The sequence below is a fragment of the Luteimonas sp. MC1825 genome (assembly GCF_014764385.1).
Taxonomy (GTDB): domain Bacteria; phylum Pseudomonadota; class Gammaproteobacteria; order Xanthomonadales; family Xanthomonadaceae; genus Luteimonas.
Genome location: NZ_CP061714.1, coordinates 675,254 through 730,725, shown reverse-complemented (window position 1 = coordinate 730,725; position 55,472 = coordinate 675,254). Strand labels below are relative to the sequence as shown.

Here is a 55,472-nt window from a genome sequence, read left to right as displayed (position 1 = left end):
GTCGACGACGACACGTTGCCCTGCACGAACGCGGGCTCGAGCCCGTGCGCGGCGAGCTTGTCGCTGTTGAAGGACTCGAAGAAATAGCCACGCTCGTCACCGAACACCTGCGGCTCGAAGACCACGCAGCCCGGCAGTGGCGTTTCGATGACCTTCACCGTACCACTCCGCGCTTGGCCAGCGACAGGAGGTACTGGCCGTAGCCGTTCTTGGACAGCGGCGCGGCGAGGCGCTCGAGGTCGGCATCGTCGATCCAGCCGTTCTGCCAGGAGATCTCCTCCGGACAGCACACGCGCAGGCCCTGGCGCGCCTCGACGGTCTCGATGAAGTTCGAGGCCTCGATCAGCGACTGGTGGGTGCCGGTGTCGAGCCAGGCATAGCCGCGACCGAGCTGCTCCATGTGCAGGGCGCCCTCGTCGAGGTAGCAACGGTTGAGGTCGGTGATCTCCAGCTCGCCGCGCGCCGATGGCGTGAGCGACGCCGCGAAATCGCTCGCGCGCCCGTCGTAGAAATACAGGCCGGTGACCGCGTAGTTGGAGCGCGGCTGCAGCGGTTTTTCCTCCAGGCCCACCACCTTGCCATCGGCGTCGAACTCGGCCACGCCGTAGCGCTCCGGATCGCTCACCCAGTAGCCGAACACGGTCGCGCCGTCCTGGCGCGCATCGGCGCGCTTGAGGATCTCGGTGAAGCCATGGCCGTGGAAGATGTTGTCGCCCAGCACCAGGCAGCTCGGCTTGCCGTCGACGAAATCGCGGCCGATCAGGTAGGCCTGCGCCAGCCCGTCCGGGCTCGGCTGCACCGCGTAGCGGATGTCCATGCCCCACTGCGAGCCGTCACCGAGCAACTGCTGGAACAGCGCCTGCTCGTGCGGGGTGTTGATGATCAGCACCTCGCGGATCCCGGCGAGCATCAGCGCGCTCAGCGGGTAGTAGATCATCGGCTTGTCGTACACCGGCAGCAGCTGCTTGCTGATCGCCTGGGTGATCGGATACAGCCGGGTGCCGGATCCGCCGGCGAGGATGATGCCGCGGCGCGACGTCATGCCGCGGCTCCGATGCGCTCGAGGCGGTAGCTGCCGTCGAGCACGCGCTGCACCCAGGGCTGGTTGGCGAGATACCAGTCGACTGTTTCGGCGATGCCGCGCTCGAAGCTGTATTTCGGCTCCCAGCCCAGTTCGTCGCGCAGTTTGGAGGCATCGATCGCGTAGCGGCGGTCGTGCCCCGGACGGTCGGCGACATAGGCGATCTGCGAGGCGCGCGGCTGGCCGTCCGCGCGCGGGCGGCGCTGGTCGAGCAGCGCGCAGATGGTCTTCACCACCTCGATGTTCTGCTTTTCGGCGTTGCCGCCGACGTTGTAGGTCTCGCCCACGCGGCCCTTGGCCAGCACGGTGCGGATCGCCTCGCAGTGGTCGGTCACGAACAGCCAGTCACGCACCTGCTTGCCATCGCCGTAGACCGGCAGCGGTTCGCCGGCCAGCGCCTTGGCGATCACCAGCGGGATCAGCTTCTCGGGGAAGTGGTAGGGGCCGTAGTTGTTCGAACAGTTGGTGGTCAGCACCGGCAGCCCGTAGGTGTGGTGGAACGCGCGCACCAGGTGGTCGGAGGCGGCCTTGGTCGCCGAGTACGGCGAGTTGGGCGCGTACGGCGTGGTCTCGGTGAAGAGCCCCGTCTCGCCCAGCGTGCCGTAGACCTCGTCGGTGGAGACGTGCAGGAAGCGGAAAGTGTCCTTCGCCCCGCCTTCCAGCGCCTTCCAGTAGTCGCGCGCCGCTTCCAGCAGCGCCAGCGTGCCGACGACGTTCGTCTGCACGAACGCCGCCGGGCCGTCGATCGAGCGGTCGACGTGGCTTTCGGCGGCGAAATTGACCACCGCATCCGGGCGATGCTCGGCGAGCAGGCGCGCGACCAGCGCGCCGTCGCCGATGTCACCCTGGATGAAGGTGTGCGCGGGGTTGTCCGCCAGCGACGCCAGCGTGTCGAGGTTGCCGGCATAGGTGAGGACGTCGAGGTTGACGACGCGCACGCCGGCCGCCACGGCCTCGAGCACGAAATTGCCGCCAATGAAACCGGCGCCGCCGGTGACTAGCCAAGTGGTCACGCTGGGGGTTCTCCTGGAAAACGGGCGCGGACGCCGGGCGGGTTCAGAACGGGATGTCGTCGTCCGAGAAATCGTCGTTGAACGGCGGCGGCGCGGCGGCGCCGGCACCACCACCCGCTCCTGCCGCGGACGCCTGGCGGCGCGGCGCGTCACCCTGGTCCGGGCGCGGCGCGCGCGCGCCACGCTCGCCGCCACCGCCCTCGCCAACACCACCCATCATCTGCATCTCGCTGGCGATGATGTCGGTCGTGTAGCGCTCGACGCCGTCCTTGCCGGTGTACTTGTCGGTGCGCAGCGAGCCCTCGATGTAGACCTGGCGGCCCTTCTTGAGGTATTCGCCGGCGATCTCCGCCAGGCGGCCGAAGAACTTCACCCGGTGCCACTCGGTGCGTTCCTGCTGCTGGCCGGTCTGCTTGTCCTTCCACGCCTCGGTGGTCGCCACGCTGATGGTGGTGATGGTGGAGCCGCTCTGGGTGTACTTCACGTCGGGGTCGTTGCCGAGGTTGCCGACGATGATGACCTTGTTGATGCCGCGGGCCATGGGTCTGGTTCCTTGCGCTCTCCGCCGGGATTGGCGGACGGAAAGGGTGAGTATACCCGTGGCCCCGGGGCCATCCGCCGGGTGGCCGCGCCCGGGTGGGGAAACTCCGCGTGGCCGTGGCAGGGACGCGCGCCGCCTATAATGCGCGACCCCCGCAGTGCCCAAGACATGGACTCCTCGACAAGCCAGGCCCCAGCCGCCAACGCCCGCCCCGCCCTGTCGCTGCCGGCCATCCAGGCCTCCGTGGCCGCCGACATGGCCGACGTGGACGCCCTCATCCGCCGCCGGCTGGCGTCGGACGTGGTCCTGGTCAACGAGGTGGCCGAGCACATCGTCGCCGCCGGCGGCAAGCGGCTGCGCCCGATGCTGCTGCTGCTCGCCGCGCGCGCCCTCGGCCACGCGGGAGCGGACGCCCACCAGTTGGCCGCGGTGGTGGAGTTCATCCATACCTCCACCCTGCTGCACGACGACGTGGTCGACGAATCCGACCTGCGCCGCGGCCGCAGCACCGCCAACGCGGTCTGGGGCAACGCCGCCAGCGTCCTGGTCGGCGACTTCCTGTACTCGCGCAGCTTCCAGCTGATGGTCGAGCTCGGCTCGATGCCGGTCCAGGAGATCCTCGCCGACACCACCAACCGCATCGCCGAGGGCGAAGTGCTGCAGCTGCTGCACGTGCGCAATCCCGATGTCGACGAAGCCGCCTACCTGCACGTGATCGAGCGCAAGACCGCGATCCTGTTCGCCGCGGCCACGCGCCTGGGTGCGCTGCTCGCCGGCAGCGGCGACGGCGTGCAGCAGCGCCTGCACGACTACGGCCTGAACCTCGGCCTCGCGTTCCAGATCGCCGACGACGTGCTCGACTACAGCGCCGACGAGGCCACGCTCGGCAAGCACCTGGGCGACGACCTCGCCGAGGGCAAGATGACCCTGCCGCTGATCCACGCAATGGCGCACGCCGATGACGCGCTGCGTGCGCGGCTGCGCACGATCGTCGAGCATGGCGACGTGGCGGCACTCGATGACGTGGTCGCCGCGATCCATGCCAGCGGCGGCCTCGCGTACAGCATCGACCGCGCCCGCGAATACGCCGCGCGCGCCGAGGCCGCGCTTGCCGGCCTCGACGACAACGAAGCCGTCGCTGCCCTGCGCGGCCTGGCCCGCTACGCGGTGGACCGCAGCACCTAGCCGGTGTTCCCCGCGGCGATGCCGAGTCCCGGGATCGCGGTGATCGCGTCCGGGTCGAAGCCGGCCCGCCGCGCGAAGTCGCGGCCGCGTTCGGTGTAGTCACGGTAGGCGCCGAAGCTCGGCGCGCCGGGCGAAAGCAGCACCACGTCACCGGCCGCGCGCCGCGGACTGACCGCGAGGGCCGCGCGTGCCTGGTCGATCGCGGTGGCAAGGTCGGGTGCTTGGCGCAGGTCGAAGCCGCCTTCCGCCGCCACCTCCGCCAGCAGCGCGTGGATCCGCGGCCCGTTCGCCGCCATCGCCACGATCACCGCCGGTGCGCGCGTGCGCATCGCCGTGGCGAAATCGGTCCAGTCGAGGCCGCGGTCGTGGCCGCCGACCAGCAGCGCCACGCGGCGATCACGATAGACGTCGAGCGCGGCCAGGCTGGCGTGTGGCGTCGTGCTGATCGAATCGTTGACCCAGCTGACGCCGTCGTGCTTGCCGAGCAGCTGCAGCCGGTGTGGCAACGGGCGGAAGCCGCGTGCGGCACCGGCCAGCGCAAGCGCGTCGAAGCCCAGGGCCTCGACCGCCGCGAGCGCCGCGCACAGGTTGCCGAGGTTGTGGCGGCCCGGCAGCGGCACGTCGCGCCCATCCAGCACTGCGGTATCACCGCGATGCACGACATCGCCGCGCAGGTGCCATCCGTCCGCGCGCCCGTACCAGCGCACGTCCACCGCCGGGTCGAGCCGTGCGCCGACCGCCACGAGCCGCGGGTCCGCGGCGTTCAGCACCGCCACGCGCGGCCGCGCCTGGGTGATGAGCGCCAGCTTGTCCTCGATGTAGCGGTCCTCGCTGCCGTGCCAGTCGAGGTGCTCGGGAAACAGGTTGGTCACCACCGCGACGTCCGGGCGCACGCCGCCGGCCGCGACGTCGCGGGTCTGATAGCTCGACAGCTCCACCGCCCAGGCATCGGCACGCGCGTCCAGCAGCTCCAGCAGCGGCACGCCGATGTTGCCGGCCAGCGCGGTGCGCGTGCCGCCGGCGCGCAGCAGGTGCGCGAGCAACGCGGTGGTGGTGCTCTTGCCCTTGGTGCCGGTGACGCAAGCCACGCCGCGGGCGATGCCGTCATCGCCGGCCTGTTCGCCGAACCACAGCGTGGTGCCGCCGATGAAGGCGGTGCCGGCATGGGCGGCGACCAGGGCCTCCGCGCGGTATGGGCTGATGCCGGGCGATTTCACCACGACATCGAACGAAGCGAGGCGGCCCGCGCTGGCATCGGACTCGACCGCAAGCAACGCGTCGCCAAGCGCGGTGGCGGCATCGACTTCGGACGCCTCGCAGAACAGCGTCAGCGGCAGGCCGGGCAGTCGCGCGCGCAGCGCGTGGTACGCGGCACGGCCTTCGCGGCCCCAGCCCCACAGCGCGACGCGGCGCCCCTCAAGCTGCGAAATGCGCATGCAGGCGGCTCCAGACCGCATCGGGGATGCCGTGTTCGCTGTCGGGTACCAGCTGCGGCTCGATGGCCAGTTCGCGCGCGTCCAGCCGCGGCAGGATCTCGCTGCGGAAACGCGCGATCACCGCGTCCTCGCGCCACTCCGGGCGCGCCGCCAGCGCGGCCATCGCCGCGCGCGACTCGCGTGCCTCGCCCACGCACTCGAAGGGTTTGTGGTCGTGGTATTCCATCAGCGCGTCGTAGCCGGGGATCTGTGCCGGATCATCCAGCAGGTTGCGCCCGAGGATGCCGACCAGCCGCGGCTTGGGCATGAACGGCGCCAGGGCCAGGAACACGAAGTGGCACTTCGGGCACACGCCGCACCAGCGGCTGGTAGGGCGCTCGCCGAGCAGGTGGAAGTTGCGGTTGCAGCTGGAGAACCAGGCGTCATAGCGGTCGATGCGCGCGAACTGCCGCGCCACCGCCAGCTCCGACAGCGGGCGCAGCAGCGAGTAGTAGCGCAGGTCGGCGGCGACATGCCGGGTGAGGTACGCGGCGAAGGCCTGCTCGAACGCCCAGCCCTTCGACCACTGGTGGTTCACCTCGCCGGTGCCTTCGATCAGGCTGCCGTAGCTCGCCGAGCGTTCGTTGGAGAACACCACCTGGTCGGCGTCGAGCACCAGCGCGGCCAGCGCCAGGATCGCCGAGTTGATGGCGGTCACCGGGATGTGGCCGTTGTATGCGCCCTGGCGGTTGTACTCGAAGAGCTCCGGCGCCAGCTGGCGCTGGATGTTGAGCGTCGCAAGCCCGGTGCGTTCGGCACAGGCGCGGATCAGCTGCGACCCGCCCACCCAGGACACGGTCTGCTCGACGCCCGCCGCGCGCAGCGCTTCGATGGACACCAGCGAATCCTTGCCGCCGCCGATCGCGACCAGCGCGTGGCGGCGCAGGCCGACCGGTGCCGCCGCGCCGCGTGCGTCGGCCGTCCCCGGGAAGCGGATCCTGCCGTGCAGGTCCAGGCCATTGCGGTACGCGAACTCGCCGAGCCCCTGCAGGTACACCTCTTCGAGCAGGGTCGCGGTGGCCTCATCGATGCCATGGCCGTCGATGCGGATGTCGTCCGGCACCGCCGCCTTGTAGTAGCTCACGCCGGCAACCAGGTGCAGCAGGCGCAATGCATGCTCCACCGCCTGCGCGCGCGCCGCGTCAAACGCGAACGGCGCACCCGGCAGGGTCACGGTCTCCAGCAATTCGGGGCCGTCGTCGAAGGCGTAGCGCAGGCTTGCGATGCCGGTGGCCGGATCGAAGGCACAGCCGGCGAAGCGGAAGCAGCGCACCGCTGCGCGATCGAACACGACACTCATTGCTTGCTCTCCGTGAGCACCGCCTCGGTGGGCAGGGCGCGCAGGTTGTAGGTATTGGCCATGGTCATGCCGTAGGCGCCGGCATCGGCCACCAGCAGGATGTCGCCGGGCGCGGTGTCGCGCGGCAGCGGGCGCTGTTCCCCGAGCACGTCGCCGGATTCGCAGATCGGGCCGACCACGTCGAACTCGACCATGCCGGCATCGCCGTCGCGCGACAGGTTGTGGATGTCGTGCCAGGCGTCATACAGGGTGGGACGCATCAGCGCGTTCATGCCCGCGTCGGCGCCGACCCGGCGGATGCCGCCCTTCTCCACCACCTGGGTGGCGGTGAGCAGCAGCACGCCGGCTTCGGCGACCAGGAACCGGCCGGGCTCGATGGCCAGCCGGTAGCCGGGGTACGCGGCCTTCACCTCGGCGAGGCCTGCGCTCCAGGCGTCGAGGTCGAACGGCTCCTCGTCGTCGCGGTACGGCACCGGCAGCCCGCCGCCGATGTCGATGGTGGCGATGCTGCCGATGCGCCCGGCGATTCCTCCGAGCTCGTCGCAGACCGCCCGCCAGTGACCGGCGGTGTCCACGCCGCTGCCGAGGTGCGCGTGCAGGCCGGTGACGCGCACGTCCAGCGCGCGCGCCGCGGCGAGGAACGCCTCGATGCGCTCCACCTGCAGGCCGAACTTGGAGGCGATGCCGCCGGTGCGCACCTTGGCGTGGTGGCCTTCGCCGCGCCCGAGGTCGACGCGCAACCACAGCGCGCGCCCGCGGAACACCTCCGGCCAGCGCTCCAGCGCCTCGACGTTGTCGAGCGTGACGGTGGCACCGAGCGCGAAGGCCGCGGTGTATTCCGCGATCGGCGCGAAGCTGGGCGTGAACAGCACGCGCGCCGGATCGAGCTCCGGCACCGCGGAAAAGACATGCTGCAGCTCGCCAGCCGACACGCATTCCAGCCCGAAGCCCTCCTCGACCAGCAGGCGCAGCAGCGGCGGGTGCGGATTGGCCTTGATGGCGAAGTAGCGCAGGTCGACCGGCGCCACCGCGGCGAGCGCGCGGGCGCGGGCGCGCACCGTGCCCGCGTCGTAGACATAGCGCGGCGTGCCCTGCGCGGCCTGCGCGAGCAGCTCGTCGCGTCGCGATGCCCACCACGGCAGCGGGCGCCGGCGCAGCGTGCCGTCGAGCTCGCGCCAGCGCGGGCCGAACACGCCCGGCTCGCGCACCGGCATCGCGCCACTGGCGATGAGCTCGTCATGCAGCTCCTGCAGCAGGCCCTCGGCGTCGGCCTCGTCGATGACGAAGGTCAGGTTGAGGTCGTTGGACGACTGCGACACCAGGTGCACGCGCTCGCGGCCGAAGGTGGCCCACACATCCGACAGCTTGTGCAGCATGGAGCGCATGCCGCGCCCGACCAGGGTGATCGCGGTGCAGGGCGCGATCACCTTCAGCCGGCAGCTGCGCGCCAGGTCTTCGGAGAGCCGAGCGATCACGTCGGTGCTGACCAGGTTCTCGCTCGGGTCCAGCGACACGGTGACGTTGGTCTCCGACGAGCCGATCAGGTCGACCGAGAGGCCATGGCGGCGGAAGCACTCGAAGATGTCGGCGAGGAAGCCGACCTGCTGCCACATGCCCATGGTTTCCATCGACACCAGCACCACGCCGTCGCGGCGGCTGATCGCCTTGACGCCGGGCACCGTATCGGCGCTGCCATCGATGCGCGTCCCTGGCAGCCCCGGCCGCGAGGTATCGAGGATCGCCATCGGCACGCCCGCATCGCGGCAGGGCTTGATGGCGCGCGGGTGCAGGACCTTGGCGCCGGTGGTGCAGATCTCCTGCGCCTCGGCGTAGTCCAGGCGCGTGAGCAGGCGCGCATCGGGCACCTCGCGCGGATTGGCGCTGAACATGCCGGGCACGTCGGTCCAGATCTCCACGCAGCTGGCGGCGAGCAGCGCGCCGAAATGCGCGGCCGAGGTGTCGGAGCCGCCGCGGCCAAGCACCGCGGTGCCGCCGTCCTCGTGGCGGGCGATGAAGCCCTGGGTGAGCAGCATCGCGCCCGGCTGCGCGGCAAACCGCGCACGCCAGTCGTCGCCGACCTCGCGCCGGCAGGTCACCGACAGCCGCCGCGCCCACTCGTTCTGGTTGGGCAAGGCCACCGCATGCAGCCAGTCGCGGGCATCGCACCAGCCGAACTCCAGACCCTGCGCGCGCAGGTAGGCCGCGCCGAGGGTCGACGACAGCAGTTCGCCCTGTGCCAGCACTTCGGCCTGCCAGTCGAGCGGACGCGTCGCGGCACGCTGTTCGGCGGCCAGCGTGCGCAGTGCGCCGAGACGGTCGGCGAGCACGACGTCCGGATCGAGGCCCAGCGCGACGGCGAACTCGCGATGGCGGGCATCCAGCGCGTCGACCTGCGCAGCGGCGTCGGCGCCGCCGTCGGCGATCGCGGCCAGGGCATTGGTCACCCCGGAGAGTGCCGAAACCACCACCAGCACGCGCGTGTTGCCCGCGGCGCGGTCGCTGGCCAGGCGGCCGATGGTGTCCCAGCGCTCGCGGCGCGACACCGAGGTGCCGCCAAACTTGAGCACGATCCAGCGGGCGGGTTCGGGAATGGGGAGCATGGCGGCAGGCTTGCCCGGGACGGCGGGCGCGACCCGCGATTCTAGGCGCTGGCGACGGGTGCGGCCACGCCGCCGCCGACAGGTCGCCGCGCGGGGCCGCGGCTACACTGTCGCGCCCCGCGCAGGATCCACCCATGTCCGTACGCCGTTACGTCCAGCTGGACGTCTTTGCCGACCGCCCCGGTGCCGGCAATCCGCTTGCCGTCGTGCTCGACGCGGACGGCCTGGACGACGCGGACATGCAGGCCATCGCGCGCTGGACGCGGCTGCCGGAAACCACGTTCGTGTTCCCGTCGCCGTCGCCGACCGCGGACTACGGCCTGCGCATCTTCAGCCCACGCCGCGAAGTGCCGTTTGCCGGCCATCCGAGCGTCGGCACCGCACACGTGCTGCTCGACGCCGGGATGGTCGCCACGCGCGACGGGCTGCTGGTGCAGTCCGGTGCCGCCGGCGAACTGCCGCTGCGCGTCGATGGCGAGGGCCCCCGCCGCACGGTCGCCGTGCGCACGCCGCGCGCGCGCGTGGTCGAGGTGGCCGATGCCGGCGAGGCGCGCCTGCAGGGCGCGCTGCAGGATCTCCCGCTCGGAGACCTGCCGCCGGTGCAGATGGATGGTGGCCGGCGCTGGTGGCTGGCCGAACTGCGCGACGAGGCCGCGCTGCGCGGCGCGCAGCCCGACTGGGCGGCGATCGCGACGCTGGCCGAGGCCACCGGCAGCATGGGCCTGTGCGTGTTCGCGCGCAGCGCCGATCCGGTCTATCACCTGGCGGTGCGCGCCTGGGTCGGCGCACCCGCGCCGTTCGAGGACGCGGCATCCGGCGCGGCCAACGCCACGCTCGCGGCGTGGCTCGCGGAACGCGACGCACTGCCCGGCCAGGACGGCTTCTACCGCATCAGCCAGGGCCGCGAGGTCGGCCACGACGCCATCATCGAACTGCACGTGGACGCCGACGGCGAAGTCTGGTCCGGCGGCCGCGCACGCGCCATCGTCAGCGGCACGATCGACTGGTAGCGCGGCCTACCGCGAAGCGGCCACGCCTGCGGGCGAAGCGGCTTCGTGGACGGGCCGGCCATCGACCCAGGTCGACAGCACGCCGAGCGTGTCCAGGCCGCTGCCCGCGATCTGCAGCGGATCCTCGGCCACGACCACGAAGTCCGCGCGCAGGCCCGGAACCAGGCGCCCCGTCTCGCCTTCGTCGAATGCCGCCCACGCCGCGCCGGCGGTGAAGCCATGCAGTGCCTCGGCCGCCGTCAACGCCTGGTCCACCCGCCAACCGCCGGGGGGATGGCCATCGACGTCCTGGCGGGTCACCGCCGCATGTAGGCCCAGGCGCGGATCGGGCAACTCGACCGGAAAATCCGAGCCCAGTGCCAGTGGCACGCCGGCCTGGACGAAGCTGCGCCAGGCGTAGGCACCGGCCAGGCGTTCCTCGCCCAGGCGCTCGCCGGCCCAGGGCATGTCGGACGTGGCGTGCGTGGGCTGCACGGACGCCACCAGGCGCAGCGCGGCGAACCGTTCCAGATGGCCCGGCGCCAGCACCTGCGCATGCTCCACGCGCCAGCGGTGGTCGCCAGCCGCCGCCTCGCCCAGCACCCGCCGGTAGGCATCCAGCACGATGCGGTTGCCGCGGTCGCCGATCGCGTGCGTGGCGACCTGCAGCCCGCAGTCCCGGGCGCGGCGCACCGCGGCCTCGAGCGCCTCTTCGGTAAGCAGCACAAGGCCGCGGTTGCCCGGGTCGTCGCTGTAGTCGTCGATCAGCGCCGCGCCGCGGCTGCCGAGCGCGCCGTCGACCATCAGCTTCACGCCGCGCATGTCGAGGCGTCCGGAGGCGTGGCGGTAGGCACCATCGCGGCAACGGTCGGCGACCAGGTCGCTGTCGCCCAGCGCATAGGCGCGCACGCGCAGGGTGAGGGCGCCACGGTCGGCGAAGCGCCGCATCACGTCGAATTCGCTGCGCGAGGTCCCCATGTCGTGCACGCCGGTCAGGCCGAGGCTGGCGACGTGGCGCAGCGCGCGCTCCATGGCGCGGTCCTGCCACGCGGCATCGGGCTCGGGTACGACGTCGTAGACCAGCGAGGCGGCAGTATCGATGAAGACGCCGGTGGCGCGCCCATCCGCGCGCAGCACCAGCCCGCCCTCGGGTTGCCAGTCACCGGCGAGGTCGCGGCCGACCGCGCGCATGGCGGCGCTGTTGGCCCAAGCGGCGTGGCCATCGATGCGCTCGAGCACGACCGGGCGGTCGGGAAAGGCGGCATCGAGCACGGCTGCGGTGGGAAACGCCTTGTCGGGCCAGAGGTTCTGGTCCCAGCCGCGACCGATCAGCCAGGCGTCCCCGGGCAGCGACTGCGCGAACGCCTGCAGCCGCTCGACGATCTCGCCGGTGCTGCGCGCGCCGACCAGGTCGGCCTGCATCAGCGCATGGCCGAGGCCCACGAGGTGCACGTGCGCATCGATCAAGCCCGGGATCACCGTGGCATGCCCCACGTCGATGCGTTGGGCATCGGGATGGCGCGCTGCGAGCTCGGCGGCGCCACCCACGGCAATGATCCGGCCGTCGGCACCCCACACCATCGCGGTCGCCGACGGCGTGCCGGGGTCGGAGGTGTGGATGCGCGCCGCGGTCAGCAGGCGCTCGCCGTCGGCGGCATGGCCGGCACCGGCGAACGCCAGCAACACGCCCGCGGAAAGCGCGGCGACAGGATTGAAACGAATTCGGCGCATGTGGTGGTTCCCCGTGACGGACCGTGCCGACTATGTCGGCGATCGCGCCTGCGGGCAACGCCCGGGGCGGTCGGCATGCCGCCGACCGCCGGATCACGCGCTATTCGGGGCGGACGTCCACGCGCACGCGGATGGTGTCGCCAGGATGGTAGGCGGTGCGCGTGGTGTGCTGGCGCCCGCCGTATTCGTAGGTGACGTCATAGGCGCTCACGCCGCCATATCCGTTGTCGGAGGCCTGGTAGTACCGGTCCGGCACCGGGTCGCACACGGTCACCCGTCCGTGGCGCGCACCGCGGTCGCGCTGGGTGGCCTCGTAGATCTCGCGCCCGGCCATGCCGCCGACCATCGTGCCCAGCGCCGACGTGGCGTAGCGGCCGGTGCCGCCGCCGACCTTGCTACCCAGCACGGCACCGACCAGGCCGCCGACGACGGTCGCGACCATGCGCCCGTTCTCGCTTCCGCCCTGGTAGCCGCCGTTGTTGCGGTCGTCGTACCCGTCGCGCCCGTAGGGATCATTGCCGTAGCGGTCGCCGGCGCGGTAATCGTCGCCGTAGCCGCCGGCGTAATAGTCGTCGCGGCTGTAGCAACGCTGCTGGTCCTGCTGCGACGTCTGGTAACCGCGGCCACCATCGAGCACGGGGTCGACGCGCACGACGCGCGCGTGGTCGTAATACGCATCCTGCGCCTGGCCGTAGCGATCGGCCTGCGGGTAGCCGGCATCGTAGCCCAGCGACTGCGAAGCGGCGGCACCCGAGGCAAGGGCCAGGGCGACGGCGAGGACGGTGGCGGCGGAACGACGCATGGCAGGCTCCCACGCCAGGATTGGCGCATGGGTGCCACGCTAGTGCGTGGCCGTTGACGGCTTGCTGAACCCGGCACCGCCGCGGGCCACCACGCGCGCGGGATTCAGCCTGCCGACAGCCTGCCGGCGAGCATGCGCGCGCCCGTCAGGACAGAAGTTCGGCGTCCAGCGTGATCGGCACCGCGCTCAACGCCTTCGACACCGGGCAGTTCTGCTTGGCGTCATCGGCGATCGCACGGAACTTGGCCGCCTCGATGCCTGGCACCTTGGCCTTGGTGAAGAGGCGGATCGCGCTCAGGGTGGGCCCGCCTTCCATCGACAGGTCGACCTCGGCGCGGCTGTCCACGGACTCGGCGACGTGGCCGGCCTCGGCCAGCGCGTTGGCCAGCGCCATGGTGAAGCAGCCGGCATGCGCGGCGGCGATCAACTCCTCCGGGTTGGTGCCCTTCTCGTCGCCGAAACGGCTGTTGAAGCCATATCGGGTGTCGTCGAGCAGGCCGCTTGCCGGCGTGCTGATGCTGCCGCGGCCGGTCTTGAGGTCGCCCGACCAGCGTGCGGTCGCCTTGCGTGAAATGCCCATGTCGCTTGACTCCTGTGTGTGCGTGGAGGGTGCACGTGATCGGGCAGGCTAGCGGCGCAGCTGTTATGCCTGCGTGCCCGGGCACAGATGCTGCGTCGCAACGCGACGCCCCGGCGCGGGCCGCGCTACTGTTCACGTCCGCCATGACCGCCCGCCGCATGCAGGCCCGGTCGCGATACGCGACGGACAGCCATGACGTCCTTCAACCCGACCATGGGAGAACGGACTCATGTCCTGGAGCACCCCGCAGATCCGCAACGTGGCCCTGGCGGGCCACCCTGGCGCCGGCAAGACCACGCTCTTCGAAGCCCTGCTGCATGCCGGCGGCGCGATCCAGGCGGCAGGCACGATCGAACGCGGCAACACCGTGTCCGACACCGATCCGCTCGAGCGCCAGCGCGCGCACTCGATCGACGCCGCGATCGCCGGCCTCAAGCACGCCGTACAAGGCGCGGCGCCCGTGCACGTCAACCTGCTCGACACCCCCGGCTATCCCGATTTCCGCGGCGCGACGCTGTCGGCGCTGTCGGCCGTGGAGACGGTGGCGGTGGTGGTGGATGGCGATGCCGGCATCGGCCACGGCACGCACCGGATCATGGCGCACGCCGGCGAACGCGGCCTGTGCCGGGCCATCGTGGTCAACCGCATCGACCATGAAGGTGCGGATTGCGCGCGGCTGCTGGACGAGCTGCGCGACGCGTTCGGTCCGGAAGTGCTTCCGGTGAACCTGCCCGCCGAAGGTGGCCGCCGCGTGGTCGACTGCTTCGGCGGCGACGGCGGCGCCAGCGACATCGGCCCCGTGGCCGACTGGCACCGTCGCATCCTCGACCAGGTGGTCGAGGTCGACGAGTCGGTGATGGACCATTACCTGGATCGCGGCGAAACCGGGCTGACCGGCGCCGAACTGCACGCCGCATTCGAGCAGAGCCTGCGCGAGGGCCACCTGGTGCCGGTGTGCTTCGTGTCCGCGCGCACCGGCGTGGGCATCCCCGAATTGCTCGATGTCATCGCCACGTTGTTGCCCCACCCCGGCGAAGCCAATCCGCCGCCGTTCCAGCGTGGCGTCGGCGAGACGTCGACGCCGGTCACCTCGTCGCCGGATCCCGACGCGCACGTGATCGCCGATGTCTTCAAGATCATCAACGACCCCTTCGTCGGCAAGCTCGGCATTTTCCGCGTCCACCAGGGCACGGTGCGCCGCGATGCGCAGTTGTTCGTCAACGACGGCCGCAAGCCGTTCAAGGTCGCGCACCTGTTCCGCATCTTCGGCAAGGACCACCTGGAGATCGAGCAGGCGGTGCCGGGCGACATCGCCGCGGTGGCCAAGATCGATGCGCTGCATTTCGATGCCGTGCTGCATGACAGCCACGACGAGGACACGCTGCACCTGGCGCCGATGGCGTATCCGAAGCCGATGTTCGGGCTTGCGGTCGAGGCGGCGAGCAAGGGCCAGGAGCAGAAGCTCGCCACCGCCCTGCACAAGCTGTCGGAGGAGGATCCGTGCTTCCAGGTCGAGCACGATGCCGAGACCGGCGAGACCGTGGTGCGCGGCCTGTCGGAACTGCACCTGCGCGTCCACCTCGAGCGCCTGCGCGAGCGCCACGGCGTGGAGGTCACGAGCCGGCCGCCGCGCATCGCCTATCGCGAGACGATCGCCGCGGTGGCTGAAGGCCACCACCGCCACAAGAAGCAGACCGGTGGCGCGGGCCAGTTCGGCGAGGTGTTCCTGCGCGTCGAGCCGCTCCCGCGCGGCACCGGCTTCGAGTTCGTGGACGCGGTGAAGGGCGGCACCATCCCCGGCCAGTTCCTGCCCGCGGTCGAGAAGGGAGTGCGCCAGGCACTGGGTACCGGCGCCATCGCGGGCTACCCGATCCAGGACGTGCGCGTGATCGTGCATGACGGCAAGCATCATCCGGTGGACAGCAAGGAGGTCGCCTTCGTCACCGCCGGCAGGAAGGCTTTCCTCGATGCCGTGTCGAAGGCCGCGCCGCAGGTCCTCGAGCCCATCGTCGACCTGGTGGTGGTGGCGCCGGAGGACTGCATGGGTGACGTGAGCGGAGGCCTCGCAAGCCGGCGTGCTCGCATCCTGGGCACCGACAGCGCACGCGGCGGCGACATCGTGGTCAAGGCGCAACTGCCGCAGTCCGAGCTCGAGGGCTATGCACCGGAGCTCAAGTCGGCGACCGCCGGGCGCGGCCGGTATTCGCTTGATTTCAGCCATTACGAGCCGGTTCCCGCACAGCTGCAGCACACCCTGGCGACGGCATGGAAGCCCCGCCAGGAGGAGGACTGAGCTTCGCGGCGCATGCCGGTCGCGAAAAAAAGCCGGATTCCCCGTGCTTTCCACTTGGCGCGGCCCCGGGCATGCCCTACATTGCGTTTGCCGACGGGGTCGGCCCGACAACCCATCTACGAACAACGGAATCACACACACATGGCGAAGAAAGCTACCAAGGCGGTGACGAAGGCCGCCCCGAAGAAGGCCGCTGCGAAGCCGGCCGCCGCTCCGAAGCCGATCAAGGAAGCCCTGACCAAGTCGGGCCTCGTCGCACACATCGCCGAGGCAACCGGCGTTGCGGCGAAGGACGTGCGCGCAGTCATGGGCGCCCTCGAAGGCGCGGTGCACGCGTCGGTCAGCAAGAAGGGCGCGGGTGCATTCACCCTGCCCGGCCTGCTGAAGATCACCTCCGTCAAGGTCGCGGCCAAGCCGAAGCGCAAGGGCATCAATCCCTTCACCAAGGAAGAGCAGTGGTTCGCCGCGAAGCCCGCCTCGATCAAGGTCAAGGTGCGCCCGCTGAAGAAGCTGAAGGACGCCGCTGCCTGACGGCACGCGCCATGGTGGTACCTGCTCGGGACGGCATTCGCCGTCCCGAGTCGTTTCCGGGCCCGCGACATTCCCTCAACACCCGGTCGCGCATCCTCGGCACCGGTCCGGCGCGGTGCCGGAATCCGTCGACATGCACGAACCCAGGAACCCGTGAATGAACCTGCAAGGCTTTCTCGACCACCTCCTCAAGTCGCAGGCCGGCGGAGCGCCCGGCGCGGATGGCCAGCCGTCGCCAGGCGGCCTGCTCAACGCCGATTTCGGCAAGGGCGCGATCACCGGCGGCGCCCTGGGCCTGCTGCTTGGCAAGAACAAGGCCACGCGCAAGCTCGCCACCTACGGCGGACTCGCCGCGGTCGGGGTGATGGCCTACAAGGCCTACGGCGACTACAAGGCGCAGCACGGCGACGGCCACGCCTCGCCGCAGACCGTCGACCGCCTGCCGCCGGCACAGGCCGCGCTGCACAGCGAGGCGATCCTGCGGGCGCTGGTCGGCGCGGCCAAGGCCGACGGCCACATCGACGAACGCGAGCGCGGGGTGATCGAGGGCGAGTTCGCGCGCCTCAACCCCGGCACCGAGGTGCAGCAGTGGCTGCACGCCGAACTCGCCAAGCCGCTCGATCCGGCGGAGGTCGCGCGCTCGGCAACCACGCCCGAGATCGCCTCGGAGATGTACCTCGCCAGCCTGATGGCGGTTGACGAGCAGAACTTCATGGAACGCGCCTACCTCGACGAACTGGCGCGGCAGCTGAAGCTCGACGACGAACTGCGCCAGCGCCTCGCGCGCGAACTCGACCTCGCCTGAGCGTGCGCGCGCTCGGCAACCTGGCCGCCTGGCTCGTCGTCCTTGCGGCCTTGCTGGCCGTGGCGCACTGGTGCTGGCGACAGCCGTTCATGGCCAAGCCGCGCACGTTGTGGGAGCTGTCGCGGATGCCGGCACCCGAGGCACTGGCGATGCCGGTCGCGGGCGTGCGCGCCGCGCAGGTCGCCGACACCTTCGGCGCGGCGCGGGGCAGCGACCGCACGCATGCCGGCGTGGACATCTTCGCGCCACGCGGCACGCCCGTGGCCAGTGCCACACGCGGCATCGTGTCCTCGGTGCGCGAAGGCGGGCTGGGCGGCCGCCAGGTCTGGGTGCTCGGCCCCGCGCGGCAGCGCCACTACTACGCGCATCTCGACGACTGGGCATCCGGCCTGGCGGAAGGCGACGTGCTCGCCGCGGGCAGCGTGATCGGCCACGTGGGCGACACCGGCAATGCGCGCGGCACGCCGCCGCACCTCCATTACGGCGTGTATGGCAGCGGCGGCGCCATCGACCCGCTGCCGCTGCTGCAGGCCGGAGACGGCAAGAAACAGGCGCCGCGGGCGCGGTGATCGACGACGGGGCGGCGCGGCGCTAGGCTTCGCATGTCGCGCGGAGGCACCGCGCGCAGGAGCTGCGTACGGCATGGACAAGCGCTTCTTGATCTGCGGGATCGTGGTCGCCGCGGCCGCACTCATCCTCGGTGTTGCCGTGCACGGGCTGCTGCTGCGCCCCGACTACCAGGCCCTGGCCCCGCTTTACCGCACCCCGGCGCAGGCCGACGCGCACGCCGCCTGGATCCTGCCCGCGTACCTCCTGCTCGGGCTGTCGATGACCTGGCTGTACCGTCGCATGCCGGCCAGCGACGGCGTCGACCTCGGCCGCGGCGCGCGCTTCGGTCTCGCGATCGCGCTGGTGTCGTACGTCCCCTGGCATATCTTCGCCTTCGTCGCGCAGCCGCTGCCGATGTCGCTGATGCTGCGCCAGGTCGCGCTGGACCTCGTCGCCATGCTGCTGCTGGGCATGCTGCTGGCGTGGCTGCAGCCGCACCGCCGGGTGCTCACCGACCCGCCCTGACGGGCACTGACGGCGCGTTCATCTGCGCTGCGTATCGTCGTCGGTCGTCCGCCCATACGCCTCCGCCATGACCCGTTTCCGATTGCTCCCCTGCCTTCTCGTGCTGGCAATGGCCGCCTGCGGCGACGACAGCGAGCGCGCGCAGGCGCGCGTGACCGTGGATGGGGACGACGTCGCGGCGCTGCCGGCGCCCGCGCAGTCCGGCGGCTCGGTGACCGGCATGCCCGACGCGCCCGGCCCCGGCAACGTGCCGCTGGGCGGGATGCGCGCCGGGGCCATGACGGCGGACGGCGTCGCGATGGTCGTGCCCATCACGGGTGCCATGCCCGGTGATGGCGGACTGCCGCCCCTCGAGGACAATCCGGAGACCGGACTGATCGGCGTTGTCGACCTGTCTGCACCGCCGGCACCGGACGCATCCATGGCTTGGGCCGTCAGGCCCGTGCAGCCCGTGCAACCCCTGCAGGTCGCGGCGACGGCAGCGGCACCGGCGAGCGCGGATGCCGTCGCCGTGGTCCGCGACTACTACGCCGCGATCACGCGCGGCGATCACGCGCGTGCATACGCGATGTGGTCGGATGGCGGGCGCAGCAGCGGCCAGACGCCGGAACAGTTCGCGGCCGGATTCGCCGGGACGCGGGCGGTGGTGCAGCCGGGCGAACCCGGCGTGGTCGGCGCGGGCGCGCGCCTGGTCGAGGTTCCGGTATCGGTCACCACCACCCGGCCCGACGGCAGCGAGCTGCGCTACGTCGGTGCCTATGTCCTCAGGCGCGCCACGGCCGACGGCAGCGGCGCATGGCGCATCGCCTCCGCGCAGCTGCGCGAATACCACCCCTGAGCCGGTGACCGCCTCTCAGCGCTTGGGCTGCAGCATGGTCCCGGTGCACTTCGCCGCGCCGCAGCGGCAGCCCCAGAGCTTCTTCAGCTTCGGCGTGTGGCGCTCGTCCAGGACGATGCCGTAGTTGTAGGTCAGCTCTTCGCCGGGCTTGATGTCGCGCAGCGCCTGGATCAGCACCTTGTCCTTGTGGCGGCGGTCCCTGTCGTCCTCTTCGATCACCGCTTCGCAGTTGGGCGCGCAGCTGTGGTTGATCCAGCGCGCCACGTTGCCGTCGACGTTGCCATCGATCACGTACTCGTCGTTGAGGGTGAACAGGAAGGTGTGGCCGTCCTCGTCAAGCTCGCCGTACTCGGTGTCAACCTCGTCGTGGGTGCGCAGCGCGCCCTTGTAGCGCACCACGCGCTCGCCCTTGGCGATCGGGGCGATGGCGAATACGCCCTTGCCATGGATTTCGGAGTCGCGGGCCTCGATCTTGCGGATCCTGGCGCTGGCTTTTTCCTTCTTCGACATCTGTTCTTCGCCGGCAAAAAATCCATTGTGGTGCAAGTTCCGCGGTTCTGCCATGGCAGCTGAACGTGACGGCTTGGACCGCGCGCGAGCAAAGAGTACAATTTCGGTCCTGATTGAGGACCCCCCATGCTCCGCGTCACCCGCCTGACCGATTACGCCACCGTGGTGCTGACCGTGCTCGCCGCACGGCCCGGCCGCGTGCTGAGCGCGGTCGAACTGGCCGAACACGCCGGCCTGGAACCACCCACGGTCAGCAAGGTGCTGAAGCCGCTCGCACAGGCCGGCCTGGTGGATGCCTTCCGCGGCGCGCATGGCGGCTATCGCCTGTCGCGTGATGCCTCGGACATCAGCCTGATCGCGATCGTCGAAGCCATGGAAGGGCCGCTGGCGATGACCGAATGCAGCCTCGACGACACCAGCTGCGGCATCGCCAGCCAGTGCGGCGCGCGCGCCAACTGGCGGCGCATCAACGACGTGGTCGCCGACGCGCTGCGCGGGGTGAGCCTCGCCCAGATGCTCGACACCCCGCCCCTCCCCGACACCCCACCCGGCACATCGAGGCGCATCCCCGCACGCCTCGCCGTGACCTGAGTCCACAGGCAGTCCGATGGCCACCCAGATCGCACCACAGGAAGAGGTTCTCGCCAACCGCGAGATCCACGAACAGCTCGGCCGTCGTTACGACGCCGGCTTCATCACCGACATCGAGTCCGACTCGTTCGCCATCGGGCTGGACGAAAACACCGTGCGCGCGCTTTCGGCGAAGAAGGAAGAGCCGGAGTGGATGATGGAATGGCGCCTGGCGGCCTATCGCCACTGGCTGACCATGCCGGTCCCGCACTGGGCCAAGCTGTCCATCGCGCCGATCGACTTCCAGGCGATCAGCTACTACTCGGCCCCCAAGGGACCGAAGTACGCCTCGCTCGACGACGTGCCCAAGGAACTGCTCGACACCTACGACAAGCTCGGCGTGCCCTTGCACGAGCGCGCACGCCTTGCCGGCGTCGCGGTGGATGCGGTCTTCGACTCGGTCTCGGTGGGCACCACGTTCCGCAAGGAGCTGGCCGAGAAGGGGGTGATCTTCTGCTCGATGTCGGAAGCCATCAAGGACCATCCGGACCTGGTGAAGCAGTACCTCGGCACCGTGGTGCCGACCGGCGACAACTATTTCGCGGCGCTGAACTCCGCGGTGTTCTCCGACGGCTCGTTCGTGTTCATCCCCAAGGGCGTGCGCTGCCCGATGGAGCTCAGCACCTATTTCCGCATCAACGCCGGGCACACCGGCCAGTTCGAGCGGACGCTCATCATCTGCGAGGAACGCGGCCAGGTGTCGTACCTGGAAGGCTGCACCGCACCCATGCGCGACGAGAACCAGCTGCACGCCGCGGTGGTCGAGCTGGTGGCGCTGGACGACGCCGACATCAAGTACTCCACGGTGCAGAACTGGTACCCCGGTGACGAGAACGGCGTCGGCGGCATCTACAACTTCGTGACCAAGCGCGCCGAGTGCCGCGGTGCGCGCAGCAAGGTCACCTGGACCCAGGTCGAGACCGGCTCGGCGATCACCTGGAAGTACCCGAGCTGCGTGCTGCTGGGCGACGACTCGGTCGGCGAGTTCCACTCGGTGGCGCTCACCCACCACCGCCAGCAGGCCGACACCGGCACCAAGATGATCCACGTCGGCAAGCGCACCAAGAGCACCATCGTCAGCAAGGGCATCAGCGCCGGCCACGGCCAGAACACCTACCGCGGCCTGGTGAAGATCGCCGCCGGCGCCGACGGCGCACGCAACCACACCCAGTGCGACAGCCTGCTCATCGGCAAGACCTGCGGCGCGCACACCTTCCCCTACATCGAGGTGAAGAACCCGGGCGCGACCGTCGAGCACGAAGCCACCACCTCCAAGATCAGCGACGACCAGATGTTCTATTGCCGCAGCCGCGGAATCAGCGAGGAGGACGCGGTGAGCCTGATCGTCGACGGCTTCTGCAAGCAGGTGTTCAAGGAACTGCCGATGGAGTTCGCGGTGGAAGCCAAGAAGCTCCTGGAAGTCAGCCTTGAAGGCTCCGTCGGCTGACCGCCGGCCCCCGCGAACATCCCACACCGGACCCCACACATGCTCAAGATCGACAACCTCCACGCCTCCATCCCCGGCGGCCGTGAAATCCTCAAGGGCCTTTCGCTCGAAGTGAAGCCCGGAGAAGTGCACGCGCTGATGGGTCCCAACGGCGCCGGCAAGTCGACGCTCGGCAATATCGTCGCCGGACGCGCAGGCTATGACGTCACCGCCGGCACGGTCGCGTTCGAAGGCGCCGACCTGCTCGCTCTGGACCCGGAGGCGCGCGCCGCTGCCGGCGTGTTCCTCGCGTTCCAGTACCCGGTGGAAATCCCGGGCGTGAACAACACCTACTTCCTGCGCAGCGCGCTCAACGCCCAGCGCCGCGCACGCGGCGAAGCCGAGCTCGATTCGATGCAGTTCCTGAAGATCGTGCGCGAGAAGCTGGGCGTGCTGCACCTCGACGACCAGCTGCTGCACCGCGGCGTCAACGAAGGCTTCAGCGGCGGCGAAAAGAAGCGCAACGAGATCTTCCAGATGGCGGTGCTGCAGCCGAAGCTGGCGATCCTGGACGAGACCGACTCCGGCCTCGACATCGATGCGCTGCGCCAGGTGGCCGACGGCGTCAACGCGCTGCGCTCGCTTGACCGCGCCTTCCTCGTGATCACCCACTACCAGCGCCTGCTCGACTACATCAAGCCTGACGTGGTGCACGTGCTCGCCGACGGCCGCATCGTGCAGAGCGGCGGCCCCGAGCTGGCGCTGCAGCTCGAAGCCCAGGGCTACGAGTGGATCAAGGACCGCGTGGCGCCGGAGGCCGTCGCCTGATGGCCACCCTGCTCGACTCGCTTGCCGCCGGCTTCAGCGGCGCGGCCACGCGTCGCGCGGCGCTCGATGCCGCGCTGCGCGACGGCCTGCCTGGCGCGCGCAGCGAAGCCTGGAAGTACACCTCGCTGCGCGCGCTCGAACGCCGCGGCTTCTCGCCGGTGGCGCTGCTCCACGCCGCGATCGATCCGGCGCTGCTCGCTGACATCCCGGCGCCGCGGCTGGTGTTCGCCAACGGCCGCTACCTCGCAGCGGCCTCTGACCTGACCGGCCTTCCCGACGGCGCGCGGCTGCTGCCGCTGTCCGGCGCGCTGGCCGATCCCGACCCGCGCGAGAGCAACTTCCTCGACAAGTCCTACGCCCGCGCAGACGAGGTGTTCGCGCGCCTCAACGCCGCGCTCGCCGATGACGGCGCGGTGCTGCGCGTGGCCGAGGGCGTCGCGATCCCCGCGCCGGTCCACCTGGTGTTCGTGGGCGCGCCGGCCGAGGGCGACCTGGCCTGGCATTCGCGCCACTTCATCGAGCTGCGCCGCGGCGCCAGCGCCACGGTGATCGAGCACCACATCGCCGGCGGCGAGCACGCCCATCTCGGCAATGCGCTGAGCCATGTCCACATCGCCAGCGGTGCCGTGCTGCGCCACGCGCGTATCCAGGACGAGGCGGCGAAGGCCACGCTGTTCACGCGCACCGACGCGGTGCTGGCCCGCGATGCCACCTATCGCCGCCTCGACCTCGAACTCGGCGCCGGCCTGTCGCGCCATGAGCTCAACGTGCGCCTGGAAGGCGAGAACGCCGAGCTCGTCGCCAACGGCGTGATGCTGGCCTCCGGACGCCGCCACCTCGACACCCGCCTCGGCATCCGGCACATCGCCCGCGATACGCGCAGCCAGCTCGGCTGGCGCGGCATGGCGGCGGGCCGCGGACGCTGCGTGTTCCATGGCGGCATCGAGATCCGAGAAGGCGCCGACGGCAGCGACGCCCGCCTGTCCAACAAGAACCTGCTGCTGTCCGACACCGCCGAGATCGACACCCAGCCGGTGCTGGTGATCCATGCCGACGAAGTCCAGGCCGCGCACGGCGCCACCGTCGGCCAGCTCGATCCCGACGCGATGTTCTACCTGCGCTCGCGCGGCCTGGCCGAACCCGAGGCGCGCGCACTGCTGACCGCCGCGTTCGTGCGCGAGCCGCTGCTGGCCGTGGTGACCACGCCGGCGCTGCGCACACTGGTGGAGGCGGTACTGGACCGGGCGGTGGACAGGCAGGCGCTCGCATGAGCGAGCCCGCGCTGGCGAGTGCGGCGAACCCGGTCGACTGGGCGGCGGTACGCGCCGATTTCCCGCTGCTCGCCCGCGAGGTGCACGGCAAACCGCTGATCTATTTTGATTCCGCGAACACCGGCCAGAAGCCGGCCGCGGTGATCGACGCGGTCGACGCGTTCTATCGCCACCACAACGCCAACGTCAGCCGCGCCGTGCACCAGCTGGGCAGCGAGGCGACCGAGGCGTATGAAGGCGCGCGGCGCAGGATCGCGCGCTTCACCAACGTGCGGGCGGACGACCTGGTGCTGTGCAGCGGCACCACGTTCGCGATCAACATGGTGGCGTACTCGTGGGCGCTGCCGCGGTTGGGCCCTGACGACGTCATCCTGCTCACGCGCATGGAGCACCACGCCAACATCGTGCCCTGGCAGCTGGTGGCGCAGCGCACCGGCGCGCGCATCGAGGTCGTGGAGCTGCTGCCCGACGGCAGCCTCGACCTCGACATGCTGCGCGCCAAGATGACCGGCGCCGTCAAGCTGCTGGCCGTCACCCACGTCAGCAACGTGCTCGGCACGGTCAATCCGGTGGCCGACATCTGCCGCGAAGCGCGGCGCCGCGGCATCACCACCGTGGTCGACGGTTCGCAGGCCTTGCCGCACCGTGCGGTCGACATCGCCGCCATCGGCTGCGATTTCTACGCCTTCACCGGACACAAGATGTGCGGACCGACCGGCACGGGCGCGCTGTGGGCGCGACGCGAGCACCTGGCCGCCATGCCGCCCTTCCTCGGCGGCGGCGAAATGATCACCGAGGTGCGCCTGGACGGCACGCTGTTCGCCGACCCGCCGCGCAGGTTCGAGGCCGGCACGCCCAACATCGCCGGCTTCATCGGCCTGGGCGCGGCGGTCGACTACCTGGACGCGCTCGGCATGGCCAACGTGGAGGCGCGCGAGCAGGACCTGCTGGCGCACTTCAACGAGGCGCTGGGCAAGGTCGACGGCCTGCGCATCCTTGGCACCGCGCCCGGCAAGGCCGCGGTGGTGTCGTTCGTGGTCGACGGCGTGCATGCGCACGACCTGGCCACCCTGCTCGATCTCGAAGGCGTGGCCATCCGCTCCGGCCAGCACTGCGCGCACCCGCTGCTGGAATGGCTGGGCGTCACCGCCACCTGCCGCGCATCGCTGGCGTTCTACAACACGCACGCCGAAATCGAGGGCTTCGTGGCCGCGCTCGGCAAGGTCCGCCGCCTGCTGGCCTGAGCGGGCCGGCGCGCCCATGGCCCGGCCGGCCTGCCAAAATGGCGGCATGGACACCACCGCGCCCGCGCCGAATTACCGACCCGCCAGCAACGACGACATCGACGCGCTCGTTGCCCTGGTGACTTCCGCCTATCGTGGCGACGCCAGCCGCGCCGGCTGGACCACCGAAGCCGACCTGCTCGACGGTGACCGCATCGACGCCGACGTGCTGCGCGGCGACATCGCCCGGCCGCGCAGCCTGGTGGTGCTGGCCGAACAGGCGGGCCGCTTGCTGGCCTGCGCCCACGTCGCCGACGACCACGGGCGCGGCTATTTCGGCATGTTCGCCGTCGCGCCGGGGCACCAGGGCAGCGGCATCGGCCGCGCGCTGCTGGCGGAGTGCGAGCGCATCGCACGCGAGCACTGGGGCCTGGCGACAATGCGGATGACGGTGATCGATGTCCGCGAGGAGCTGATCGCGTGGTACGAGCGCCGCGGCTACCGGCGCACCGGCGAGCACAGCGCGTTCCCGTATGGCGATAGCCGCTTCGGCATCCCCCGGCGCGACGACCTGCGCTTCGAATACCTGGAGAAGGCGCTGTGAGCGAGACCTGGACCTTCGTGTGCGCCACCGGCGAGCTGCTGCCGGGCGAAATGCGCACCGTATTCGACGAGGTGACCGGTACGCCGATCCTGGTCGTGAACCTGGATGGCGACCTGTACGCGCTGGAAGACCAGTGCAGCCACGAGGAGTTCGAGCTCTCCGCGGGCCCGCTGGATGCCGCCGACGCCACCATCGAATGCGTCCTGCACGGCGCGAAGTTCGACGTGCGTGACGGCCGAGCGCTGTGTGCGCCGGCCTATGAGCCGGTGGCCAAGTTCCCGGTGAAGCGCGACGACGCCGGGATCTGGAGCCGCGACGACCGCGACTGACATCACGACGAGCCGCTTCGCCGATCGCGAACGCCTGGCCAGTGTTTACAAATGCCAATCATTCTCATTACCATTCGCATCCGGTCCCGGTCCAAGTCCTGAAGAGCCTCCTGATGCGCTATCCGCTGCTCCCCCTGTCCGTCGCTCTCCTTGCCGCTATTGCCCCGCCAGCGAACGCCTCCGGTGGGGCTGCGGCGCAGTCCACCCCCACCGACCTCGACCGCATCGAGGTTCACGGCCAGCGCCCTGCGCCCTACGCCGTCGACGCGACCACCAGCGCCACCCGCACCAGCACTCCACTGCTCGATACGCCGCAGGCGATCAGCGTCGTCACTCGCGAGCTGATGCTCGACCAGGGGATGAACTCGCTGGCCGACACCGTCCGCTACCTGCCCGGCGTGACCATGGCCCAGGGCGAGGGCAACCGCGACACCACGGTGATGCGCGGCAACAGCTCGACCGGTGACTTCTTCGTCGACGGCCTGCGCGACGACGTGCAGTACATCCGCGACGTCTACAACATCGAGCGCGTCGAAGCGCTCAAGGGGCCGAACGCGATGATGTTCGGCCGTGGCGGTTCCGGCGGTGTCCTGAACCGCGTCACCCGCAAGGCGGACTGGGGCGAGCACCACGAACTCACCGCCCAGGCAGGCTCCTGGAACCGCAGCCGCTTCACCATCGACCAGGGCCAGGCGCTCGGCGACGCCGCGGCCTACCGGGTCACCGCCTTGGCGGAGGACTCCGACAGCTACCGCGACGGCATGACCGTCGCGCGCTATGGCATCAACCCCACCCTGGCGCTGCGCCTGGGCGAAGCCACCACCGCCACCTTCGGCTACGAGCACTTCCGCGACGACCGTGTCGCCGATCGCGGCGTGCCCTCGCGCGACGGCCGGCCGCTGGCGACCGACCCGGAGACCTTCTTTGGCAGCCCCGAGCTGAGCCCGGTGTGGGCGCGGGTCAACGCGTTCGATGCGGTCCTGCAGCACGACTTCGCCGGCGGCGCCTGGCTGCGCAACGCCACCCGCTACGCGGTCTACGACAAGTTCTACCAGAACGTGTTTCCCGGCAGCCTGCGCGGCGACCTTGTTTCGCTGGGTGCCTACAACCACCGCACCGACCGCGAAAACCTGTTCAACCGCACCGACCTCGGCTTTACCGTCCAGGCCGGTGGCACCACCCACGCCCTGCTCGCCGGTGTCGAACTGGGTCGACAGGACACCGACACCTTCCGCCAGACCGGGATCTTCCCGGCCAACAGCAGCTGCCAGCCCGGGACGCCGACGGTGACCAGCTCGTTCTGCGTGCCGCTGGACGACCCGCGCTACCGCGGGCCCATCGGGTTCGCGCAGAGCGCGAGCGATGCCGACAACCACAGCGTGGCCAAGGCCTCCGCGCTCTACCTGCAGGACCAGATCGAGTTCTCGCCGCATTGGCAGGCGGTGCTCGGGCTGCGCCTGGACCGCTTCGAGATGGAGCTGCGCAACCACCGTAACGGCGAGCGGCTCAGCGCCGAGGACAACCTGCTGTCGCCGCGCGCCGGCCTGGTCTACAAGCCAGCCGAAACGGTATCGCTGTACGCGAGCTATTCGGTCACCCACGTGCCGCGCTCCGGCGACCAGCTGTCCTCGCTCAATGCCGACAACCGCGCCCTGGATCCGGAACAGTTCCGCAACAAGGAGGTGGGCGTGAAGTGGGATATCCGCCCCGGGCTGGCGCTGACCGCCGCCGCCTATCGCCTCGACCGCACCAACGTGGCGGTCGCCAACCCGGCCTACGACCCGGTCACCAACCCCGATGCCCCCACCTCGATCCTCGTCGACGGCCAGCGCAGCGAGGGGCTCGAGCTGGGCATCGCCGGCAACGTCACCGAGCGCTGGCAGGTGATGGGTGGCTACGCCTGGCAGGACGGCGAGAACCGCGTGGATCGCCGCGACCTGGCCAACCTGCCCCGGCATACGGTGTCGCTGTGGAACCGGTATGACGTGACGCCCGATTTCGGCATCGGCCTGGGCGTCGTGCACCGCGACGACATGTATGCGGCCGCCGACAACGCGGTGGTCGTGCCCGGCTACACCCGTGTCGATGCCGCGGCGTTCTATCGCGTCAGCGCGCGCCTGCGGCTCCAGCTCAACGTCGAGAACCTGACCGACCGCGAGCACTTCGCTTCGGCCCACAACAACAACAACATCAGCCCGGGTACGCCGCGCGCCTGGTACGTCGGCCTGCGCCTGACGTTCTGACCGCGCGACAGACGCCTGCACCCAGGCACATGAGAGCCAGTCAAGGCACTCCGGCATCCTCCATCCAGAGACTCCATGCAACCGCAGCCCTTCACGCGCGCCCGTCCGCGCCTCGTCCCGCTTGTCCTCGCCCTCTCGGCAATCCTCTCCTCCCCTGCCCTGTACGCCGCAACGGACGCCGTCGGTGACCCGGTGGACCTCGACCGCGTCGTGGTGACCGCGACCGGCTTCGAGCAGAAGCTCACCGAAGCGCCGGCCAGCATCAGCGTCATCACCCGCGAGGAACTTGCCGCGCGCCCCTACACCACCCTGGTCGACGCGCTGCGCGACGTCGAGGGCATCGACGTGGGCATGGAAACCACCGACAAGAACGGCCAGGGCAGCATCAGCATGCGTGGCCTGCCGTCGGAGTACACGCTGGTGCTGATCGACGGCCGCCGGCAGAGCAACGTCGGCCAGCTGTATCCCAACAACTTCGGCGGCGGGCAGTTCAGCTTCATGCCGCCGCTGGACGCGATCGACCGCATCGAAGTGGTGCGCGGGCCGATGTCCACGCTGTACGGCTCCGACGCCATGGGGGGCGTGATCAACATCATCACCCGTCGCATCGGCCGGGAATGGACCGGCTCCTTCACCCAGGGCTTCACCCTGCAGCAGGAGGACGAGTTCGGCGATGCGCGCACCACGGACGTGTACCTCAGCGGCCCGCTGGTGAAGGACGTGCTGGGACTCACCGTGCGCGGCAGCTGGTACGACATCGACGAGTCGATGCCCGAATGGGATCCGCTGCCGCTGCCCGACGGCAGCCTTTGGGAGCGCACCCTGGGCTTTGGTGGCGGCGGCAAGCAGGTCGCCAACACCAGCTGGAACTCCGGCATCCGCCTGTCGCTGACCGCCAATGAAAACCACGACCTGTGGCTCGACTACGACATCGCGCGCCAGAAGCACGACAACACCCGCGGCCAGACCGGCACGCTCGACGGCATCGACAGCCTGTGGCGCAGCGGCAACGCGACGCTCGCCGACGGCAGCAGCCGCCGCGTGGTGCAGCCGCGCGTCGGCTACACGCCGTACCAGCGCTACGAGCGTGACCAGCTCGCGCTGACCCACGTCGGCCGCTGGGCGTTCGGCACCAGCCAGACCAGCCTGACGCGGCATACCACCAGCAACCTCGGCCGTTCACTGCCGCTGACCATCGCCGAGCGCGGCGAGCTGCAGGACCTGTGGAACGATGTCTGCGCGCGACGCGCCCAGGCCGCGTACTGCAACAACGGCACCGGCGCGGCTGGCATCGCCTCGAGCGGCCTGACCGCCGAGGAGCGCGCGCGGCTCGAGGCGTTCCTGCCGCGGCCGCTGCGCGTGATGGAGCTCGACGGCCATGTGCTCGACACCCGCCTCGACATGGGCTTCGGCGACCACCAGGTCACGGTCGGCGGCCAGTACAACGACACCGACATGGAGGACGGCGTGTTCGGCATGGACGGCGCCGGCTTCCGCGACGGCACCACCCAGACCCATCGCCAGTGGGCGCTGTTCGCCGAGGACAACTGGGCTCTGACCGACCGGCTCACCGCCACCCTCGGCGTGCGCTACGACCGCCACAACATGTTCGGCAGCCAGGTCAGCCCGCGCGCCTACCTGGTGTGGGCCGCCAACGCGCGCTGGACGGTCAAGGGCGGCGTGAGCACCGGTTACAAGACGCCGCGCCCGGACCAGCTGTTCCCCGGCATCACCGGCTTCGGCGGCCAGGGCGTGAGCCCGTTCGTGGGCAGCCCGGACCTGCAGCCCGAGACCAGCCGCAACTACGAACTGGCCGTGTACCACGACGCCGGCCGCTACGGCTTCGACGCCACGCTGTTCTTCAACCGCTTCGAGGACAAGATCGCCAGCGGCGACAACATCCCCAACTGCGAAGTGGCCCCTGCGGGAGGCGGCTACTGCGTGGACATCGGCCCCGGCTGGGCGGCGCTCGGCTACAACACCTTCAGCCAGTCGATCAACATCGCGTCCGCCGAGACGCGCGGCGTGGAACTGGCGGGCCGCGTGGACCTGTCCGAGCGCTGGCTGGTGCGCGGCAACTACACCTGGACGAAGAGCGAGCAGACCAGCGGCGACGACCGCGGCAATCCGATCGCGGGCAACCCGGCCGAGCACATGCTCAACGCCAACCTGGGCTGGCGCGCAACCGACGCGCTGACACTCTCGTTGATCGGCGAAGGCCGCTATGACCGCTACCGCGACACCCTGCTGCCCGGCGTCACCAGCGTGTCCGAGCGCACCGTGCGCCATTACGACAACTACACCGTGTTCCACCTCGGCGCCAACTGGAAGGCCACCGATGCGCTCACCTTCAACGCGCGCATCAACAACCTGACCGACAAGGACTTCGTTTCGCAGAGCTGCCTGCTGGCCACCAGCCAGGCCGAATACACCTGCGTCGACGACTATGCGGTCAAGGAAAAGCGCCGCAGCCTGTGGCTGTCGGTGAACTACCGCTTCTGATGCGACCGCCGATGACCGCACCCGCCGAACGCTCCATCGCCCACGCCCAGCGCCGCGGCTTCTGGCTGCGCACGCTGCACCAGTGGCACTGGATCAGTTCGGCGGCGTGCCTGGTCGGCATGCTGCTGTTCGCGGTCACCGGCATCACGCTCAACCACGCCGGCAGCATCGAGGGCAGCCCGACGGTGGACAACCGCCAGGTGGCGCTGCCGTCGACGCTCTTGCCGCTGCTCGCCACGCAGGAAGACGGCAAGGCGGCATTGCCCGCCGGGCTCGCCGCGTGGCTGGGCGATGAACTCGACATGCCGGTCGCCGGCCGCGAAGCAGAATGGTCTGCGGACGAGGTCTACCTGTCGCTGCCGGGTCCGGGCCGCGATGCCTGGCTTGCAATCGACAAGGCCAGCGGCGAGATCGAGTACGAGCGCACCGACCGCGGCTGGATCTCCTACCTCAACGACCTGCACAAGGGCCGCAACGCCGGGCCCGCGTGGGGCTGGTTCATCGACGTGTTCGCGATCGCCTGCATCGTGTTCACCGTCACCGGGCTGTTCCTGCTGCAGATGCACGCGCGCCAGCGGCCCGGAACCTGGCCATGGGTCGGGCTGGGGCTCGTGGTCCCGGTGTTGCTCGCGCTGCTCTTCATCCACTGATCCCGATTGCACGAGGCCTTCCCATGCGCATGACCCTAACCATCGCCCTCGGCGGCCTGCTCGCGATGCCGCTGCACGCGGCGGAACTGACCGTCGACATCGAGATCCCGCAGATCAGGGTCGCCGAATACCACCGCCCCTACGTCGCGGTGTTCGTGGAAGGCGCCGATGGCAAGGCCGCGGCCACGCTCGCGGCCTGGTACATGATGAAGGACACCGACGAAGGCCACGGCACCAAGTGGCTGCCCGACCTGCGCCAGTGGTGGCGCAAGGCCGGCCGCACGCTCGATGTGCCGGTAGATGGCGTGACCGGGCCGACGCGCCCCGCCGGCCGCCACGCAGTCAAGATCGATTCCCGCGATCCGCGCCTGGCCGTGCTCAAGCCCGGCCGCTACACGCTGGTGGTCGAGGCCGCGCGCGAAGTCGGCGGGCGCGAACTGCTGAAGATTCCCTTCCAGTGGCCGGCGACGTCGGCGCAGTCGGGGAAGGCACAGGGCACCAGCGAGCTCGGCGCCGTGGCGCTGGCCATCAAGCCCTGAGCCACCCCACCCCATTCCCGAGATCCCGGAGACCGTCCCGATGAAGAACACCCTCGCGCTTGCCCTCGCGCTCGCCGCCGCCCTGCCGCTCGCCGCCCATGCCCACAAGGCCTGGCTGCAGCCCTCGCAGACGGTGATTGCCGGCACCAACCCGTGGATCACCGTGGACGCCGCGGTGTCCAACGACCTGTTCCATTTCAACCACGTGCCGCTGCGCACCGGGAACCTGGCGATCACCGCGCCCGACGGCAGCCGCGCCGAGGCGCAGAATCCGGCCACAGGCAAGTTCCGCAGCGTGTTCGACCTGGAACTCACGCAGCAGGGCACCTACCGCATCGCCGTGGTCAACGCGGGGCTCACCGCGAGCTGGCAGGAAGACGGCAAGCCGAAGCGCTGGCGCGGCAACGCCGCGAGCTTCGGCACCGAAGTGCCGAAGGACGCGCCGGAGCTCAAGGTCACGCAGAGCGTGAGCCGCGTGGAAACCTTCGTCACCAACGGTTCGCCCAACGACACCGCGCTGCAGCCGTCGAACCAGGGCCTGGAGCTGGTGGCCATCACCCATCCCAATGACCTGTTCGCCGGTGAAGAGGCGCGCTTTCGCATGCTCGCCGACGGCCAGCCCGCCGCCGGCATCGCGTTCGAGATCACCCGCGGCGGCACGCGCTACCGCAACGCGCAGGAAGAGATCCTGGTGACCACCGACGCCAACGGCGAGTTCGCGGTGACTTGGCCGCAGGCCGGCATGTACTGGCTGGAGACTTCGCTGGAAGACGACAAGCCGAGCCTGCCGCAGGCCGGCGCGCGCCGCCTCGGCTATGTCGCCACGCTCGAAGTGCTGCCGCAGTAATGGGGGCGGCGGGCACCGTTGCCGCACCCGCGTCAGGACGGGTGGTCCACGCGCTGGGCGGCGAGAGCATGGGCACGCGCTGGCAGGTCAGCCTGGCGGCGGCGGGCGCTTCCGACCTCTATCCCCTGCACGCGGGCATCCAGGCAACGCTCGAACGGGTGGTGGCGCAGATGAGCAGCTGGGAATCCGGCTCTGACCTGTGCCGCTACAACCGTGCGCCGGCCGGCAGCTGGCAGAGGCTGCCGCAGCCGTTTTTCGACGTGCTGCGCGCATCGCTGCGCGTCGCCGAAGCCAGCGACGGCGCCTGTGATCCAACCGTCGCACCGCTGGTCGACCTGTGGGGCTTCGGCCCGGCGGGCGGCGCCGGCCGCATCCCGGAGGCTGCCGCGGTCGCTGCCGCGCGTGCACGCGTCGGCTGGCAGCGCGTCACGCTGGACGGCGCCGGCCAGCGCGCGCTGCAACCCGGCGGCGTGGCGCTCGACCTGTCGGGCATTGCAAAGGGGCATGGCGTGGACGCGGTGGCCGCGTGGCTGCGCGCGCAGGGTGTCCGCGCCGCTTTGGTCGAGGTCGGAGGCGAGCTCTACGGCTATGGCAGCAAGCCCGATGGCAATCCCTGGCGCGTGCTGGTCGAAGCCTGGCCTGACGAAGGCGACGACTGCGAGGCCCTGCCCCCCTGCGTGCTCGCGCTCGACGGCCGCGCCGTCGCCACGTCGGGCGACCACTGGCATCGCTTCGCGCACGACGGCCGCGTGTTCGCCCACAGCATCGATCCGCGCAGCGGTGCGCCGGTGGCGCATGCACCGGCCGCGGTCACCGTACTGGCCGATGACGCCCTGCATGCCGACGCCTGGGCGACCGCGCTGACGGTGATGGGTGCCGAGGCCGGCTTCGAGTTCGCACAGGCGCGCGGCATCGCCGCGCGCTTCGTCGTCCGCGCTGGCGATCAGTCCGCCGCCGATGTCGCCTGCCACGCCGGTGCCGTCGGCGGCACCGCGGTGCGCGTCCACGCGACCGACAGCTTCCACGCAGCGCTCGCAGGGTGAGTGCGCCAGGCGAATCGCGGGCTGCACGGGCCGCGCCGCGCGACCGTGCCCGCGTCGGCAACTGGCTTGCGCTGTTCGCATTGGCCGGCACCGCGGCGGCGCTGCTGCCGCTGCACGGCGACCGCTGGTGGATCGCGGCGCCGCCCCCGGCACGCAGCTGGTTGGCCGCACTCGTGGCCGTGGCCTGGGTTACCGGCAGCGCGGGAATCCTGTGGCGCGCGCGCCGCGCGGCGCGCACGCGCGAGGCCGCCGATGCCGCGTCCGGTGAAAACGCGGGCGACAGCGACTGGCTGGTGCTGCACGCCAGCCAGACGGGATATGCGGAGGACGTCGCGGCTCGCACGACGGCCGCCCTGCGCAGCGCCGGCCAGCGCGCGCGGCCGCGCGGACTGGCGCAGGTCGACCTGGCGATGCTGGCGGCGGCGCGGCGCGTACTGTTCATCGCCAGCACCACCGGCGAAGGCGACCCGCCGGATCCCGCGCTGGCCTTCGTCCGCGACGTCATGCGCCCGGGGACGCTCTTGCCAGGCCTGCAGTACGCCGTGCTCGCACTGGGCGATCGCAGCTATCGCCACTACTGCGGGTTCGGGCATCAGCTGGAGCGCTGGCTGCGCGATGCCGGTGGCGAGGCCCTGTTCGACCTGGTCGAAGTCGACAACGGCGATCCCGCCGCGCTGCGCCACTGGCAGCACCACCTGGGTGTCGCCACCGAGGCCACCGGGCTCCCGGACTGGTCGCCGGCCGAATACCAGGCCTGGACCCTGGCCGGGCGCGTCGAACTCAATCCCGGCAGCCCGGGCGCGGGCGTGTACGAACTCCGGCTCGCGCCGCCCGCCGGCGCGGCGGCGTCGTGGCGCGCCGGCGACATCGCCGAAATCGGGCCGCGCCAGTCGCCCGCGGCGGTCACCGCCCTGCTGGCGCAGCTGCGACTCGACCCCGCGACGCAGGTGCGCGTGCCGGAGACCCCGGGCGTGGCGGACAGCGCCGGGATGGCGGATGCGGCCGGCACGGCGTCGCTTGCCGACGTGCTGGGCCGCTCGCACCTGCCAGATCCAGCCGCCGCGTCCGGCCTCGCCGCCGCCGCGCTGGCGGCCGTGCTGCAGCGACTCCCGCATCGCGAATACTCGATCGCCTCGATCCCCTCCGAAGGCGACATGCGCCTGCTGCTGCGGCGGATGCTGCGCCCCGACGGCACGCCCGGCATCGGCAGCGGCTGGCTCTGCGACCACGTCGCGGTCGGTGGCCCGGTCGCGCTGCGGATCCGCGCCAACCGCAACTTCCGCGGCCCCGACACGCAGCGCCCGATGCTGTTGATCGGCAACGGCACCGGCATCGCCGGCCTGCGTGCGCATCTTGCCGAGCGCATCGCCGCCGGCGCACGGCGCAACTGGCTGCTGTTCGGCGAACGCCACGCCGATCGCGATTTCCATTTCGGCGACCGGATCGCCGCGTGGCTCGCCGCAGGCGAGCTGGCGCGCCTCGACCTGGCGTTCTCGCGCGACAGCACCGGCGCCACGGCCACGCTGCCGGCAGGCGCGCCGGCGGATGGGCGCGCCGGTGTGCATGACGGCCATGTGCAGGATGCGCTGCGGGCCCAGGCCGCCCGGCTGCGCGCGTGGGTCGACGAAGGTGCCGCGGTGTACGTCTGCGGCAGCCTGCGCGGCATGGCACCCGGGGTGGATGGCGTGTTGCGCGACGTCATCGGCCGCGCCGGCGTGGACGCCATGCTTGCCGACGGACGCTATCGCCGCGACGTCTACTGAGCGTCGGCGGCCGGCTCCAACCGCACCAGCAACACCTCGCCGCCACCGTCCAGCACATGCCGGCAGCGCTGCGCGCCTGCGCCGAGCAGGACGGTGTCGCCCATGGCCAGCCGCAGCGGCGACGCCACGCTGCCGGAGACCGTCGCCTGGCCGGCCACCAGGTACGCCGCCCAGCACGTGCCCGGATCGACGAACACAACCATGGCGCCCACCAGCGGCCGATGCCACAACTGCGCGGCCACCGCCTGCGGGCGCCACATCAGGTTGAAGACCTCCGCGCGCATGCCAACCAGCTTGCAGTGCGCCGCGCGCCCGCCGGAGAAGCGCAAGCGGCCATGTGGCGGCAGCAGCGCGTGCGCGCCGGACTCGTTGCCGTCGAACCGCAGCTGCAGCCCGTCGCCGGACAGCAGCACCTGTTCGCGCTCGACCCCCGCCAGGCGCGAGAAGTCGCCGTCTGCGGTGATCTCGGCGATCGACAAGCGCCAGTCCCAGTCCTCGCCGGGCCCGCCGCCTCCACGCCCCTCGGCATGGATCTCCCGCGTCCAGCCGCCGCCGTTGTGCCAGCGCACGCGGCGGTATTCGTTGGCGGGAAGATGCCGCGCGTGTGCTGCTGGAGGCTGCATCCGCGCAGTGTAGAGCGCAGCGCCGGTACTGGCCGCCGCCCGGCGCGCGTCCCTGCGGCCGGGTGGCGGAACGCATGCAGGCAGGCGCCTGCCAGCGGGGCGTGGCAGTCCCCGCCGCCGCCACATCGCCTCCCTGCGATGCGGCCGGTGCTTGCCCCGCGGCTCAGCGCTGCGCGGCAGCCGGCTTCGCCGCGGCCGGCCTGGCAGAGGCGGCGGGCTTGGCGGCCGCGGCCGCCGGCTTGGCCGCCGCGCCACCCGCCACCACGATGCGGTCGCGGTTCTTCTCGATGGTCTTCAGGCCCACGCCCTTGACGTTGGCGAGTTCGTCCGCGCTCTTGAACGCGCCGTGCGCCTTGCGGTGGGCGACGATGGCCTCGGCCTTGGCCATGCCGATGTTGACCAGCACGCGTTCGATGGTGGCGGCGTCGGCGGTGTTGATGTTCACCTTGTCGCTCGCGAGGGCACCGCCGGCCAGCAGCAGCGACAGCAGCACCGGGGCAAGCACGTTTTTCAGCAGGATCATGGCGTTCTCCTTGGGTGTTGGAATCCGTTCCGCCGGGCCTTCCTGGCACCGGCAGCGCCAGTGTCGGGGGCGGCGGACGTCCATTCCCATCGCCCGCGGGCACGCGCGGCTGCCGGGCGGCAGCCCGCCGTGGCGTGCGGAAAGTCCCACCCGGCGCCCGGGAGTAGAATCGTGGTTTTCCACCGCAAGGCCCGAAATGGACGCCAGCAGGTTCAACCCCACGCTCGTCGAGCGCCATGTCTCCGCCAAGTGGGATGACGAGATCGTCCCCCAGCTCGTCGAGTACATCCGCATCCCCAACAAGTCGCCGATGTTCGACACCGACTGGGTGAAGAACGGTTTCATGGACGACGCGGTCAAGCTGATGGAAGGCTGGGCACGCCGCCAGGACATCCCCGGCATGCAGCTCGAGGTGGTGCGCCTGGAAGGCCGCACGCCGCTGATCTTCATCGAGATCCCGGCCGCCCACGGCGGCCGCGACGACGACTGCGTGCTGCTCTACGGCCACCTGGACAAGCAGCCCGAAATGACCGGCTGGGACGACGACCTCGGCCCCTGGAAGCCGGTGCTGCGCGACGGCAAGCTCTATGGCCGCGGCGGCGCCGACGACGGCTACGCGATCTATGGTTCGCTGACCGCGATCCTCGCCCTGCACGAGCAGAAGATCCCGCATGCGCGCTGCGTGATCCTGATCGAGGCCTGCGAGGAGTCCGGCAGCTACGACCTGCCCGCCTACGTCGATCATCTCGCCGAGCGCATCGGCCAGCCGTCGCTGGTGGTCTGCCTGGATTCCGGCTGCGGCAACTACGACCAGCTGTGGTGCACCACGTCGCTGCGCGGCCTGGCCGGCGGCAACTTCTCGGTCAAGGTGCTTGACGAAGGCGTGCATTCCGGCGACGCCTCCGGCGTGGTCCCATCCAGCTTCCGCCTGCTGCGCCAGCTGTTGTCGCGCATCGAGGACGAAGACACCGGCCGCATCCTGCTCGACGGCCTGCACGCGGAGATCCCCGCCGACCGGCTGACGCAGGCGAAGATGTGCGCCGAGGTGCTGGATACCGCGGTGTTCGACAAGTTCCCGTTCCTGCCCGGCATGACGCCGATGAACGACGACCTCACCGAACTGGTGCTCAACCGCACCTGGCGGCCGGCACTGTCGGTGACCGGCGTCGACGGCATGCCGCCGCTGGCCTCGGCCGGCAACGTGCTGCGCCCGCACACCGCGGTGAAGCTGTCGTTGCGCCTGCCGCCGACGCTCGACGGCAAGCGCGCCGGCGAACTGCTGCAGGAAGCGCTGCTGCGCGACCCGCCGAACGGCGCCGAGGTGACGCTGGACCTCGAGAAGGCGTCGACGGGCTGGAACGCGCCGGCGATGGCGCCGTGGCTCGAGCGCGCGATCGATGCCGCCAGCCAGGCGTTCTTCAAGCGTCCGGCGATGTACATGGGCGAAGGCGGCTCGATCCCGTTCATGGGCATGCTCGGGGAGAAGTTCCCCGGAGCGCAGTTCATGATCACCGGCGTGCTCGGCCCGCACTCCAATGCCCACGGCCCCAACGAGTTCCTGCATATCGAGATGGGCAAGCGCGTCACTGCCTGCGTTGCGCGGGTGATCGCCGAACACCAGGCCGCCAGCGCGCGTGGCGAGACCAGCGGCGGTGCGGCGGTCGCCGACAGCGGCACGCGCCACGGCGACCACGGCTGCTGCTGAGCCGGCGGACAGGGCTGGCGCACTGGCGCCGGCCCTGCCAAGCTCGCCATTCATCCATCAAGTAAGGGGAGCGCATGGACGGTGTATTCGGCGGCGACAGCTGGCTGTGGATCATCCTCGTCGGCCTGGTCGTTGGCGTGCTCGCGCGCCTGATCAAGCCCGGCAAGCAGAACATCGGCATCATCCTGACCATCGTGCTGGGCATCGTCGGCGCGCTGCTCGCCGGCTGGGTTGGCCGCATGCTGGGCTGGTATGGGGAAAGCGAGAAAGTCGGTTTCATCGCCTCGCTGATCGGCGCGGTGATCCTGCTGTTCATCGCGGAAATGATCAACGGCAAGCGCCGCAGGCGCTGACGCACGGGAACAGGCATGACGAAGAAAGCCGGGCATCAGCCCGGCTTTTTTCATGTCAGTCCAGCAGCATCGCGATCACCCGCTCGGCCAGGCGTTCCGGCGGCTCGGCCGTGGTGTCGAGCACCAGCTCGGCATGTTCCGGCGGCTCGTATGCCGAGTCGATGCCGGTGAAATGCGGCAGTTCGCCGCGGCGCGCCTTGGCATACAGGCCCTTCACGTCGCGGCGTTCGGCCTCGGCCAGCGGGGTGTCGACGAACACCTCGATGAACTCGCCTGCGTCGAACAGCTCGCGCGCCGACCGGCGCTCGGAGCGGAACGGCGAAATGAAGCTCACCAGCACGATCAGGCCAGCATCCGTCATGAGCTTGGCCACGTGCGCCACGCGGCGCAGGTTTTCCACGCGATCCTCGTCGGTGAAGCCGAGGTTGCGGTTGAGGCCATGGCGCACGTTGTCGCCGTCGAGCAGGTAGGTGTGGAGGCCGCGCGCCAGCAGGCCGCGTTCCACCAGGTTGGCGATGGTCGACTTGCCGGCGCCCGACAGGCCCGTGAACCACACGCAGCGTGGCCGCTGGCCCTTGATCGCGGCGCGCGCGTCGCGATCCACGTCCAGCGACTGCCAGTGGATGTTGTCGGCGCGGCGCAGGCCGTGGCGGATCATGCCCGCACCGACCGTGGCGTTGGTGAGCGGGTCGGCCACGACAAAGGCGCCCAGCACGGGTTCGTTTGCGTAAGGCGCGAACGCGGCCATCGCGTCCAACGACAGCGTCACCTCACCGATGTCGTTGGCCTGCAGGCGTTTGGCGGCCAGCGGCTGCAGCGACTCGGGATCGAGCAGGTGCCTGATCTCGCCGATTCGCGCGCCCAGCACGCGGGTGCCGAGCTTGACCAGGTAGCGGCGGCCCGGCAGCAGCGGGGACGCGTCGAACCACAGCAGGTCGGCGCCGAACTGGTCGCTGACCGCGAGCGGCGCGGCGGCCGCGGCGAGCACGTCGCCGCGCGCGGCATCCACATCCTCGGTCAGGCGAACGGAGATGGCGTCGCCGGCGTGCGCGGTGTCCGCCTCGACGCCGGCGCGATGCAGGGCGGCGACCGTCGCCGCGACACCCGCGGGCTGGACCTGCAGCGCATCGCCGACGCGCAATGTGCCGGACGCCAGCGTGCCGGCGACCCAGCGCTCACCGGCGTCACCGCGCACGACCAGTTGCAGCGGGAGCCGCGCCGGCAGCTGCGCGCCGCGTTCCGGCACGTCGACAGCGTGCAGGTGCTCGAGCACGGTGGGGCCGTCGTACCAGGGCATGGTGGCCGCGTGCGTCGCGACGTTCTCGCCGCTCGCGGCGGCCAGCGGGATCGCGGTGACGCCGGTGATGCCGAGCTTCGCCGCGTGCGCGCGGTACGCGGCCTCGATCGCGTCGAACACCGCGCGGTCGTGGCCGACGCGGTCCATCTTGTTGACCGCGAGCAGCACGTGGCGGATGCCGAACAGCGCCGCGATCGCGGTGTGGCGCATGGTCTGCGGCAGCAGGCCACGGGTGGCGTCGACCAGCACGATGGCGAGGTCCGCGCGCGAGGCGCCGGTGGCCATGTTGCGCGTGTACTGCACGTGCCCGGGGCAGTCGGCGATCAGGAAGCGGCGGCGCGGGGTTTCCAGGTGCCGCCAGGCGACGTCGATGGTGATGCCCTGCTCGCGCTCGGCGTCCAGGCCATCGAGCAGCAGCGCGTAGTCGATGTCGTCGCCGCGGGTGCCGTGCGTCGCGCTGGCCCGCGCCAGTGCGGCGCGTTCGTCATCGGGCACGCGCCCGGCTTCGGCCAGCAGGCGTCCGATCAGCGTGCTCTTGCCGTCGTCGACGCTGCCGCAGGCGACGATGCACAGGATGTCGCGCGCCATCAGAAATAGCCCTCGCGCTTCTTCTTTTCCATCGAATCCCCGTCGGCGTGGTCGATCAGCCGCCCGGCGCGCTCGGACTGGGTGCCCGCCTCCATCTCGGCGATGATCGCGTCGAGGTCGCCGGCGTTGGACTCCACGGCGCCGGTCAACGGATAGCAGCCGAGCGTGCGGAAGCGCACGCGGCGCATCACCGGCTGCTCGCCGGGCGCGAGCACGAAGCGCTCGTCGTCGACCATCAGCAGCGCGCCGTCGCGTTCCACCATCGGGCGATCGGCGGCGAAGTACAGCGACACCACCGGGATCGCCTCGCGGCGGATGTAGCGCCAGACATCGAGCTCGGTCCAGTTGGACAGCGGGAACACGCGCATGCTCTCGCCCGGCCCGACGCGTGCGTTGTACAGGTCCCACACCTCCGGGCGCTGGCGGCGCGGATCCCAGCGCTGGTTGGCGTCGCGGAACGAGAACACGCGCTCCTTGGCGCGCGACTTCTCCTCATCGCGGCGTGCGCCGCCGACCGCGGCGTCATAGCCGCCGGCGGCCAGCGCCTGCTTCAGTGCCAGGGTCTTCATCACCTCGGTGTGGCGGCTGGCGCCATGGCTCTGCGGGCCGATGCCGTCGCGCAGGCCGTCGGGGTTCACGTGCACGCGCAACTCCACGCCGGTGTCGGCGACGCGCCGGTCGCGGAACGCGATCATCTCGCGGAACTTCCAGGTGGTGTCCACGTGCAGCAGCGGGATCGATGGCCGCGCCGGCGCGAACGCCTTCAGCAGCAGGTGCAGCAGCACCGAGCTGTCCTTGCCGATCGAGTACAGCATCACCGGGTTGCGGCACTGGGCCGCCACCTCGCGCAGGATGTGCAGGCTTTCGGCCTCGAGGCGGTCGAGGTCGCGGTCGTGGCTTGCCGTGCTCATGAGCGCCCGTACACGTCCTCGTAGCGGACGATGTCGTCCTCGCCCAGGTAGTCGCCGGACTGCACCTCGATCAGCTCGAGCATCTCCGTGCCCGGGTTCTCGAGGCGGTGCTTCGCGCCGAGCGGGATATAGGTCGACTGGTTGGCGTGCAGCTCGAACACGTCGTTGTCGCGGGTCACGCGCGCGGTGCCGCGTACCACGATCCAGTGTTCGGCGCGGCGCGTGTGCGACTGCAGCGACAGCCGGCCGCCGGGCTTGACCTTGATGCGCTTGACCTGAAACCCCGCGTCCTGGTCGATCGAGTCGTAGCTGCCCCAGGGCCGGTGCACCTCGCGGTGCAGCACGGCGTGGCTGCGCTGCTCCGCCTTGAGCAACGCCACCACGTCCTTGACCTGCTGCACGCGGTCCTTGTGCGCCACCAGCACCGCGTCATCGGTCTCCACCACCACCAGGTCGTCCACGCCGACCAGCGCCACCAGCCGCCGCGCATAGGCGTAGCTGTTGCGGCTGTCGACGGCGATGACATCGCCATGGCCGGCATTGCCGTCGGCATCCTGCTCGCTCACCTGCCACAGCGCCGACCACGAGCCGACGTCGTTCCAGCCGATGTCGACCGGCAGCACCATCGCGCGGTCGGTGTTCTCGAACACCGCGTAGTCGATCGAGTCCGACGGGCTGGCGGCGAACGCGTCCTTGTCGAGGCGCACGAAGTCACCATCACGGGCAGCACCGGCGAACGCCTTGCGCACGGCCGCGAGGATGTCGGGGCGGAACCGGCCCAGCTCTTCGAGATAGCGCGAGGCGCGGAACAGGAACATGCCGCTGTTCCAGTAGTAGCCGCCCGCGTCCAGGTACTGCTGCGCGGTGGCGGCATCGGGCTTCTCGACGAAGCGCCGCACCTGGCGCACGCCGTCGCCGGCTTCGGCGTGGATGTAGCCGAAGCCGGTTTCCGGCGCGTCGGGCACGATGCCGAACGTGACCAGCGCACCGGCTTCGGCGGCCGGCATGGCGGCCTGTACCGCGGCGCGGAACGCGTCCGCATCGCGCACCACATGGTCTGAGGGCAGCACCAGCAGCAGCGGGTCGTCGCCGGCTTCGCCGGCCTGCAGCGCGGCGGCGGCGATTGCCGGCGCGGTGTTGCGCCCGACCGGCTCGAGCATGATCGCGGCATCGGCCATGCCCACCAGGCGCAGCTGCTCGGCGGCGAGGAAGCGGTGCTCCTCGTTGGCGACCACGATCGGCGCGCGGCTGGCGAGCGGCGCGACCCGCAACCAGGTGTCCTGCAGCATGGTGTGCTCGCCGGCCAGCGCCAGGAACTGCTTGGGATAGGCCTCGCGCGACAGCGGCCAGAGTCGCGTCCCGGAACCACCGGACAGGAGCACGGGTTGCAGCTGGGTCATCTCGCCTCGATTCACATGCTGTCGGACTGGAAGCGCGGAGTTTACCCTGTGGGCCCCCGCCGCCTGGACGCCGACGAGCCCGCATGACCCCTGATCCCGACGACCTTCGCGCGCAGGCGCGCCTGGACTGGGCGCGCACGGCAAGCGGCGATCACGCCCTGCGGCTTGCGCGCGCGTCCACCGATGCCGGCTTCCGCAGCTACTGGCGCGCGACCGGCACCGACGGCGCGACCACCATCGTCATGGACTCGCCGCCCGACAAGGAAGACGTGCGGCCGTGGCTGCGCGTGCTGGCGCTGCTGGCCGGAGGCGGCGTGCGCGTTCCGGCGGTACTCGCGCGCGATACCGGACAAGGCTTCCTGCTCCTCGAGGACCTCGGCATGGACACCCTGCTGCAGGTGGTCGACGCCGGCAATGCCGATGCGCATTTCGACGCCGCCATCGGGCAACTGCTCAGGCTGCAGGCGATCCCGGCGCCGGCCGACCTGCCGCGCTACGACGAGGCGCTGCTGCAGCGCGAGCTGCGCCTGTTCGACGCATGGTTCCTGGCCCGCCACCTCGGCGCGGCACTGGGCGACGACGACCACCAGGCACTCGACAGCGTCTACCGCACGCTCATCGCCAGCGCGCTGGGACAGCCGCAGGTGCTGGTGCACCGCGATTTCATGCCGCGCAACCTGATGCCGGTCGCGGGTGGCCCGGCGGTTCTGGATTTCCAGGACGCGGTGGCGGGCCCGGTGGCGTACGACGCGATCAGCCTGTTCAAGGATGCGTTCCTGAGCTGGCCGGCCGCGCGCGTGGACGCCTGGCTGGCCGGCTACCACGCCCGCGCGCGCGCCGCCGGCGTGCCGGTGCCAGCCGCGCTGGCGCAGTTCCGCCGCGATGCCGACCTGATCGGCGTGCAGCGGCACCTGAAGGTGCTCGGCATCTTCGCGCGGCTGAAGCATCGCGACGGCAAGCCGAAGTACATCGCCGACGCGCCGCGCTTTCTCGCCTACCTTGACGACGTGGTACCTCGGTATCCGGAACTCGCGCCGCTGTCAGGCGTGCTCGATCGCCACGTGCGTCCGGCGCTGGCGGCTGCCACGCAGCCATGAGCGGCACGCGATGAAGGCCCTGCTGCTGTGCGCTGGCCTCGGCGAGCGCATGCGGCCGCTGACCGACACCATGCCCAAGCCGCTGCTCGCCGCCGGCGGCAAGCCGCTGGTCGCCTGGCACCTGGAAAAACTGGCCGCCGCCGGCGTGCGCGAGGTCGTCATCAACACCTCGTGGCTGGCGCCGCGTTTCGCGGAAGTGCTCGGCGATGGCGCGCGGTGGGGCCTGCGCATCGCGTACGCCTACGAGGGCGCGGTGCCGCTGGAAACCGGCGGCGGCATGCTGCACGCGCTGCCGCTGCTGGGCGACGCGCCGTTCATCGCCGTCAACGGCGACATCTGGTGCGACCACGACTTTGCGCGCCTGCCCGAATCACCCGCGGGCGAGGCCCACCTGGTGCTGGTCGACAACCCGGCCCACCACCCCGGCGGCGACTTCGCGCTGGCCGCTGGCGGGCTGCTCACGCCCGGCGGCAGCGGGGCGCTGACCTTCGCCGGCATCGGCGTGTACCGGCCCTCGTTGCTGGCCGCCTGGCGGGCCGTCATCGGCGACGCGCCGGGAGCGGGCGATGCGCCACCGCGCTTCAAGCTCGCCCCCCTGCTGCGCGCGGCGATGGCGCGCGGCGCGATCACCGGCGAACACCACCACGGGCGCTGGACCGACGTCGGCACGCCAGCGCGACTGGCGACGCTGTCCGACGCCCTGGACGGCGTGGCACGCGGCATCGAAGGCGCCTGACGGCTGGAACCCGCGCGGCAGGGGCCGCGGAACGCCTGCGGCATCGCCTGACGCCCACGGCGCGTATGCTGCCGGCCTGGCCCGTCCGCAGGTCGCTGTCCCGCCATGCCGTTGCCCTCCGTGTTTTCCCTGTTGCCTGGCCGTGGCCGCGGCCTTGCCGTCGCCCTGGTCCTTGTCGCCGCGGCGTGCCTGCTGGTCGCCTGCGCGGGGGCCGACGTCGTCGATGCGCGCGCGGCTTCCGGCGCGAGCGCACCGCTCGCCTTCATCGTGGTGCGCCATGCGGAAAAGGTGGATGACTCGCGCGACCCTGCCCTCTCCGCCACCGGCGAGGTCCGTGCGCGCGCCCTGGCGGTGCAGTTGCGAGACACACCCCTGGTCGCGGCCTGGACCAGCCCGTTCGCACGCACGCGCCAGACCGCGCTGGCCACGGCGCAGGCGCACGGGCTGCAACCCCGCGAATACGATGCCGCGCTGCCCGCCCCGCAACTGGCGGCGATGCTGCGCGACGCGCACCGCCACGGCACGGTGCTGGTGGTCGGCCACAGCAACACCGTGCCGGCGATCGTCGCCGCGCTCTGCGACTGCCAGGTGGATCCCATCGACGACGCCACCTACGGCGGCCGCTACGACATCGACCACGATGCCGATGGCCGTCCGCGCCTGCGCACCGGGTCGTTCTGATGGGCGCGGAGCTGGAACTGCGTGACCGCTTCCACAAGCCGCTGCGCACCGTGGCCGGATTCCATGCCAGCGTCGACCCCGATGGCGCCACCGTGCACGCGGCCGCGGTACTGCTGGACGCCGACACGCTGGCGCTGCTGGCGTGCGAAGTTGTCAGCCTCGCGCTGCCGGACGGCGCGGACCCCGCGTCCTTCGACACGCTGCCCGCCCTGCTTGCCGCGCTCAAGGCGCTGCCGCGCGCACCGGATCTCGCATTCGTCCATGGCCATGGCGGTGCCCGTCCAGGCCACGCGGGCATCGCCACGCGTTTCGGCGTGGGCGCCGACCTGCCCTGCATCGGCGTGGCCGACACCATCGTCGCCGGCGGCGGCCCGGATCCGCACCAGACGCGTGGCGCCTACACCGCCCTGCGCAGCCAGGCCCGCGGCCCGCAGATCGGCTGGCTGTTGCGCAGCAAGCCGGGCAGCGCGCCACTGGTCGTCTCGCCCGGGCACCGCGTGGCCATGGCCTCGGCCGCCGACCTCGTGGTGCGTTTCACCACCACGCACCGGCAGCCCGAACCCGACCGGCTTGCCGCCCAGCTGGTGGCGCGGCACGCGCGCAGCTGACGCGCGTACGCTGCGTTGCACCGCAAGGTGCCGCCGGCGCCCCGGCAACCTGCGATGCTGGCACCCGTCGACCGCCATGGAGGCACAGCATGACCCTCGTCATCCGTCCGCGTGAACACGATCTCGGTGGCGGGTTCGCCGTACGGCGCGCGATTCCGACGATCGAAGCGCGCAGCGTCGGGCCGTTCGTGTTCGCAGACCACATGGGGCCCGCCGTCTTCGAACGCGGCGCCGGGCTCGACGTGCGCCCGCACCCGCACATCGGGCTGGCCACGGTGACCTACCTGTGGTCGGGCACCATCAACCATCGCGACACGCTCGGCTGCAACCAGGACATCCTCCCCGGTGACGTCAACTGGATGACCGCCGGTCGCGGCATCGCCCATTCCGAGCGCACGCCACGCGCGGTGCGCCAGTCCTCCCACCCGATCCACGGCATGCAGACCTGGGTGGCGCTGCCGAAGCCGGACGAAGAGACCGCTCCGGAATTCCACCACCACGCCGCGGCCACCCTGCCCACGATCACGCTGCCCGGCGCACGGCTGCGGGTGATCGCCGGCCGGGCCTGGGGCGAGGTATCGCCGGTACGCGTGTTCAGCGAGATCCTCAACGTCGCGATCGATCTCGCGCCGGACGCGGAGCTGCGCATCGCCGCCGACCAGCCGGAGCGCGCGCTCTACATCCTGGAAGGCGAGGCGCAGCTCGACGGCGTCGACATCCCCGCGCGCCACCTGGTACTGCCGGAGGCCGGCAGCGCCGCGGTGCTGCGCGCCAGGACGCCGCTGAAGGCGATGCTCCTCGGTGGCACCCCGCTCGACGGCCGTCGGCACGTCTGGTGGAACTTCGTGTCGTCGTCCAGGGAACGCATCGAACAGGCCAAGGCCGACTGGCTGGCGGGGCGTTTCGGTGAGATCGAGGGTGACAACGAGTTCATTCCCCTGCCCGAACAGTGACGCAGGTCACAAAATGACAGGTCCCCACAAGGGAGTATCAAGACGCCAGCGCCTTGTCCTGCGCTGCCCGGGGGGGACCACACAATGAAAACGATCCTGCTGGCTTCGGCCTGCCTGATGATATCCGGCGCCGTGCACGCGCAATCGCAGTCCGGCGGCGGCTGTCCGGCCCTGCCCGCCGACAGCGGCCTGGCCTGGGAAAAACTCGACGGCAGGGGCTACACCTTCTGCAAGGCGATCCGCGCCAGCGACGGCGGCCAGGTGCTGGCGGTGATGCTCAGCGCCGAAGCGCCTTTCAAGCCGCGGCGCGGCGATCGCGTGAACGAGACCATGATCGACGGTCAGCCGACATGGTGGTATCGCGGCGAACTGGCCGACACGACCGGCGTCAAGGTCAGGGAGACGATCGTCGAACTGGGTCGCGACCAGGTCGCGCACATCTCGCTGCGCGCCGGCAGCGACCAGGAGATGTCGCAGGCGATGTCGGTGGCCGAGTCGCTGCACTTCGGCGACGTGCTCGTCTCCAGCAACTGATCCCCGTCCGCGCGCGTTGACAAGGCGCAAACACGTGGCGGACCGCGCGTGGTCCGCCGTGGCGCCGATCGTCGGCGCGATCATCGGCGGCGGCCTGTACGGTTGGCTCGGCCGCGACGACATGCCGAGCACCGGCACGCCCTGAGCATCTGCGCCGGGCGGCGACCATCCGCCGCCCGGCGCATTGTCAGAAGCGGCCTTCCTGCAGGTCCACGAAGGCCTGCATCAGCTCCGCTCGGGTGTTCATCACGAACGGCCCGTGGCGGGCGACCGGCTCGCGCAGTGGGCGGCCGGACACCAGCAGCAGGCGCGCACCCGCCGTGCCGGCCTGCACGCGCAGCAGGTCGCCGCCGCCGAGGATGCCGAGCTCGTGCGCGACGAGCTGGCGCGCCTCGTCGCCATTGCCGAACATCGCATCACCCTCGAACACGTAGGCGAAGGCATTGTGGCCTTCCGGCAGGCGGTGTTCCCAGGGCGCGCCCGGCGCGAGCGACGCATCGAGGTACATCGGATCGGTCGCCGGCTGCTCGATCGGGCCACGGACGCGCACGCCATCGGCACCCGCGACTTCACCGGCCACCACACGCACCTCCACGCCCTCGGCCACCGCCACCAGCGGGATCCGCTCGGGTGCGAACTCCTGGTAGCGCGGCGCGGTCATCTTGTCCTTCGCCGGCAGGTTCACCCACAACTGGAAGCCGCGCATGCGGCCTTCCTGCTGCTCGGGCATCTCCGAGTGCACAAGGCCGCGGCCGGCGGTCATCCACTGCACGCTGCCGGGCACCAGCAAGCCTTCGTTGCCGTGGTTGTCGCGATGGCGCATGCGCCCGTCGAGCATGTAGGTGACGGTCTCGAAGCCGCGATGCGGATGGTCCGGGAAGCCGGCGAGGTAGTCCTCGGGCCGGTCGGTGCCGAACTCGTCGAGCAGCAGGAACGGATCGAGATCGGCAAGTTCGGGGCTGCCGATCACGCGCGTGAGCTTCACGCCGGCGCCGTCGGACGCCGCGCGACCGCGCACCTTGCGGACGATGCGGGTGGAATCGAAAGGGGTGGCCGGGGACATGGCGTGGTTCCTGGATGTGTCTGCACACATCATCGGGGCGGCGCGCGTGCATCACAGCACCGCTGTTGCAACGCTGCGGTCCCGCGGCTCCGCACACCGGCCCGATGCCCCGGCGGCGGGGCCAGCGTCGCCCGCCAGCCGCGCGGATCACTCCGTCCTAGGCGCGCCGCCGCAGCCGCCAGGCGCGATGGATGCGCGGATTGCGCGCGAAGTCCTGGGGGATGGTCGCGGCACTGATGTCCTCGCACTCGGCGAACTCGGCTACCGCCACGTAATCGAGACGGAAACGCCGGTAGTTGTTCGAGAAGTACAGGACACCGTCGTCCGACAGGCGATCGACCGCGGCCCGCAGCAGGCGCACGTGCTGGGCCTGCATGTCGAAGTCGTCGGCGCGCGCGGAGTTGGAGAACGTCGGCGGGTCGCAGAACACCAGGTCGTAATACCCGTCGTCGGCCTCCAGCCAGGCGACCGCGTCGGCCTGCACCATGCGGTGGCGGCTGCCACCCAGCGGACGACCGTCGACGCTGTTGCCGCGCAGGTTGTCGGCGGCCCACTGCAGGTACGTGGCCGACAGGTCGACGCTGGTGGTGCTGGCCGCGCCGCCGACCGCCGCCTGCACGGTGGCCGCGCCGGTGTAGCAGAACAGGTTGAGAAAATGCTTGCCGCGCGCCTCCTGGTACAGGCGGCGGCGCAGTGGCCGGTGGTCGAGGAACAGGCCGGTGTCGAGGTAGTCGAACAGGTTGACGCGCAGCCGCGCCGCGCCCTCGCGCACCTGCAGGAACTCGCCGCGGCGGTCGAAGCCGTCGGCGTACTTGCTGCCGCCCTTGCCGCGCGCCCGCACCTTGGTGGCCACGCGCTCGCGCGGCACGCCGAAGACCTCGCGCGCGGCTGCCAGCACCTCGCCGAAGCGGCGACGCACGTCGGCCTCGGGGATGTCGGCCGGTGCGGCGTATTCCTGCACGTGAAGCCAGGTGGCATCCGGGTCGTCGGCCTCGGTATAGACATCGACCGCCACGGCGTACTCGGGCAGGTCGGCGTCGTAGGCGCGGAAGCAGGCCACGTCCTCGCGGGCCCGCCATGACTTCAGCGCGCGCAGGTTCTTGCGCAGGCGGTTGGCAAGCATCTGCGCACCCGGCGTCAGCGCGCGCGGCGTGGCGTCCTCGCGCACTGGCGGCAGCACCGGGTCGCTGACCAGCAGGCTGCATTCCAGCGCGCCGTTGAACAGCTGGTAGACCTTCTGCGCGCGCAGCTTGGTGGCGCGGGCGAGATCGGCGCTGCCGCACAGCAGGCTGGCGCGCCAGCCCGGCACGACCCGGCGCAGGCTGTCACCGAGCGTGCGGTACAGCTGGGCATCCGCGAACAGGCGCGCGTCGTAGGGCGGGTTGCAGACCACCAGCCCGCGCGGCTGCGCCATCGGCTGCAGCGCCGCGACCTGGCGTTCGTCGAAGGCGATGGCGTCGCGGAACCCGGCGGCCGTGGCGTTCTCGCGCGCGGCGCGCAGTGCCGCGGGATCGTAGTCGCTGCCGAAGAACACCTGGCGCAGCGCGCCGCGGCCGGCACGTTCGCGCTCGAGTGCCTCGGTGCGCAGGCTTGCCCAGGCGCCGGCATCGAACCCGCTCCAGCGCGACGGCAGCGCATCGCCGTGGCGCATCAGGCCCGGCGCGACGTCGGCGGCCATCGCCGCGCCCTCGACCAGCAGCGTCCCGCTGCCGCACATCGGATCCAGCAGGGCGCCGCCCTCGGCATACACCTGCGGCCACCGGCCGCGCATCAGGACCGCCGCGGCCAGGGTTTCCTTGAGCGGTGCCTCGCCCTGCGCGCGGCGCCAGCCGCGGCGGTGCATCGGTCCGCCACCCAGGTCGACCGAGAGCACCGCGCGGCCCTTGCGCACCACCAGGTTCAGGCGCAGGTCGGGAGCGTCGAGGTCGACGTCGGGGCGATCACCGGTGTCGGCGCGCAGGCTGTCGACCACGCCGTCCTTGACCCGTTGCGCGGCGAAGCGCGCGTGGGTGATGCCGGTGCCCGACACATGCGCGTCCACCGCCAGGGTGAGCCCGGGTGCGAGATGTTCGGCCCACGGCAGTGCCACGACATTGCGGTACAGCGTGTCTTCGTCGTCGCAATAGAACTCGGTCAGCGGCCACAGCACGCGGCTGGCCAGGCGCGACCAGAGCACCGCGCGCTGCGCATCCACCAGGCTGCCTTCGACATGCGCGCCGGCCATCGTGGCGGTGGCGTGCGTGCAGCCGAGCGCGACCAGCTCGTCGGCGAGCAGGTATTCCAGGCCCTTGCCGCAGCTTGCGAAGAACTTCACGGCGCGGCCGCTTCGAGCAGTCCGGCGAACAGCGTGGCCGACGCCTCCACATGCGAGGACAGGCGATGGCCGTCATCGACCAGCAACAGGCGGTCGCTGCGTGCACCGGCCCAGCCGACGACATCCGCGGCCGGGATGAGCTCGTCGTGCCAGCCGTGGATGATCGTGGTGGGCACGCGCGCGGCAGCCAGCGGGTAATCGGCGTCCAGGCGCACCGGTGGCGCCATCAGGAACAGCGCCCGCACCGGCACCCGCAGCGACACCTGCCCGGAAATCCACGCACCCAGGCTCGAACCCGCCAGCACCAGCGGCCCCTGCGCGGCGCGCGGTTCCGCCAGCGCCTGCAGGCGCGCGAGGCGCTGCGCGACGTGGCCGAGACGGCCGAATTCGCTGCGCGCGTCGAGATCGGTGTAATCCGGGCGCTCGTGGCTCCAGCCCAGGCGCTCCGCGACCTCGGCGAGGGCGGCGACCTTGGTGGCATCGGGACCGCTCTCGAAGCCGTGCGAGAGGATGCAGTGGCCGCGGACGGTCATGGTTCGGTGGGAATCTGCGGCGACATGCGTGAATGCTAGCATCGCCGCGATTGCCCCCTTGGCCATGACGTGCGCCTGGACCCCCTGCCCTACGAGCACCTGCTGGACGCGCGCCCGCTGTCGCAGGTCGACCTGGCGGTGATCCACTGCACCGAACTTCCCGACCTCGCCACCGCCCGTGCATACGGCGAGCGCGTGCTGTATCCGGCCTCGGGCACCGGCAACAGCGGCCACTGGTACATCGACCGCGATGGAGACACCGTGCGCTACGTCGATCCCACGCGCATCGCCCACCACGTGCGCGGCCACAACCCGCGTTCGGTCGGGATCGAACTGGTCAACACCGGGCGCTGGCCGCACTGGCTGGATTCACGGCACCAGGCGATGGACGAGGCGTATCCCGAGGCGCAGCTCGCGGCGCTGGACGCGCTGCTCGGCGCGCTGGTGGACGCATTGCCCGCGCTGCGCTGGATCGCCGGCCACGAGGAACTCGATACGGATACGGTCGCGGCCAGCGACGATCCCGGCGTCCTCGTGCAGCGCAAGCGCGACCCCGGCCCGCTGTTCCCCTGGCCGCGCATCCTGCGCGCCACCCCGTTGCGGCGGCTGCCGCGTCCCTGATGCGCGGGCCACGGCCCGTATAATCGGCGGATGCCCAACAGTGCCCCCGCCCCCGCCTCCGAACTTGTCGACCTGCTCTCCCTGGAACGCCTGGAGGACAACCTGTTCCGTGGCCAGAGCCGCGACATCGGCACCAAGTACGTGTTCGGCGGCCAGGTGCTGGGCCAGGCGCTGTCGGCCGCGCACGCCACGCTCGAGCAGCCGCGCGACGCCAACTCGCTGCATGCCTACTTCCTGCGCGCCGGCGACGTTGATTCGCCGATCGTCTACGACGTCGACCGCACCCGCGACGGCGGCAGCTTCTCGGTGCGGCGGGTCACGGCGATCCAGCATGGCAAGGTGATCTTCTTCTGCGCCGCGTCGTTCCAGCAGCACGAGGACGGCGCCGAGCACCAGCTGTCGATGCCCGAGGTGCCCTCCCCCGACGACATCGAACCGGCGCCCGGCGTGCCGGAGGCGGTGCTGGCCACCCTGTCCACCAAGGTGCGGCGCTGGCTCGACCGCAGCGGCCCGTTCGAATTCCGCCACGTGTATCCGCGCGACGAACTCAACCCGCCCAAGCGCCCGCCCTACCAGCAGGTCTGGTTCCGTCTGGCGGAGAAGGTCGGCGACGCGCCCGAACTGCACCGTGCGCTGCTGGCCTATGCGTCCGACTTCCACCTGCTCGGCACGGCCACCTTCCCGCACGGCATCAGCTACTACCAGCCGAACGTGCAGATGGCGTCCCTCGACCACGCGCTGTGGTTCCACCGCCCGTTCCGCGCCGACGACTGGCTGCTGTATTCGCTCGACAGTCCCAGCGCGCAGGGCGCCCGCGGCCTGGCGCGCGGCATGATCTACGACCGCGGCGGCCGGCTGGTCGCCAGCACCGCGCAGGAAGGCATGATCCGGGTGGTCGCCGCCGATCGCGCCGGCCCCGTGCGGGCCAAGGACTGACGCCGTGCGCCAGCTGTTTTCCAGCCCGCGCATCGAGAACGTCGAGGCGGTCGCCAGGCTGCTCGAGGATGCCGGCATCGAGGTGCGGATCAGCAACGGCCGCTCCTACCGCGGCGCGATCCGCGGCAATTTCAGCTACCGCGACGGCAGCGACAGCGCGCCGCGCCCGGCGGTCTGGGTGCTGCGCTCCGACCAGCAGCCCGAAGCGCGGCAGCTGTTGCGCGAAGCCGGCCTGCTGCAGGCGTCGCCGGCGCGCACCGAAGGCTTCCTGCCGCCGGCCGCGATCGCCGGCGGCGACCGCAGCCCACTCGCCGCGCGCGGTGGCGGACGCCTCCGTTACGGCCTGCTGATGGGGATCGCGGTGATCGCGGCGGTGGTGATCGTCAATTTCAACAGCGGCGACAAGCCGATGCCGGCCGATCCAGCGCGCGTGGTCGCGGCTGCGCCCGACGCCGGACGCGCGTCCGCGCCCACCGCGACGGACGTCGCCGGTGCGGCCGGGCTGGACATGCTCGCCACGCTTCCGGAGCAGGTCCACGGCGTTCCCACGCCGCCGCTGTTGGCCGCGACCCTGTTGCGCAGCGCGCTCGATGACCGCGCAGCCAAGCGTGCCTGCCTCGCGATCGACGCCGCCGACCCGCCAGCCGGGCTGATCGCCACCTTGGCGGCCGACGGCCTGGACGTGGTTCCCGCATCCTCGGAACGCTGCGAAGAAGCGGACCGCACCCGGATCGAGGTACGCGACTACCGCACCGACGGCTCCGGCACCGGCAGCGTGCAGCTGGCGGTGGCCGGCGAGCCGGCGCGCGAGCTGGCGGTGCGGCGCGACGGCAACGCCTGGCGGCGGGTCGACGCGCCCTGAGTCGCCGCCGGTCACATCCGGCGGCCTGCACGCGTCCCGGTACCATTGACGCGGCCCCGATGTGCCGCCACGAGCCGCCCGATGCCCACCTCAGCGATCGACGCCCTCATCCACCGCGACCTTCCGGCCGCCGCGAACGGCTGCGAACACGCCTACGGCCGGATCATCGTCGCCAGCCAGAACACCGTGACCGCGGTGGCGCTGGCGATCACCCGCGACGTGACCGCCAGCGAGGACATCGCGCAGGAAGCGTTCCTGTCCGCGTGGCAGAACCTGAAGCGACTGCAGAACGCCGCCAGCTTCCTGCCGTGGCTGCGCCAGATCACCCGCAACCTGGCCTACGACCACCTGCGCAGCCTGCGCCATCGCAACGTGCATGGCGAGGCCGCGGAGCTGGCCATCGCGCACGCCGCCGACCCGTCGGCGCTGCCCGACGAGCGCCTGCTCGACGCCGAGCGCGAACAGCTTGCCGCCGACCTGATTTCCGAACTGCCCGAGGAAAGCCGCGAAGTCCTGCTGTTGTACTACCGCGAGGGCCAGAACTCGCGCCAGGTGGCGTCGCTGCTGGGCCTGTCCGATGCCGCCGTGCGCAAGCGCCTGTCGCGGGCGCGCAAGAGCGTGCGCGGCGACCTGATCGGTCGCTTCAGCGAGTTCGCGCGCGGCAGCGCGCCGGGCACGGCATTCGCCGTCGGCGTGGTGGCGATGCTGGGGGTGGCGCGCCCGGCGGCCGCGGCGGGCTTTGCGAAGGCGGCACCGGCGGTGGTCGGCGGCCTGCTCGGCAAGAGCGTGCTCGGCACGGCCGGGGCACTCGGCGGTGGCCTGCTGGCCACGCTGATCACCGCCTGGCTGTGCCGGCGCATGCTGCTCGGTTATGCGGAAAACGACGCGGAACGCGAAGAAGTCATCCGCGTCTACCACAGCTATCTGTGGACCTCGCTTGCTGCGGTGGCGGTCACCCTGGTCGCGGCCTTCGCGTTCGAAAGCAGGGTGCCGGCTTCGGCGCTCGCGCTGGCGGCGATAGCAGTGCTGAACTACCAGTTGCTCGGCCCCGTCCAGAAGACCATGGCACCACTGCTGCGACGCGACGCGCAACGCCATCCGGGCGGCGCCAAATGGCGCCAGCTCGGCTATCGCCTGACCTTCGGCTACAGCGGCGTGCTGGTAAGCAACATCGCGATCATCGGCGGGATCGTGCTGCTGTACCTGCACGGCTGAGAGAAAAGATTGACCCGGAGCGCCATGCACCGGATCGCGGGGTGTGCCGCTGCAACCACCGCGTACCGCAGCGAACCGGTGCCAAGGCCGAGCAAAAAAAATGGCCCGCGCCTTGCAGCGCGGGCCACCGGCGCCGGGGGTCCCGGCGCCACCCCGTCATTGGATCAGCGGCGCGCGCCGGCCTCGAGCTCCGCCTTGCCCAGGAGGCCGTCGCGGTTGTCGTCCATCCACGCGAAGCGCTTCGCCAGGCGCGGCATCTTCTCGTCCACCTCGACCCGGCTCAGCTTGCCGTCCTTGTTGAGATCGGCGGCGGTGAACGACGCGGTGAAGCGGCGCTCGCGCTCGCTGCGCATCTGCGCCTGCATGCGCTCGCCGTGCGCCATCGCCTCGCTGCGCACGACATGGCCGTCCTTGTTGGTGTCGATGGCGTCGAAATCGATCGCCATGCGCGCACCGTGCGGCTTGCCGGCCGGCTGCGTGACACCGTCATGGCCCGCATGGCGCGACCCGCGACGTGGTGCGCCGGCCTTGCCGGCGTCCGGCTTCGCCGCGGCGCGCGCCTCGCGGGCGGCCGTGTGGGCGGCCCGGCCGGCGTCGAACTCGGCGCGGCTGACACGGCCGTCGGCATCGCTGTCGAAGCGCTCGATGCCGCCGCCGAAGCCCATCATGCCGG

General features: G+C 71.0%; 54 protein-coding genes (2 of these 54 running past the window's edge). 34 read left to right on the top strand and 20 right to left on the bottom strand.

The window, feature by feature from the left end; genetic code table 11:
- The 4 genes in view from rfbC to ssb are tightly spaced (at most 43 nt apart) and all read right to left on the bottom strand, a layout consistent with a single transcriptional unit that may run on beyond the window.
- Positions 1–158: the 5' end (the start) of a dTDP-4-dehydrorhamnose 3,5-epimerase gene (gene rfbC / locus IDM46_RS03425; RefSeq protein ID WP_185114815.1), read on the bottom strand. It extends 400 nt beyond the left edge of the window; 158 of the gene's 558 nt are visible here — the first part of the coding sequence; its start codon is at positions 156–158; its stop codon lies off the left edge, out of view.
- Positions 155–1,042: a glucose-1-phosphate thymidylyltransferase RfbA gene (gene rfbA, locus IDM46_RS03420; protein WP_182822501.1), complete on the bottom strand. Its 888-nt coding sequence runs from the start codon at positions 1,040–1,042 to the stop codon at positions 155–157. The genes rfbC and rfbA overlap by 4 nt, the downstream gene beginning before the upstream one ends.
- The gene (rfbB, locus tag IDM46_RS03415; RefSeq protein WP_185114814.1) at positions 1,039–2,094 is read right to left on the bottom strand and encodes a dTDP-glucose 4,6-dehydratase; all 1,056 of its coding nucleotides are present in this window, start codon (positions 2,092–2,094) and stop codon (positions 1,039–1,041) included. The genes rfbA and rfbB overlap by 4 nt, the downstream gene beginning before the upstream one ends.
- Before the next feature lie 43 nt (positions 2,095–2,137).
- Entirely contained in the window at positions 2,138–2,635 is a 498-nt protein-coding gene (ssb, locus tag IDM46_RS03410) for a single-stranded DNA-binding protein (RefSeq protein WP_185114813.1), read from the bottom strand.
- Positions 2,636–2,803: 168 nt separating this feature from the next.
- Between ssb and IDM46_RS03405 the strand changes: the two genes are divergently transcribed.
- A complete protein-coding gene (locus IDM46_RS03405) occupies positions 2,804–3,820 on the top strand; it encodes a polyprenyl synthetase family protein (RefSeq protein WP_185114812.1) in 1,017 nt (338 codons plus the stop codon).
- On the opposite strand, the gene murD is transcribed toward IDM46_RS03405, so the two are convergent.
- The 3 genes from murD to IDM46_RS03390 are packed head-to-tail and all read right to left on the bottom strand — an operon-like array spanning position 3,817 to position 9,195.
- On the bottom strand, positions 3,817–5,256 hold the full coding sequence (murD, locus tag IDM46_RS03400) for a UDP-N-acetylmuramoyl-L-alanine--D-glutamate ligase (protein ID WP_185114811.1): 1,440 nt from the start codon (positions 5,254–5,256) through the stop codon (positions 3,817–3,819). The two genes, IDM46_RS03405 and murD, sit on opposite strands and share 4 nt — an antisense overlap.
- A complete protein-coding gene (murL, locus tag IDM46_RS03395; protein ID WP_185114810.1) occupies positions 5,237–6,595 on the bottom strand; it encodes a UDP-N-acetyl-alpha-D-muramoyl-L-alanyl-L-glutamate epimerase in 1,359 nt (452 codons plus the stop codon). Before murL ends, murD begins: the two co-directional genes overlap by 20 nt.
- A complete protein-coding gene (locus IDM46_RS03390; protein WP_185114809.1) occupies positions 6,592–9,195 on the bottom strand; it encodes a bifunctional aspartate kinase/diaminopimelate decarboxylase in 2,604 nt (867 codons plus the stop codon). Before IDM46_RS03390 ends, murL begins: the two co-directional genes overlap by 4 nt.
- Positions 9,196–9,329: 134 nt before the next feature.
- Between IDM46_RS03390 and IDM46_RS03385 the strand changes: the two genes are divergently transcribed.
- Entirely contained in the window at positions 9,330–10,205 is an 876-nt protein-coding gene (locus IDM46_RS03385) for a PhzF family phenazine biosynthesis protein (protein WP_182822516.1), read from the top strand.
- Positions 10,206–10,211: 6 nt separating this feature from the next.
- Here the strand turns inward: IDM46_RS03385 and IDM46_RS03380 are convergent, their stop codons facing one another.
- The 3 genes from IDM46_RS03380 to IDM46_RS03370 all read right to left on the bottom strand — a co-directional run bounded on the left by IDM46_RS03380 (position 10,212) and on the right by IDM46_RS03370 (position 13,297).
- Positions 10,212–11,915 carry an amidohydrolase gene (locus tag IDM46_RS03380; RefSeq protein ID WP_185114808.1) on the bottom strand — a complete coding sequence of 568 codons (1,704 nt, stop codon included), beginning with the start codon at positions 11,913–11,915 and terminating at the stop codon, positions 10,212–10,214.
- Between the two features lie 100 nt (positions 11,916–12,015).
- Positions 12,016–12,717, bottom strand: a complete 702-nt coding sequence (locus IDM46_RS03375; protein ID WP_182822520.1) for a glycine zipper 2TM domain-containing protein — start codon at positions 12,715–12,717, stop codon at positions 12,016–12,018.
- A 145-nt stretch (positions 12,718–12,862) separates the two neighbouring features.
- Positions 12,863–13,297 carry an OsmC family protein gene (locus IDM46_RS03370; RefSeq protein ID WP_182822522.1) on the bottom strand — a complete coding sequence of 145 codons (435 nt, stop codon included), beginning with the start codon at positions 13,295–13,297 and terminating at the stop codon, positions 12,863–12,865.
- Positions 13,298–13,526: 229 nt separating this feature from the next.
- On the opposite strand from IDM46_RS03370, the gene fusA reads away from it, so the two are divergent.
- The 6 genes from fusA (at position 13,527) to IDM46_RS03340 (ending at position 18,838) form a co-directional block, all read left to right on the top strand.
- Positions 13,527–15,590 (top strand): elongation factor G, encoded by a 2,064-nt coding sequence (gene fusA, locus IDM46_RS03365; protein WP_185114807.1) that lies wholly within the window; start codon positions 13,527–13,529, stop codon positions 15,588–15,590.
- Between the two features lie 141 nt (positions 15,591–15,731).
- Complete coding sequence (locus tag IDM46_RS03360) at positions 15,732–16,121, top strand: HU family DNA-binding protein (RefSeq protein WP_182823828.1); 390 nt, start codon at positions 15,732–15,734, stop codon at positions 16,119–16,121.
- 157 nt (positions 16,122–16,278) lie between these two features.
- Positions 16,279–16,926, top strand: a complete 648-nt coding sequence (locus IDM46_RS03355) for a tellurite resistance TerB family protein (protein ID WP_182822526.1) — start codon at positions 16,279–16,281, stop codon at positions 16,924–16,926.
- Between the two features lie 50 nt (positions 16,927–16,976).
- Positions 16,977–17,495 (top strand): M23 family metallopeptidase, encoded by a 519-nt coding sequence (locus IDM46_RS03350; protein ID WP_223878050.1) that lies wholly within the window; start codon positions 16,977–16,979, stop codon positions 17,493–17,495.
- 73 nt (positions 17,496–17,568) lie between these two features.
- Positions 17,569–18,000, top strand: coding sequence for a hypothetical protein (locus IDM46_RS03345; RefSeq protein ID WP_182822529.1), 432 nt, complete (start codon positions 17,569–17,571; stop codon positions 17,998–18,000).
- 67 nt (positions 18,001–18,067) lie between these two features.
- Positions 18,068–18,838, top strand: coding sequence for a hypothetical protein (locus tag IDM46_RS03340; RefSeq protein ID WP_185114806.1), 771 nt, complete (start codon positions 18,068–18,070; stop codon positions 18,836–18,838).
- A gap of 15 nt (positions 18,839–18,853) precedes the next feature.
- On the opposite strand, the gene IDM46_RS03335 is transcribed toward IDM46_RS03340, so the two are convergent.
- Complete coding sequence (locus IDM46_RS03335; RefSeq protein ID WP_182822533.1) at positions 18,854–19,348, bottom strand: SET domain-containing protein-lysine N-methyltransferase; 495 nt, start codon at positions 19,346–19,348, stop codon at positions 18,854–18,856.
- A gap of 126 nt (positions 19,349–19,474) precedes the next feature.
- Here IDM46_RS03335 and IDM46_RS03330 point away from each other — a divergent pair, with 126 nt between their 5' ends.
- The 14 genes from IDM46_RS03330 (at position 19,475) to IDM46_RS03265 (ending at position 35,246) form a co-directional block, all read left to right on the top strand.
- Positions 19,475–19,939, top strand: coding sequence for an SUF system Fe-S cluster assembly regulator (locus IDM46_RS03330; RefSeq protein ID WP_182822535.1), 465 nt, complete (start codon positions 19,475–19,477; stop codon positions 19,937–19,939).
- Positions 19,940–19,955: 16 nt separating this feature from the next.
- Positions 19,956–21,425 carry a Fe-S cluster assembly protein SufB gene (gene sufB, locus IDM46_RS03325; protein WP_185114805.1) on the top strand — a complete coding sequence of 490 codons (1,470 nt, stop codon included), beginning with the start codon at positions 19,956–19,958 and terminating at the stop codon, positions 21,423–21,425.
- A 39-nt stretch (positions 21,426–21,464) separates the two neighbouring features.
- A complete protein-coding gene (gene sufC / locus IDM46_RS03320; protein WP_185114804.1) occupies positions 21,465–22,232 on the top strand; it encodes a Fe-S cluster assembly ATPase SufC in 768 nt (255 codons plus the stop codon).
- Complete coding sequence (gene sufD, locus IDM46_RS03315; RefSeq protein ID WP_185114803.1) at positions 22,232–23,503, top strand: Fe-S cluster assembly protein SufD; 1,272 nt, start codon at positions 22,232–22,234, stop codon at positions 23,501–23,503. Before sufC ends, sufD begins: the two co-directional genes overlap by 1 nt.
- Positions 23,500–24,747 (top strand): cysteine desulfurase, encoded by a 1,248-nt coding sequence (locus tag IDM46_RS03310; RefSeq protein WP_185114802.1) that lies wholly within the window; start codon positions 23,500–23,502, stop codon positions 24,745–24,747. Before sufD ends, IDM46_RS03310 begins: the two co-directional genes overlap by 4 nt.
- 46 nt (positions 24,748–24,793) lie before the next feature.
- Entirely contained in the window at positions 24,794–25,330 is a 537-nt protein-coding gene (locus IDM46_RS03305; protein ID WP_182822545.1) for an N-acetyltransferase, read from the top strand.
- The gene (locus tag IDM46_RS03300; RefSeq protein ID WP_185114801.1) at positions 25,327–25,659 is read left to right on the top strand and encodes a non-heme iron oxygenase ferredoxin subunit; all 333 of its coding nucleotides are present in this window, start codon (positions 25,327–25,329) and stop codon (positions 25,657–25,659) included. Before IDM46_RS03305 ends, IDM46_RS03300 begins: the two co-directional genes overlap by 4 nt.
- A gap of 113 nt (positions 25,660–25,772) precedes the next feature.
- The gene (locus IDM46_RS03295) at positions 25,773–27,902 is read left to right on the top strand and encodes a TonB-dependent siderophore receptor (protein ID WP_185114800.1); all 2,130 of its coding nucleotides are present in this window, start codon (positions 25,773–25,775) and stop codon (positions 27,900–27,902) included.
- A 75-nt stretch (positions 27,903–27,977) separates the two neighbouring features.
- Positions 27,978–30,404 (top strand): TonB-dependent receptor, encoded by a 2,427-nt coding sequence (locus tag IDM46_RS03290; protein ID WP_185114799.1) that lies wholly within the window; start codon positions 27,978–27,980, stop codon positions 30,402–30,404.
- Positions 30,405–30,415: 11 nt separating this feature from the next.
- Positions 30,416–31,054: a PepSY-associated TM helix domain-containing protein gene (locus IDM46_RS03285; RefSeq protein ID WP_185114798.1), complete on the top strand. Its 639-nt coding sequence runs from the start codon at positions 30,416–30,418 to the stop codon at positions 31,052–31,054.
- A 23-nt stretch (positions 31,055–31,077) separates the two neighbouring features.
- Positions 31,078–31,593, top strand: coding sequence for a DUF2271 domain-containing protein (locus IDM46_RS03280; RefSeq protein WP_185114797.1), 516 nt, complete (start codon positions 31,078–31,080; stop codon positions 31,591–31,593).
- A 40-nt stretch (positions 31,594–31,633) separates the two neighbouring features.
- A complete protein-coding gene (locus IDM46_RS03275) occupies positions 31,634–32,440 on the top strand; it encodes a DUF4198 domain-containing protein (RefSeq protein ID WP_185114796.1) in 807 nt (268 codons plus the stop codon).
- The gene (locus tag IDM46_RS03270; protein WP_223878016.1) at positions 32,440–33,483 is read left to right on the top strand and encodes an FAD:protein FMN transferase; all 1,044 of its coding nucleotides are present in this window, start codon (positions 32,440–32,442) and stop codon (positions 33,481–33,483) included. Before IDM46_RS03275 ends, IDM46_RS03270 begins: the two co-directional genes overlap by 1 nt.
- Complete coding sequence (locus tag IDM46_RS03265) at positions 33,480–35,246, top strand: sulfite reductase flavoprotein subunit alpha (RefSeq protein WP_185114794.1); 1,767 nt, start codon at positions 33,480–33,482, stop codon at positions 35,244–35,246. Before IDM46_RS03270 ends, IDM46_RS03265 begins: the two co-directional genes overlap by 4 nt.
- Here IDM46_RS03265 and IDM46_RS03260 read toward each other — a convergent pair.
- Both IDM46_RS03260 and IDM46_RS03255 read right to left on the bottom strand, forming a co-directional pair.
- Positions 35,240–35,869 carry a HutD family protein gene (locus IDM46_RS03260; RefSeq protein ID WP_185114793.1) on the bottom strand — a complete coding sequence of 210 codons (630 nt, stop codon included), beginning with the start codon at positions 35,867–35,869 and terminating at the stop codon, positions 35,240–35,242. The two genes, IDM46_RS03265 and IDM46_RS03260, sit on opposite strands and share 7 nt — an antisense overlap.
- Positions 35,870–36,032: 163 nt before the next feature.
- A complete protein-coding gene (locus IDM46_RS03255; RefSeq protein ID WP_182822564.1) occupies positions 36,033–36,392 on the bottom strand; it encodes a ComEA family DNA-binding protein in 360 nt (119 codons plus the stop codon).
- Between the two features lie 196 nt (positions 36,393–36,588).
- On the opposite strand from IDM46_RS03255, the gene IDM46_RS03250 reads away from it, so the two are divergent.
- Positions 36,589–38,097, top strand: a complete 1,509-nt coding sequence (locus IDM46_RS03250) for a M20 family metallopeptidase (RefSeq protein ID WP_185114792.1) — start codon at positions 36,589–36,591, stop codon at positions 38,095–38,097.
- A gap of 74 nt (positions 38,098–38,171) precedes the next feature.
- Positions 38,172–38,450 carry a GlsB/YeaQ/YmgE family stress response membrane protein gene (locus IDM46_RS03245; RefSeq protein ID WP_182822567.1) on the top strand — a complete coding sequence of 93 codons (279 nt, stop codon included), beginning with the start codon at positions 38,172–38,174 and terminating at the stop codon, positions 38,448–38,450.
- A gap of 55 nt (positions 38,451–38,505) precedes the next feature.
- Here IDM46_RS03245 and cysC read toward each other — a convergent pair whose 3' ends face one another.
- From cysC to IDM46_RS03230, 3 genes are read right to left on the bottom strand one after another with little or no spacing between them, the layout of a single operon-like run.
- Positions 38,506–40,335, bottom strand: a complete 1,830-nt coding sequence (gene cysC / locus IDM46_RS03240) for an adenylyl-sulfate kinase (protein ID WP_185114791.1) — start codon at positions 40,333–40,335, stop codon at positions 38,506–38,508.
- A complete protein-coding gene (gene cysD, locus IDM46_RS03235) occupies positions 40,335–41,246 on the bottom strand; it encodes a sulfate adenylyltransferase subunit CysD (RefSeq protein WP_185114790.1) in 912 nt (303 codons plus the stop codon). Before cysD ends, cysC begins: the two co-directional genes overlap by 1 nt.
- A complete protein-coding gene (locus IDM46_RS03230) occupies positions 41,243–42,646 on the bottom strand; it encodes a mannose-1-phosphate guanylyltransferase/mannose-6-phosphate isomerase (RefSeq protein ID WP_182822573.1) in 1,404 nt (467 codons plus the stop codon). Before IDM46_RS03230 ends, cysD begins: the two co-directional genes overlap by 4 nt.
- Before the next feature lie 83 nt (positions 42,647–42,729).
- On the opposite strand from IDM46_RS03230, the gene IDM46_RS03225 reads away from it, so the two are divergent.
- The 6 genes from IDM46_RS03225 (at position 42,730) to IDM46_RS03200 (ending at position 47,255) form a co-directional block, all read left to right on the top strand.
- Entirely contained in the window at positions 42,730–43,743 is a 1,014-nt protein-coding gene (locus IDM46_RS03225) for a phosphotransferase (protein ID WP_182822576.1), read from the top strand.
- Positions 43,744–43,753: 10 nt separating this feature from the next.
- Entirely contained in the window at positions 43,754–44,479 is a 726-nt protein-coding gene (murU, locus tag IDM46_RS03220) for an N-acetylmuramate alpha-1-phosphate uridylyltransferase MurU (RefSeq protein WP_182822578.1), read from the top strand.
- A 105-nt stretch (positions 44,480–44,584) separates the two neighbouring features.
- On the top strand, positions 44,585–45,160 hold the full coding sequence (locus IDM46_RS03215) for a phosphoglycerate mutase family protein (protein WP_182822580.1): 576 nt from the start codon (positions 44,585–44,587) through the stop codon (positions 45,158–45,160).
- Complete coding sequence (locus IDM46_RS03210; protein WP_182822583.1) at positions 45,160–45,768, top strand: endonuclease V; 609 nt, start codon at positions 45,160–45,162, stop codon at positions 45,766–45,768. The genes IDM46_RS03215 and IDM46_RS03210 overlap by 1 nt, the downstream gene beginning before the upstream one ends.
- An 89-nt stretch (positions 45,769–45,857) precedes the next feature.
- Positions 45,858–46,721, top strand: a complete 864-nt coding sequence (locus IDM46_RS03205; RefSeq protein ID WP_182822585.1) for a pirin family protein — start codon at positions 45,858–45,860, stop codon at positions 46,719–46,721.
- 84 nt (positions 46,722–46,805) lie between these two features.
- The gene (locus IDM46_RS03200; RefSeq protein WP_182822587.1) at positions 46,806–47,255 is read left to right on the top strand and encodes a hypothetical protein; all 450 of its coding nucleotides are present in this window, start codon (positions 46,806–46,808) and stop codon (positions 47,253–47,255) included.
- A gap of 187 nt (positions 47,256–47,442) precedes the next feature.
- Here IDM46_RS03200 and IDM46_RS03195 read toward each other — a convergent pair whose 3' ends face one another.
- From IDM46_RS03195 to IDM46_RS03185, 3 genes are all read right to left on the bottom strand, one after another.
- Positions 47,443–48,318, bottom strand: coding sequence for a pirin family protein (locus IDM46_RS03195; protein ID WP_182822589.1), 876 nt, complete (start codon positions 48,316–48,318; stop codon positions 47,443–47,445).
- 157 nt (positions 48,319–48,475) lie between these two features.
- Positions 48,476–50,632: a bifunctional 23S rRNA (guanine(2069)-N(7))-methyltransferase RlmK/23S rRNA (guanine(2445)-N(2))-methyltransferase RlmL gene (gene rlmKL / locus IDM46_RS03190; RefSeq protein WP_185114789.1), complete on the bottom strand. Its 2,157-nt coding sequence runs from the start codon at positions 50,630–50,632 to the stop codon at positions 48,476–48,478.
- Positions 50,629–51,165, bottom strand: a complete 537-nt coding sequence (locus IDM46_RS03185) for a hypothetical protein (protein ID WP_185114788.1) — start codon at positions 51,163–51,165, stop codon at positions 50,629–50,631. The genes rlmKL and IDM46_RS03185 overlap by 4 nt, the downstream gene beginning before the upstream one ends.
- A gap of 69 nt (positions 51,166–51,234) precedes the next feature.
- On the opposite strand from IDM46_RS03185, the gene IDM46_RS03180 reads away from it, so the two are divergent.
- From IDM46_RS03180 to IDM46_RS03165, 4 genes are all read left to right on the top strand, one after another.
- On the top strand, positions 51,235–51,786 hold the full coding sequence (locus IDM46_RS03180) for an N-acetylmuramoyl-L-alanine amidase (protein WP_185114787.1): 552 nt from the start codon (positions 51,235–51,237) through the stop codon (positions 51,784–51,786).
- A 30-nt stretch (positions 51,787–51,816) separates the two neighbouring features.
- On the top strand, positions 51,817–52,722 hold the full coding sequence (gene tesB / locus IDM46_RS03175; protein WP_182822597.1) for an acyl-CoA thioesterase II: 906 nt from the start codon (positions 51,817–51,819) through the stop codon (positions 52,720–52,722).
- A 4-nt stretch (positions 52,723–52,726) separates the two neighbouring features.
- Positions 52,727–53,584, top strand: coding sequence for a DUF2007 domain-containing protein (locus tag IDM46_RS03170; protein WP_185114786.1), 858 nt, complete (start codon positions 52,727–52,729; stop codon positions 53,582–53,584).
- Between the two features lie 81 nt (positions 53,585–53,665).
- Positions 53,666–54,799, top strand: coding sequence for a sigma-70 family RNA polymerase sigma factor (locus IDM46_RS03165; RefSeq protein ID WP_185114785.1), 1,134 nt, complete (start codon positions 53,666–53,668; stop codon positions 54,797–54,799).
- A 164-nt stretch (positions 54,800–54,963) separates the two neighbouring features.
- Here the strand turns inward: IDM46_RS03165 and IDM46_RS03160 are convergent, their stop codons facing one another.
- A protein-coding gene (locus IDM46_RS03160; protein WP_185114784.1) for a hypothetical protein crosses the window boundary here: on the bottom strand, positions 54,964–55,472 show its 3' portion. The gene runs 193 nt beyond the window's last position; 509 of the gene's 702 nt are visible here — the last part of the coding sequence; its start codon lies off the right edge, out of view; it ends in the stop codon at positions 54,964–54,966.

What these genes read in the sequence shown, in the direction of transcription:
- rfbA (WP_182822501.1), bottom strand. Translation starts at nt 1,042, where the DNA reads ATGACGTCGCGCCGCGGCATCATCCTCGCCGGCGGATCCGGCACCCGG.
- ssb (WP_185114813.1), bottom strand. Translation starts at nt 2,635, where the DNA reads ATGGCCCGCGGCATCAACAAGGTCATCATCGTCGGCAACCTCGGCAAC.
- IDM46_RS03405 (WP_185114812.1), top strand. Translation starts at nt 2,804, where the DNA reads ATGGACTCCTCGACAAGCCAGGCCCCAGCCGCCAACGCCCGCCCCGCC.
- murD (WP_185114811.1), bottom strand. Translation starts at nt 5,256, where the DNA reads ATGCGCATTTCGCAGCTTGAGGGGCGCCGCGTCGCGCTGTGGGGCTGG.
- murL (WP_185114810.1), bottom strand. Translation starts at nt 6,595, where the DNA reads ATGAGTGTCGTGTTCGATCGCGCAGCGGTGCGCTGCTTCCGCTTCGCC.
- IDM46_RS03390 (WP_185114809.1), bottom strand. Translation starts at nt 9,195, where the DNA reads ATGCTCCCCATTCCCGAACCCGCCCGCTGGATCGTGCTCAAGTTTGGC.
- IDM46_RS03385 (WP_182822516.1), top strand. Translation starts at nt 9,330, where the DNA reads ATGTCCGTACGCCGTTACGTCCAGCTGGACGTCTTTGCCGACCGCCCC.
- IDM46_RS03380 (WP_185114808.1), bottom strand. Translation starts at nt 11,915, where the DNA reads ATGCGCCGAATTCGTTTCAATCCTGTCGCCGCGCTTTCCGCGGGCGTG.
- IDM46_RS03375 (WP_182822520.1), bottom strand. Translation starts at nt 12,717, where the DNA reads ATGCGTCGTTCCGCCGCCACCGTCCTCGCCGTCGCCCTGGCCCTTGCC.
- IDM46_RS03370 (WP_182822522.1), bottom strand. Translation starts at nt 13,297, where the DNA reads ATGGGCATTTCACGCAAGGCGACCGCACGCTGGTCGGGCGACCTCAAG.
- fusA (WP_185114807.1), top strand. Translation starts at nt 13,527, where the DNA reads ATGTCCTGGAGCACCCCGCAGATCCGCAACGTGGCCCTGGCGGGCCAC.
- IDM46_RS03360 (WP_182823828.1), top strand. Translation starts at nt 15,732, where the DNA reads ATGGCGAAGAAAGCTACCAAGGCGGTGACGAAGGCCGCCCCGAAGAAG.
- IDM46_RS03355 (WP_182822526.1), top strand. Translation starts at nt 16,279, where the DNA reads ATGAACCTGCAAGGCTTTCTCGACCACCTCCTCAAGTCGCAGGCCGGC.
- IDM46_RS03345 (WP_182822529.1), top strand. Translation starts at nt 17,569, where the DNA reads ATGGACAAGCGCTTCTTGATCTGCGGGATCGTGGTCGCCGCGGCCGCA.
- IDM46_RS03340 (WP_185114806.1), top strand. Translation starts at nt 18,068, where the DNA reads ATGACCCGTTTCCGATTGCTCCCCTGCCTTCTCGTGCTGGCAATGGCC.
- IDM46_RS03335 (WP_182822533.1), bottom strand. Translation starts at nt 19,348, where the DNA reads ATGTCGAAGAAGGAAAAAGCCAGCGCCAGGATCCGCAAGATCGAGGCC.
- IDM46_RS03330 (WP_182822535.1), top strand. Translation starts at nt 19,475, where the DNA reads ATGCTCCGCGTCACCCGCCTGACCGATTACGCCACCGTGGTGCTGACC.
- sufB (WP_185114805.1), top strand. Translation starts at nt 19,956, where the DNA reads ATGGCCACCCAGATCGCACCACAGGAAGAGGTTCTCGCCAACCGCGAG.
- sufC (WP_185114804.1), top strand. Translation starts at nt 21,465, where the DNA reads ATGCTCAAGATCGACAACCTCCACGCCTCCATCCCCGGCGGCCGTGAA.
- sufD (WP_185114803.1), top strand. Translation starts at nt 22,232, where the DNA reads ATGGCCACCCTGCTCGACTCGCTTGCCGCCGGCTTCAGCGGCGCGGCC.
- IDM46_RS03310 (WP_185114802.1), top strand. Translation starts at nt 23,500, where the DNA reads ATGAGCGAGCCCGCGCTGGCGAGTGCGGCGAACCCGGTCGACTGGGCG.
- IDM46_RS03305 (WP_182822545.1), top strand. Translation starts at nt 24,794, where the DNA reads ATGGACACCACCGCGCCCGCGCCGAATTACCGACCCGCCAGCAACGAC.
- IDM46_RS03295 (WP_185114800.1), top strand. Translation starts at nt 25,773, where the DNA reads ATGCGCTATCCGCTGCTCCCCCTGTCCGTCGCTCTCCTTGCCGCTATT.
- IDM46_RS03290 (WP_185114799.1), top strand. Translation starts at nt 27,978, where the DNA reads ATGCAACCGCAGCCCTTCACGCGCGCCCGTCCGCGCCTCGTCCCGCTT.
- IDM46_RS03285 (WP_185114798.1), top strand. Translation starts at nt 30,416, where the DNA reads ATGACCGCACCCGCCGAACGCTCCATCGCCCACGCCCAGCGCCGCGGC.
- IDM46_RS03280 (WP_185114797.1), top strand. Translation starts at nt 31,078, where the DNA reads ATGCGCATGACCCTAACCATCGCCCTCGGCGGCCTGCTCGCGATGCCG.
- IDM46_RS03275 (WP_185114796.1), top strand. Translation starts at nt 31,634, where the DNA reads ATGAAGAACACCCTCGCGCTTGCCCTCGCGCTCGCCGCCGCCCTGCCG.
- IDM46_RS03270 (WP_223878016.1), top strand. Translation starts at nt 32,440, where the DNA reads ATGGGGGCGGCGGGCACCGTTGCCGCACCCGCGTCAGGACGGGTGGTC.
- IDM46_RS03260 (WP_185114793.1), bottom strand. Translation starts at nt 35,869, where the DNA reads ATGCAGCCTCCAGCAGCACACGCGCGGCATCTTCCCGCCAACGAATAC.
- IDM46_RS03255 (WP_182822564.1), bottom strand. Translation starts at nt 36,392, where the DNA reads ATGATCCTGCTGAAAAACGTGCTTGCCCCGGTGCTGCTGTCGCTGCTG.
- IDM46_RS03250 (WP_185114792.1), top strand. Translation starts at nt 36,589, where the DNA reads ATGGACGCCAGCAGGTTCAACCCCACGCTCGTCGAGCGCCATGTCTCC.
- IDM46_RS03245 (WP_182822567.1), top strand. Translation starts at nt 38,172, where the DNA reads ATGGACGGTGTATTCGGCGGCGACAGCTGGCTGTGGATCATCCTCGTC.
- cysC (WP_185114791.1), bottom strand. Translation starts at nt 40,335, where the DNA reads ATGGCGCGCGACATCCTGTGCATCGTCGCCTGCGGCAGCGTCGACGAC.
- cysD (WP_185114790.1), bottom strand. Translation starts at nt 41,246, where the DNA reads ATGAGCACGGCAAGCCACGACCGCGACCTCGACCGCCTCGAGGCCGAA.
- IDM46_RS03230 (WP_182822573.1), bottom strand. Translation starts at nt 42,646, where the DNA reads ATGACCCAGCTGCAACCCGTGCTCCTGTCCGGTGGTTCCGGGACGCGA.
- IDM46_RS03225 (WP_182822576.1), top strand. Translation starts at nt 42,730, where the DNA reads ATGACCCCTGATCCCGACGACCTTCGCGCGCAGGCGCGCCTGGACTGG.
- murU (WP_182822578.1), top strand. Translation starts at nt 43,754, where the DNA reads ATGAAGGCCCTGCTGCTGTGCGCTGGCCTCGGCGAGCGCATGCGGCCG.
- IDM46_RS03215 (WP_182822580.1), top strand. Translation starts at nt 44,585, where the DNA reads ATGCCGTTGCCCTCCGTGTTTTCCCTGTTGCCTGGCCGTGGCCGCGGC.
- IDM46_RS03210 (WP_182822583.1), top strand. Translation starts at nt 45,160, where the DNA reads ATGGGCGCGGAGCTGGAACTGCGTGACCGCTTCCACAAGCCGCTGCGC.
- IDM46_RS03205 (WP_182822585.1), top strand. Translation starts at nt 45,858, where the DNA reads ATGACCCTCGTCATCCGTCCGCGTGAACACGATCTCGGTGGCGGGTTC.
- IDM46_RS03200 (WP_182822587.1), top strand. Translation starts at nt 46,806, where the DNA reads ATGAAAACGATCCTGCTGGCTTCGGCCTGCCTGATGATATCCGGCGCC.
- IDM46_RS03195 (WP_182822589.1), bottom strand. Translation starts at nt 48,318, where the DNA reads ATGTCCCCGGCCACCCCTTTCGATTCCACCCGCATCGTCCGCAAGGTG.
- IDM46_RS03185 (WP_185114788.1), bottom strand. Translation starts at nt 51,165, where the DNA reads ATGACCGTCCGCGGCCACTGCATCCTCTCGCACGGCTTCGAGAGCGGT.
- tesB (WP_182822597.1), top strand. Translation starts at nt 51,817, where the DNA reads ATGCCCAACAGTGCCCCCGCCCCCGCCTCCGAACTTGTCGACCTGCTC.
- IDM46_RS03165 (WP_185114785.1), top strand. Translation starts at nt 53,666, where the DNA reads ATGCCCACCTCAGCGATCGACGCCCTCATCCACCGCGACCTTCCGGCC.